Origin of the sequence: Azospirillum halopraeferens DSM 3675, assembly GCF_000429625.1 — a bacterium.
Classification (GTDB): Bacteria; Pseudomonadota; Alphaproteobacteria; order Azospirillales; family Azospirillaceae; genus Azospirillum; species Azospirillum halopraeferens.
On sequence record NZ_KE386930.1, the window covers coordinates 41518 to 99188 of the forward strand.

The following is a 57671-nucleotide window of genomic DNA, read 5'->3' on the forward strand; positions in this document are numbered from 1 at the left end:
GCCCCGGAGCTGGCAATGGCGCTCGGTAACCGGTCGTGGCGGCTTCTGGCGCAGGGTGAGGTGGAGAGTGCGCTGGTGGACATCGAGGATGCCGTGCGGCTGATCGAGCCGGCGGCGCAGGCGTATCCGGATTCGCTGTACGGGCGCTGGCACCGAATGATGCTGAAGCAGCGCCGTGTGGTGCGGGAAGCCGCGGGATGGAGCGAGGCTCCGCCGGACGGGACAGCGTCCGGTTAGGGGCGGGCGGTCCGGGTGGCGCAGGGCGGCGAACCCTCCCTCGCCTCCGGCGGGGGAGGGCGGGTGGGGTGGAGTGGTTGCGGTGGGCCCCCACCCAACCCTCCCCCACTGCGCGGGGGAGGGCTTTGGTCCTCCCACCGCGCCATGGGGACCGGGGCGGACGGTGGCGGGCAGGGCATGGCTGCCATGCGTCACGTCCGGGGGCGGTGGGGCGTCCTGGTCGTGTGATCCGCACCAGCGATAGGATACCCACCATGACCGTTCGCATTGATGTCCAGGCCGACGCTCCCGGGCTGTACGCCGCCCTTCTCACCGTTTCGACGGCCGTGATGAAAGCCGGCCTGCCGGAGCGGTTGCGGCACCTGATCGATCTGCGGGTGTCGCAGATCAACGGCTGCGCATACTGCATCGGCCTGCACACGGACTGGGCGCTCGGCGCCGGAGAGAGGCGGGAGCGGCTGGAGGCCCTGGCCGGCTGGCCGGACTCCGACCTCTTCGACGCGGCCGAGCGGGCGGCGCTGGCCTGGGCCGAGGCGTTGACCCGCTGCCGCTCCGACCAACTGGACGCCCTGCACGGGGACCTCCGGCAGCACTTCGACGCGGCGGCCGCGGCGGCGGTCACCATGGCGGTGGCGACCATCAACGCCTGGAACCGCATCGGCATCGCCCGGCACCGCGCCGCCGCCGCCGCCGCCCCGGCCACCGCCCCCGCCGCCGCGACCGCATGACCGGAGCCGCCGCCGCCGGCCTGGATGCCTTCATGGCGGAGCGGCCGCGGCTGCGCGCGCTGGCCTACCGCATGCTGGGCTCGCTCAGCGATGCCGACGACGTGGTGCAGGAGGTGTGGCTGCGCTGGGCCGCGGCCGACCGCAGCGGCGTGGCGGCCCCCGCCGGCTTCCTCACCACCGTCACGGCGCGGCTGGCGCTCGACCGGCTGCGTGCCGCCCGGGCCAGCCGGGAAACCTATGTGGGCACCTGGCTGCCGGAACCGGCGGTGGTGCCCGCGGACGGACGCGGGGAGGGGGCGGGGGCGGGGGAGGACTCCGTCCCCCTGGCCCTGCTGACGCTGATGGAGCGCCTGACGCCGGAGCAGCGCACCGTCTACGTCCTGCGCACGGCGCTGGAGATGGACTACGCCGCCGTTGCCGGCGTGCTCGGCCGGTCCCCCGACGCCTGCCGGCAGATCATGCGCCGCGCCCGCGACGCCCTGGCCGGGCCGCCGCGCTTCGCCCCCGACCGGGGGATCGTCGGGCGCATCGCCGAAGCCTTCCGCGACGCCTGCGACGCCGGCGACCACGCCCGCCTGGTGGCGCTGCTGGCCGGCGACGCGGTGATGCTGGCCGACGGCGGCGGGGTCGTGCGCACCGCCCTGAACCCGATCCGCGGCGCCGGGCGCATCGCCCGCCTGCTGCTGGGGCTGCGGCGCAAGCACGGGCTGACCCTCGCGGCCGAGCCGCTGCGCGTCAACGGCGGCCCCGGATTCGCCGTGCTGCTGGGCGGCCGCTTTCACGGCGTGCTGGCGCTGGACACCGACGCCGGCGCGGTCACCCGCCTGTATCTGATGGTCAATCCCACGAAGCTGCACACGGTCGGGGGCCCGGCAGCCGGTCGCTGATCGCGGCCGACCCTGCGACCATTTGTCGCATTAAACTGCGAATGCGAATCATCCTCATTCGCATTGCCGAGGCGGGCCGTTCGTTCTATACGGACGGGATCGTTCGTTCGGGAACGTTTCCGGCTCGGGGGGCCGGGGCGGCCCGAACCGGCTATTCCTTGAGGGAGTTTCGCACGTGCGCACGCGCATGCCGGGGGCGCCGTTTGCCGCCCTGTTCCTGACGACGGCCCTGTCGACCATGGCCCTGCCCGCCGCCGCCGATGACCGGTCCGAGCTGGCACAGGTGCTGGACCCGCTGACCGTGACGGCGAGCCGGACGTCGCTCCACTCCACGGCCGAGGCGCCGGCCTCCGTCACCGTCATCGACGCCCGCGAGGCGGTCGCCAGGGGGGCGACCAACATCCTGGACGCGGTGCGCGGGGTTCCCGGCGTCACGCTGAAGGGCCGCGGCGTCGGCGGCCGCAAGACGTTCAGCATCCGCGGCGCCGAGGGCAAGCACACGCTGGTCCTCATCGACGGCAAGCGCGTCGCCGCCACCGACGACGTGGTCGGCCATTCCGATTACCAGTACGACTGGATTCCCCTGGACGCCGTGGACCGGATCGAGGTGGTGCGCGGGCCGATGTCGGCGCTCTACGGCTCCGAGGCGGTGGGCGGCGTCGTCAACATCATCACGAAGAAGGCCGCCAAACAGTGGACGGGCGGCGCCACCGCCCGCGGCGATCACGTGTTCGACGACGGCGGCAACAGCCGCCAGTTCGCCGGCTCCGTGCGCGGGCCGATCGGCGAGCGGGTGACCCTGTCCGCCTTCGCCGAGGACTACCGCCAGGCGGACACGCCGCTGAAGGAAGACCCGCTGCTGTCGGAGATCGAGGGGCGCCAGCGCCGCACCGGCATGCTCGGCCTGACGGTGGAGCCCTTCGACGGCCACACCGTCGACCTGAACGTGCTGGAATCCTTCGAAGAGCGCTGGCGCGACAACCTCTCCACCAGCGGCGGCCGGCGCACCTATTACCGGGACGAGTACGAGCTGCGGCGCCGCCAGCGCTCCGTCGGCTACGCCGGCGACTGGGGCCCGGCGCGCACCGAGCTGCGCTACACCGCGGTGGAGTTCGACGTCTCCAACGAGCGTTCCCGCGGCGTCACGCCGACCCGGCCGCAGAACCTGAAGGACCGCATCCTCGACGGCACCGTCGCGGTGCCCCTGTTCGATTCCCACCTGCTGACCGTCGGGGCGGAGCACCGCAAGGAGACGCTGACCAACGCCGGCCTCGCCGGCGGCAGCGACAGCGCGCTGCACCGCGCGGTCTACGCTCAGGACGAAATCGCGCTGACCGACGCCCTGACCCTGACGCTGGGCGCCCGCCTGGACGACCACGAGATGTTCGGCAGCGAATGGAGCCCGCGCGCCTATCTGGTCTGGCGCGCCATGCCGTCTCTGGTCATCAAGGGCGGCTACGGCGAGGCGTTCCGCGCGCCGACGCTGAAGCAGATCTCGCCCGGCTATGTGGCGTCGGAGGGGCCGCACACCTTCTACGGCAACGCCAACGTCAAGCCGGAAACCAGCCGGTCGTGGGAGATCGGTTTCGACTGGACGCAGGGCGGCACGTCGGTGAGCGGTGCGGTCTTCACCACCTCCATCGAGAACCTGATCGAGACGCGGCTGATCCGCAGCGTCGGCACCCGGCGCGAGTACATCTACGACAACGTCAGCGAGGCGCGCATCCGCGGCGGCGAACTGGCGGGACGCCGGGAGCTGGGCGCCGGCTTCGCCCTGGCGGGCAGCTACACCTATCTCTACGCCACCAACGAGGACACCGGGGCGACGCTGGCCGACCGGCCGCGCCACAGCCTGACCGGCACCCTGTCCTGGGCCGACGGCCCGTGGTCGCTGGGCCTGACGGCCGAACACATCGGGCGCCAGTACATCGAAGCCACGGCCGGCCCCGAAAAGGCGCCGTCCTACACCCTGTGGCACCTGGCCGGCTCCTACCAGGTCAACGACAACGTCCGGGTGCGCGCCGGCCTGCGCAACATCGGCGACGTCCGGCTGGCCGAGGAATCGCCCCTGTTCGGCTATTCCGAGCAGGGCCGGACCGTCTACGTGGCGCTGGGCGCCAGCTTCTGATCCGGCCGGGAAAGGACTCCCCCCGATGCTCCGCTTCTGCCTGTCCCTTCTGGTGCTGCTGCTGGCGATGGCCGAACCGGCCGCCGCCCGCAGCGTGCTGTTCCTCTACACGCCCCCCGTCCAGCCCGGCAAATTCCAGCGCATGGAGCCGCTGGCGCAGGCGGCGGGCGTCATCGTCGCCCACCGCGCGGTCGACGACCTGAACCTCGAAACCGCCGCGGCGGAGTTGCAGGCGTACGACCTGGTCATCGTCGACGCGCCCTACGGCATGACGCTGCAAAGCGCCAGGGCCAAGCTGTCGCCGGTGCTGGGCGCGGTGTCCACGCCCTGGCTGTGGGTGCGCAACGACGGCTATGAGGAGCGCGGCCTCGGCGCCGGGCCGGCGGAACGGCTGGTCCCTTATTACCGCAACGGCGGGCGGTGGAACGTCGCCGGCCTGTTCTGCCAGTTGAACGCCGGCGTCTTCGCCCCGCCGGCGGCGGCGGGCGACCTGCTGGCCCCGCTGGCGCGGCTGTGGAGCGGGGCGGAGGCCGGCTGTCCGGCCGCCCGCGTCTTCCCGGATTCCGCCATCTACCACCCCGAATACGAGGACGGCGTGTTCCCCGACTTGTCCGCGTACCTCGCCTGGCGCGGCGTGGACCCCGCGGCGGGGCGGCAGGCGGTGGGCATCCTGTTCCACCAGGCGTACATGGCCGCGGGGCTGACCGGCTTCCTGGACGACATGATCCGCCGCATCGAGGCCGCGGGGGCGGTGGCGGTGCCCGTCTACACCCCGGCCATGGAAAACGGCGCGATCACCCGGCTGGTGACGCTGCCGGGCACCGGCCGGCCCTTCACGGACGCGCTGATCAACACCCAGATCCTGCTGAACCCCGAGGGCCGCAAGGCGGAGTTCGAGGCGCTGGGCGTGCCCGTTCTCCAGGCCATGCCCTACCGCAAGGGCGAGGAGGCGGACTGGCGCGCCGACCCGGTCGGCCTGACCCCCACCGACGTGCCCTTCTACCTGGCGCAGCCGGAGTACGCCGGCGTCATCGACCCGCTGATCGCCGCCTACACGCGCGAGCGCGACGGCGACATCGTCGCCATGGACGCGCAGGCGCAGGCGGTGGTCAACAAGGCGGCGGCCCTGCTGCGCCTGCGCCGCCTCGCCCCGGCGGAGCGCCGGACGGCGTTCCTCTACTGGAACTACCCGCCCGGCGAGACCAACCTGGGCGCCTCGTTCCTCAACCTGCCGCGCTCCCTGGCGACGGTGCTGGAGGCCATGGCCGGGCAGGGCTACGCCGTGGAGACGCCCGACGACGAGGCGCTGACCGCGTCCATGAAGGCCCTGCTCGCCCCCTATTACCGGGAAGGCCGGCTGGCCGATCTGCTGGACGCCGGGCTGGCGGAGACGCTGCCACTGGCGCGCTACCGGCAGTGGTTCAACGCCCTGCCGGCGGCGGTGCGGGAGCCGGTGACGCAGCGCTTCGGCCCGCCGGAATCCTCCGCCATGGCCACCGTGATCGATGGCGAGGCGGTGTTCGTGGTGCCGCGCCTGGCGCTCGGCAACGCCGTGATCCTGCCGCAGCCGCCGCGCGGCGAGGCGTCGGACGACCGGGAGAAGGCGCTCTACCACGACACCCGGGTGCCGCCCTCGCACTTCTACCTCGCCGCCTATCTGTGGGTGCGCGAGGGGTTCGGCGCCGACGCGCTGGTCCATTTCGGCACCCACGGCACCCAGGAATGGCAGCCGGGCAAGGAACGGGGGCTGGCGGTCACCGACTATCCCTATCTGGTGCTGGGCGACACGCCGGTCCTCTACCCCTACATCGTCGACAACATCGGCGAGGCGACGCAGACCAAGCGGCGCGGCCGCGCCGTCGTCATCTCCCACAACACCCCGTCCTTCGCGCCGGCCGGGCTGCACGGCGAGATCAACCGGCTGCACGACCTGCTCCACACCTGGATCAACATGGACGAGGGGGAGGTGAAGGCGAAGACCGCGGCCGAGATCAGGGCCGTGGCGGTGGCCGAGAACCTGCACAGCGACATGGGCTGGGACGCGGCGCGCATCGACGCCGATTTCCGCGGCTTCGTCGACGCCCTGCACGTCATCCTGCACGATCTGGCGCTGCACAACCAGCCGCTGGGACTGGCCACCTTCGGCGCGCCGGCGGAGCCCGACCTGCGCCTGTTCACGGTCATGCAGATGCTGGGGTGCCCCTTCCTGAAGGCCCTGATGCCGGACGATCCGGAAGAGATGGTGGTGGCCGACTACAGCCTGCTGAAGGAGACGCCGGCGTGGACGCTGCTGGAGCGCCACGTCCGCGCGGGCGAGCCCTACGACGGCGGCGACGCCGCCCTGGCGGACCTGCTGGAAACGGCGCGCAGCCACTGGCGGGCGCTGGGCGAGAACCGGGAAATCGCCGGGCTGCTGGCCGGGCTGGAGGGGCGCCACGTCCCCACCGGCTATGGCGGCGACCCCATCCGCAACCCCGAGAGCCTGCCGACGGGCCGCAACCTCTACCCCTTCGACCCCTCACGGGTGCCGACGAAGCAGGCGTGGGAGGCCGGGCGCGAGGCGGCGGAGAAGCTGATCGCCCAGCACCGCGACACCCACGGCGCCTATCCCGACAAGCTCGCCTTCACGCTCTGGTCGGTGGAGACCATGCGCCAGTTCGGCGTGCTGGAGGCGCAGGCTCTGGCCGCCATGGGCTTCCGCCCCGTGTGGAACGCCGGCGAGCGGGTGGTCGGCGTGGAGCCGATCCCGGCGGCCGAGCTGAAGCGGCCGCGGGTCGACGCGGTGATCTCCGCCACCGGGCTCTACCGCGACCACTTCCCGCAGGTCATGAAGCTGCTGGCCGAGGCCGCCCGGCTGGGCGGTGAGCTGGACGAGCCCGACAACCCCATCGCCGCCAACACCCGCGCCGTGGAAGCCGCCCTGCTGGGCCGGGGGGTGGCGGCGGCCGACGCGCGGCGGCTGGCGCAGACCCGCGTCTTCTCCTCGGAATCCGGGGCCTACGGCACGGGGCTGGACGACGCCACCCTGGCCACCGACACCTGGGGCCGCACCGCCGACGGCCGCGAGGACCGGCGGGAAGCGGACGCCAAGCTGGCGACGCTGTACCTGTCGCGCATGCAGTTCGCCTATGGCCCCGACGAAAGCACCTGGGGCGAGAAGCCGCCCGTCAACGCCTACGCCGAGCATCTGAAGGGCGTCGACGGGGCGCTGCTGTCGCGCAGCTCCAACCTCTACGGCATGCTCACCACCGACGACCCGTTCCAGTACCTGGGCGGGCTGAGCCTGGCGGTGCGCCACCTCTCCGGCACCTCGCCGGAGCTGTACATCGCCAACCTGCGCGAGGCGGGCAACCCGCGGGTGGACTCCGCCGCCGGCTTCCTGGCGACCGAGCTGAAGGCCCGTTATTTCCACCCCAACTGGATCGCGCAGATGCAGAAGGAGGGCTACAGCGGCACGCTGGAGATCCTCGGCACCGTCAACAACCTGTGGGGCTGGCAGGCGGTGGCGCCGGAGACGGTGCGCGACGACCAGTGGAACGAGGTCAAGGCCGTCTTCGTCGACGACAAGCACGGCCTGGGCGTCCGGGAATGGTTCGAGGCGCACAACCCCGCCGCACAGGCGCAGATCATCGAGCGCATGCTGGAGGCGGCCCGCAAGGAGTACTGGCAGGCCGACCCCGCCGACGTCGCCGCCCTGGCGCAGCGCTGGAAGGAGCTGGCCGACGCCCACGACGTGCGCAGCGAGAACGCGCTGTTCCGCGACTTCGTGGAGGCGGCGGCCGCGCCGGGCTTCGGCCTCGCCGCCGCCGCGGCCGCCGCGCAGGCGGCGGCGGCGGACGCGGCTCCCGCCGCCCCGGCCGAGACGGTGCAGGGCCAGCGCCTGGAGCTGCAGGAGACCGCGGCCGAGCCCGTGCCCTTCGACGCCTTCGCCCTGTGGTCCTTGCTGGGCACCCTGGGGCTGCTGGGCGCCGCCTTCGCGGCGGGGGTGGTCCACCAGGCCGCCCGCCGCCCCGTCACGACCTGATTGCCGAGGATACCGATCCGTGCAGATCGCCATTGAAACGTTGCTCTACCACGCCAGCCAGGTGTTCATGCTGCCGGTGCTGCTGGCGGTCATCGCGCTGGTGCTCTACGCCTTCTACGCGCTGGGCGCCTTCGCCTGGCAGGCGCGCCAGCGCCGCCGCGCGGGGGGTGCCGGCTTCGACCTGCTGGCGTCCTGGCGGGCCGATCCCTCCCTGACCCCGACGGCGCTGGAGACGCTGGCCTTCCGCCGGCTGGAGGCGCTGCGCATCGCCACCCGGGTGGCGCCCATGCTGGGGCTGGTGGCCACCATGATCCCCATGGGGCCGGCGCTGAAGGCGCTGGCCGACGGCCGGCTGGAGGCGGTCAGCGCCAACCTCACGGTGGCCTTCTCCGCGGTCATCCTGGCGCTGGTCGCCGCGTCGGTCACCTATCTGGTGGTCAACGTGCGGCGGCGCTGGTACGCGGAGGAGCTGGTCGACATCGAACGCCGGCGCACGCAGCGGGTCCCCGACGAGGGCCTGCCCGAGGCGGTGCACGGCCTGACCGGGGAGGCGGCGGACTGATGAGCCTGAAGCTGCTGGAGGACGCCGAGGCCGACGACCCGATCCTGTCGGTCGTCAACCTCATCGACGTGTTCCTCGTCATCATCGCCGCCCTGCTGCTGGCGGCGGCCAACAACCCGATGAACCCGTTCAGCCACGACCGGGTGACCGTCATCAGGAATCCCGGCGCCCCGGACATGGAGATCGTCGTCAAGGACGGCGAGCGGCTGGACCGCTACACCGCCACCGGCTCCATCGGCCAGGGCGAGGGCACCAAGGCCGGCGTCGCCTACCGCATGAAGGACGGCTCGATGGTCTACGTGCCGGAGTGAGGGGGCGCCATTGGCGGAATCCGGGTGATTCTCGCAGGTTCTTCGGCGATCGGGTGCAAGACCCTCACCGGTGCCGCCGGCGCGATCGTCGAACCGGTCGAGGGCGAGGAGATGGTCTACCGTGTCGCCGCCGGCATGGCGGCGGCGCAACCGGGCCTGCGCCTCAACCGGGAGGGCAGCCTGTCCGGCCTGTGCGTCACGCAGGCGCGGGTGCTCTATTGCGAGGATTCCGGGACCGACGACCGGGTCGACCGCGAAGCCTGCCGCGGGGTCGGCCTGCGTTCGATGGTGGTGGCCCCGCTGATCCATGCGGGGACGCCCGTCGGCGTGGTGAAGGTCGCGGCGCCATCGATGAAACGGTACACGGCGAGGAACGCATGATCACCCTCGGGATGGGCGCCCGGCCCATGCCCGCCGACGAAAAAGGGCTCCGCAAGCTGGTGAACGTCCTCAAGCTCCGCGAGCGGCCGGGAATGACGCAGGAAGCGTTCGCCGCAACCTACCGCATTCCGTTGGAAACGCTGCGGGATTGGGAGCAGCGGCGGAAGAACCCCGACGCGACGGCCCGCGCCTACTTGCAGGTGATCGACCATGATCCGCTGGGCGTCGCGGCCGTGGTGGCGCCGCGGGCCGCCTGAAGTCCATCACGCTTCCCGGTGTGATGCCCGGCGGACGGGCGGCACAGAGCCCGGCATCACGAGACCCGCCCCTTCGGGCCCTACCCCTGCGGCCGCGTGAAGTCCACCCGCTGCGGCCGGCCGGGGAGGGTCAGTTCGGCGGTCACCGGGGCGGTGCGCGCCACCACCCGGCCGCGGCGCAGCACGGCGAGGCGGGCGGGGCGGGTGCGCAGGGCCTCCACCGGGTCGGCGGCCTGGAGCACCACCAGGTCGGCGTGGCAGCCCGGCGCGATCCCGTAGCCGTCCAGGTGCAGCAGCGCCGCGGGGTTCTCCGTCACCGCGGCGAAGCAGGCGCGCATGGCGTCGACGCCGGTCATCTGGCCGACGTGCAGGCCCATGTGGGCGGCCTCCAGCATGTCGGCGGAGCCCAGCGGGTACCAGGGGTCCATGACGCAGTCGTGGCCGAAGGCGACGGTGAGGCCGGCCGCCATCAGCTCCGGCACCCGGGTCATGCCGCGGCGCCGGGGATAGGTGTCGTGGCGGCCCTGGAGCGTGATGTTGATCAGCGGGTTGGCGACCACGCCCAGGCGCGCCTCGGCCATCAGCGGGATCAGCTTCGAGACGTAGTAGTTGTCCATGGAGTGCATGGACGTGAGGTGCGAGCCGGTCACCCGCCCGTGCAGCCCCAGGCGCTGCGTCTCGTACGCCAGGGTCTCCACATGGCGCGACAGGGGGTCGTCGCTCTCATCGCAGTGCATGTCGACCGGCAGGCCGCGCTCCGCCGCGATCTCGCACAGCAGCCGCACCGACGCGGCCCCGTCGGCCATGGTGCGTTCGAAGTGGGGGATGCCGCCGACCACGTCGACGCCCATATCCAGCGCCCGCGTCAGCCGGTCGACGGCGCCGGGGGAGCGCAGCACGCCGTCCTGCGGAAAGGCGACGAGCTGCAGGTCGAGATAGGGGGCGACGCGCGCCTTCACGTCCAGCAGCGCCTCCACCGCCAGCAGGCGCGGGTCGCAGACGTCCACGTGGCTGCGGATCGCCAGCAGGCCGCGCGCCACCGCCCAGTCGCAATAGGCCAGCGCGCGCTCCACGATGGCGTCCTGGACGAGCTGCGGCTTCAGTTCCCCCCACAGGGCGATGCCCTCCAGCAGCGTGCCGGAGCGGTTCACCCGCGGGATGCCGTAGGTGAGGGTGGAATCCATGTGGAAATGGGCGTCCACGAAGGGCGGCGTCACCAGCCGCCCGGTGGCGTCGATCTCCTGGGCGGCCGCGCCGGGCAGGTTCGGCTCCACCGCCGCGATGCGCCCGCCGCTGACGGCGATGTCCATGCCGGTCCGCCCGTCGGGCAGGGTGGCGCGGCGCAGGACCAGGTCGAACATGGGCAGGGTTTCCCCGAAGGCGCGGTGCCGGACCGCGGGGCAGTGACTGTAGCGCCCGCTCCGCGGCCGCGCCACCCCCGGCGTGTCGGGAGGCGCCGCCGCGGCACGCCGGACCGCCCCGGCTGTTCCCGCCGGAGAGATGCATGGGGTGCAAGGGCATGTGGGACCGGATCCGGAACACCTGGGAAGGACTGCGCAGCGGCCTCTGGCTGGTGCCCGTCGGCATGGGGTTGCTGGCGTTCGCCCTGTCGCGGGGAGCGCTGATGATCGACGCCGCCGTGCCGGACGCCGCGCAGGCGTTTCCCCGTTTCCTGCACGGCGGCAGCGGCGACGACGCCCGCAACCTGCTGACCGCCCTGGTCACCGCGTTGCTGTCTCTGGCCGGCGTCATGTTTTCCATCACGATGGTGGTGCTGACGCTGGCGGCCAACCAGTACGGGCCCCGGCTGGTCCGCACCTACACGGGCGACCTGAAGACGCAGGCCGCGCTCGGCACCTTCATCCTGACCGTCGTGTATTGCCTGCTGGTTCTGCGTGCGGTCGGGAAGGACATGCCGGCCGAGGCCGTGCCGCAGGTGGCGGTGACCCTCGGGCTGGTGCTGGCGATGCTGTGCCTGCTGGCGCTTCTGATGTTCCTCGGCGTCGTTACGCGCCTGATCGTTGCCGACGCGGTGATCGCACGGGTGGCCGAGGAACTGGACGACGTGATCTCCGGCCTGCCGCCGGCCGCGGATACGCCCGCACCGGAGTGCGCGGGGCCGGAGCACCGGGTGGCTGCGGACGGGGAGACGCACCCGGCCATCATCCGCTCCCGCGACGAGGGATACGTGCAATCCATCGACTGCGCCGCCCTGGTTGCGGCGGCGGAGCGTGCCGGCGCCCTCATCCGCCTGGACTATCGGGCGGGAGCCTTCATGTGCCGGGAGGGGTGGCTGGCCCGGGTGCAGCCCGCCGACGCCGTGACGCCGGACCTGAGCGCATGCATCCGGCGGGCCATCATCATCGGAGTGCGGCGAACGCCCACCCAGGACCTGGAATTCTCCGTCCGCCACCTCGTCGACGTGGCGCTGCGCGCCCTGTCGCCGGGCATCAACGATCCGAACACGGCCCTGGCGGTGATCGACCGGCTGCGCGGAGCCCTGGCGCGGATCATGGCCCGGCGGCTGCCCGGTGCCGTCCACCGGGACCGGAGCGGAGCGGTGCGGCTGCTGGTCGACGGGACCGACTTCGACGGGCTGATGAACGCCGCCTTCCACCAGATCCGCCAGGCGGGCGCGGCCAAGCCGGCGGTGGCGATCCACCTGCTGGGCAGCATCGCCCGCCTGGCCGAGCACGTCCGCACCCCCAGGCAGCACCGGACGCTGCTGCGCCACGCGGAGATGTCGGCCGCGGCGGGCCTGCGTCACGCGGAGGACCCCAACGACAAGGCCGACATCGGCGCGGCGCTGGCGGCCACCCGCGGCAAGCTGGCGGCAACGGCCCCGGACAGCGCGGACCCGCGGGCGCGGGCGAACGACGCCGGTCCCGATTCGTTCCCGCGGGCATCTTGATCGGCGGCCAAACGACCCCATATCGGTAATCGTTCCCGATTCTTCCAGTCACACCTTCGGGCTGCCCGCGGGGCGGCGCGACGGATCCGTCGTCCGCTCATGTGGGGGTTGTCCGTCGGGAACGCCAGTTGGGGGAGACCGATTTGACTCATCCGATCGCCAACGACGTCACGCTCGACCTGTACCTCAGGGACGCCCGCCGTTACGCCTACCTGACGCCGGAGGAGGAGCTTGACCTGGCGCAGCGCTGGCGCAACGGGCAGGACGCCCGTGCGTTGGACCGCCTGGTCGGCGCCCACCTGCGTCTGGCGTTCAAGGTGGCCAAGGGGTTCCAGGGCTATGGCCTGCCGCTCGCCGATCTGGTGGCGGAGGCCAACCTGGGCCTGATGACGGCCGCCCGCAAGTTCGATCCGGACAAGGGATTCCGCTTCGCCACCTACGCCACCTGGTGGATCCGCGCCGCCGTCCAGGAATACGTCCTGCACAACTGGTCGCTGGTCAAGATCGGCACGACGGCGGCCCAGAAGAAGCTGTTCTTCAGTCTGCGCCGCCTGAAGGCGGGCATGCGCGAGCTGGAGGGCGGCGACCTGACGCCGGAGGCCGTCACCAGCATCGCGACCACGCTGGACGTGCCGGAGTCCGAGGTGGTGTCGATGAACCGCCGTCTGGGCAACGACCGGTCGCTGAACGTGACCCTGGCCGAGGACTCCGACATGGAGTGGCAGGACCTGCTGGCCGATGAGGACCAGAACCAGGAGCGCGCCCTGGCCGAGTCCGAGGAGCGCAGCCAGCGCCTGGACTTCCTGAAGCTGGGCCTGGACGTGCTGGACGACCGCGAGCGGCAGATCCTGGTGGCCCGCCGTCTGAGCGACGAGCCGCAGACGCTGGAGGAGTTGAGCCAGGTCCTGAAGGTCTCGCGCGAGCGGGTGCGCCAGTTGGAGGTCCGCGCCTTCGAGAAGGTCCGCAAGGCCGTCGTCGGCCTGGCCCGCGCCCGCGAGGCGGGTCTGCCCTTGCTCGGCGGCGCGGTCCCGGCCTAACCTGTTCCGCGCACCACCGCCGCGGCGCCCCGATGCGGGTGCCGCGGCTTTTCTTTGCCTGCGATCCTTACGCCCCGGCCGCGGCTTCCCGCCGCTCCACCAGCAAGCCGCACCGATCGCCGTAAAGCAGACGCACCGCATCACGGTCGTTGCCGCCCTTCCGCCGTGCCTGCCCGGTCCACATGTCGTCGACCCGCTCCGCCAGGAACACGACCCGGTCGCGGTCCAAGCCGCGGGAAACGGGTTCCGGCAGCTCGGCCATCAGCCGATCGAGCCGGCTCCGGTCTCCCTCGGGGGCGATCAGCGGCAAGGGGCAGCGGCATTCGCTGGCTTCCACCGGGAACGCCTCGCCGTCCCGCGCGCCGAGCAGCCGCGTCCGGCCGTCCTCCACCACGGCCAGGATCACCGAATGGCCATCGAGCAGGCGGGTGCGGGGCTCGCCGTCCGCCCCGGCCCCTGCCTCCGCCGCGTCCGACCAGTCGTTCAGCAGCCCGTCCCGGAAACTCAACCGTGCGCGCCGGCCGGCCGCCCGCTCCTCCGCGTCCGCGCCCTGCGCCGCGTGGTGGCGGCCCAGCAGTTCCGGAGGCACTCCCTCCGGCGGGTCCGCGTACACCGCTTCCAGCAGCGGGCGCAGGTCGCGGGCGAGGATGAGTGCGGGATCGTCGCAGCCGCGTCCCGGAATGCCCGCCGGGTCGAGCAGGTGGCGGGCGGACAGCCACAGGCGGGCATCGTCGTCGTAGACCGCGCCGGCCCGGCGGAAAAACGACGCGTACCAGTGCCGGCCGGCCGGTCGCAGGGGAGGGGTGAACAGCAGCGCCGGACTGTCGGGCCGGCGGTCGACGCCTTCGTCCGTCAAGGCGCCGTCGGCGGTGCGGGCGTGCCGCCGCCGTCGTCCCAGGCGCTGGATGATGGAATCCGCCGGCGCCAGGTCGGTCACCATCTCGTCGGCGTCCAGGTCCAGGCTCTGTTCCGCCGCCTGTGTGGCGATGACCAGTCGGCCCCGCCGCGCGCCGGGCGGTGTGTGCTTGCCCAGAGCCGCCATCAGTTCCGCTTCCCGCGCCGCCCGGTCGGCCGGCAGGAATCGGGCGTGGTACAGCAGCGGTTGGTGGGCCGCCAGGCGGCGCCAGGCGGCGACCGCGTCGTCCACCGTGTTGCGGAACCAGATCACCGAGCGGCCCGCGGCGATCCACGCGCCGATCCGGTCTTCGACCGCTGCCAATGAATGCACCGCCTCGAAACGGACCGGACGGGTGCCCGGTCCGGGGACCGCAGCCACCGGGTGCCGGACGATCCCGCTGCGGCTCACCAGGGTCAGCAGCGGATAGGCGCCCGGCCCGGCGCCGTCGCCCGCCTCCGCCACGCCGGGCCAGCCCGCCCCTTCGGCGTAGGCGCGGATCAGGGCGGCGCGGGCCCGGGCGGTCAGGGTGGCGGACATCAGCACCACCGGGTCGCCCGTCGATCCCTGCCAGCGCAGCAGACTCTGCAACAGCGCCTGCATGTAGTCGTCGTAGGCGTGCACCTCATCGACCAGCAGCACCTTGCGCCACAGACCGGCCAGCCGGACCGTGGCGTGGCGGGTGCGCAGGGCGCCGGCCAACGCCTGGTCCACGGTGCCGACGCCGACCTCGGTCAGCAGGGCCCGGCGGGAGGAGGAGGCGAACCAGCCGCTCGCCATGCCCTCTCCCTCCTCCACGCCGGCCCGGGTGGGGGCGAAGCGGAAGGTCCGGTGCCGGTGGCGCCGGCTGTGGGCCAGCATCACCTGCGGGGCATCTCCGAACAGTTGCTCGCCGTACGGCACGGTGCCGTCGGCCGCGAACTTGCGGTCGAAGGCCGCATCGGCGGTCGCCATGGTGGGCAGGCCGGCATAGACGCCGTCCGCCCGTCCGAGAGCGACCAGCCGCTGCACGATCAGGTCGCCGGCCTCGGTCTTGCCGGCCCCCGGCAGATCCTCGATCACCACCAGCAGCGGCCCGTCGGGCAACGCGCCGGCCGTGAACAGACGGTCCGCCAGCGCCTGCAAAGGGGTCGGTGCCGGGGGTGCGCCGGATCGGGCGAGCCGGGGAAACAGGTCCCGGAAGGCGGCCGGCGGGCGCGGCGCCAGACGGCGGAACGGGGATGGCTGCACGTCATCCAGCACCCGTTCGGCCGTGGGAAGGGCGGTGCCGGTCCAGTACGCCCGGAGATCGCAGGGTTCTTCCCGGTACACGAAGGCGTCGGCGGAGCCGAGCCAGTCGCTCAGGATGAACAGCCCGTTCAGCAGAGGCGACAGGCGCTTCAGGCCCGCCCCGTCGGGCAGTCCGTCGCGCCACCCGAACAGGTCGGCCATCGCCCCGATCAGCGCGGCCGCTATGTCCGCATCCTCCGGCGTGCAGTCTCCGGCACGCCGCAGCATCAGGAACGTCGGCGGGTTCACCGGGGGACAACCGTGGTGGCCGGTGCTGACGGCGAACAGCAGCCGCGTTTCCGGCCAGTCCGCCAGCGCTGCGGGAAGGCCGCACGCCTGCCGCCGCTTCACCAGCAGCTCCGTCGCCAGGGCCTGGCCCACCGCATCGTGCCGGGGGCGGCAGGGCAGCCGTTCCATCGGCACCTGCCCCGTGCGCCGGGCAGCGTCGGGGTTCAGCGCCTGAAACCTCGCCCCCGCCTTCCCCAGGTCGTGCAGCGCCAGCACCGTCGTCAGCATGCGCACGGCATCGTCCACCGTCATACCCAGCCCGTCCGCCAGCGCGTCGCGCAGGGTCGGCCGCCGCGTCAGCCCGACCGCCAGCACCGCCGCCACATCCAGCATGTGAAAGGGCAGCAGGTGACAGCGCTCCGCCTGACGTGCCTTGCCCCAGCGGCTAAAGATGGTGGTCATCCGCAACCCTGGTTGTGTGATGGCCATGCATGAGTCAGTATGACGAGAGCGGGATGTCGCGCACAATCGCCAATGGCGGCCGATCATTCTTGAATGGTGAGGAAGCGTCCCGTGTCGGCGCCGTAATCCCTGCCGATGCAGGGGACAAAGCGGACTGCTCCGCAGACCCGGACTGACTTGGGTTCATCCCGGAGTGTTCCGGGGGTGCTGACACGGGACGGTGTTCCGCCGGTAGAGCGATGCCGACACGCGTACGATGCATCAGGCCGGCGCGACCGGAAAGTGGAAATCCATCTTGGGCTGTCCGGCGGTGGATCGTTCCGGTATCGTAGGGGTGGTGAGGTTTTTTCAGACACGAACAGACTTGATGCAATCAGCGTTGACTCCCGGGTGCGCAAGCCGTACGGTTCAGTGTGTCCAAGATTCTTGCCGTACGGGTGCCATCCGCGGGGGAAAGACATGCACGACCCGGAGGTTCTGAATTTCCTGACGATCCCGGTTCCCGTGGTGCGCCGGTCCGGTCCGGGGCTGGCGACGCCGGCGGAGATCACCGCGGGCCATGCCGACGATCCGGTGGTGGGGGTGCGGCTGGGGCATCCCCTGGCCGATCGCGGGTTCGAGTTCCTGATGCGCGATCTTCTGCAAGCGGCCCTGGCGCCGGCCGATGCCGCGGCGTGGCGGCGGATGCTGTTCGATCCCCCCGAACCGGGGGATCTGGCGGAGCGGCTGGCGCCCTACCACCCCGCCTTCGGGCTGACGCATCCCGCCCACCCGGCGATGCAGGTTCGTCCCGATCCGCAGCGGCTGGCGCAGGCGGCCGCGCGCGCGCCGTCCCGGTCCCGCCGGCCCGCACCGGGCGACGATGATGATGACGGCGACGGCGGCGAGGCGGGGACCCTGCCGATCGCCGCCCTGCTGCCCGATCTGCCGACCGGCGAGGCGGTGAAGCAGGACGCCGATTTCTTCGTGCGCCGGGGCGGGGTCGAGGCCATCGGCGCCGCCGCCATCCTTCCGGTGCTGTACGCCCACATGGTGCTGTTCCCGCCCGGCGGCGGCGGCTATCTGGGCCTTCCGCACGGGGCGGACAGCATCAAGTTCCAGCTTCTCGGCGGGACCCTGTGGCAGACATTGTGGCTGAACGTCCTGTGCCGGGAGGCGGAAGGCGGGGGCGACGCCCGATGGCCGGCGCCGGTCGATGAAGGGACCTTTCCCTGGCTGGACCCTACGCTGGCGGTCATGCCGCTTGGCCGCAACGAGGACGGGGCGGCCCGGCCGGTCGGGCGGGGAGGGCTCCACCCGGCCCACATCCCCATGCCGCGCCGCTACCTGCTGGCACCGCCGGTGCCGGGGCGTTGCGCCCTGACCGGAGTGGAGGGGCCGGTCTTCACCGCCTACAGCCGGTGGCCCAAGGGGTTGCAGTACCAGCCGCAGGGCTGGTGGCATCCCGCGGTCTCCCGCATCGAGGACACTGCAAAGCCGGACGATCCGCCCCGGTTCGTCCGCGCCCGCGGCCCGCTGCGCTTCGACGACTGGCTGGAAACGGCGCTGCTGCGGGAGGGGGCGCCGCCCTCCGGCAAGGCGCAGGTCAAGCGGCGGCTGTTCCCGCCGGTCCTGCGCCAGTTTGCCAGCCAGCGCGACACCCTGGCGTCACCGCGCCCGGACGGGGCGGCCACCGCGGTGATGGAGGAGGGCATCTTCCGGGTCCGTGCCTTCGCACAGTTCAGTTTCGGCAAGGCGCCCGGCGGGATGAGCCAGCGGGAGCTTCCCGTCTGGCTGTCGCCGGAGCCGGGAGACACCGCATGGCTGGCGATGGAGGTGACGGAGGTCGCGGGGCTGGTGAACGACCTGGCGGGCAACCTGTTCGTATCGGCCCGCGCCGCCTGCACCCTCGGGCGGCGGGACGTGACGGCGGCCCTGCCCGACACCCTGAAGGACGCGCTGCTGGCGGAGATGGACGCCGCCGTGCTCGACCTGCCCGGCCGGCTTGCCGCCATCATCCGTGACCACGCCACCGACGCTGCGCGCTTCGCCGCCGCCGACGGGCACCGCCGGCGTCTGCTGACGCTGGGCCGCAACGCGGCGCTGCGCCTGTTCGACGACGCCTTTCCCATCGACGGAACCGGCCCCTCCGACGGCCGGCTGGCGGCGGAGCGGGCCGCGCTCGTCCGCCGCCTGCACGACACCCTTTCATTCGGACTCACCGCACAGGGGGCATCATGAGCGCCCGAGGCAATGCCACCGCCGCGAATGCGGCATCAGAGACATCCGCGAATGCGGCATCAGAGACATCCGCGGATGAGGCTTTGGCCAAAGCCATCCGCGACTGGCACCGGACCTTGCGGGATCAGCGGGGTGACCGTGCGGCCCTGCGCCGGGCGCAGACGGTCGATGACGTCTACGGGGTGCTGGCCTTCCATCACCTGTTGCGTCGCCTCGACACCATGCCGCCGGATGCGGCCGCCCGCGTCGCCATCGCCGTGGCCGAGCTGGACGGCGACAGCGGCCGGACGGCGCGGCGGCCCGGCGGCGCGCTCGGCCGGGACCTGGCGGCGCTCAGCGCCGACCGGCTGCGCCTGCTCTGCACGGCGGAGGAACCGGACGAGTTCCTGCGCCTGCTGCGCGGGGCCTTCCAGATTCTGAAGCGCCGGGCCCCGTTGGCCGACGTGGCCGCCGTGGTGGCGGACTGGCATTACCCGTCCGGCCGCGCCCGCGTCCGCCGCGAACTCTTCCTGTCCTATTTCGGCGCGAGCCTCGACGACGCGGCCGAAGACGATTCCGCCCCCGACCCGGAGACCACCGATGCCTGACAGCCTCCTGCCGCCCGCCGTGCGCGCCGATCTGCTGCAGTTCCACGTGCTCACGGCCTTTCCGCCCCACAACATCAACCGGGACGAGGACGGACGCCCCAAGACCTGCCGGTTCGGCGGCGCGGTGCGTGGCCGCATCTCCAGCCAGGCGCGGAAGCGGGCCCTGCGTTTCGCACCGCATTTCCCGGACGCGCAGCGCGCCACCCGCACCCGCGAAGCGGGGATCGAGGTGTTCCGTAGCCTGACGTCGGCAGGAATCGACGATGTATCGGCGCTTCTGGCGGCACTGGCCGTCAACATGGCCACGGGCGCCGGCGGCCCCGTGCCCAAGGAGGAGGACGTCCGCACCATCGTCTCCCCGGACCCGAAGAAGCAGAAGAAGGTGTTCGACGAGAAGGAGAAGACCCTGGCGGACGTCATGGCGAAGTACGGAATGGACCGTGCCGCCGCCGAGCGATACCGGCTGGAGCGTTACGCCGGAACGGAGCAGGGGTTGGTCATCGGCACGCGCGAGTTCGTCCGCATCCGCGAGGCTGTCGCCGCGTTGATCGACATCCGGGCACGGGACCCGGACGCCTTCCCCGACGCGTTGCAGGGCTGGGTCCGTGCGGTTTGCCGCGACGGCCTGCTGACCCGCGCCGACCACGACCTGGACACCGCCCTGTTCGGCCGGATGGTCGCCGCGGATCCTGCCTTCAACGTCGAGGCCGCCTGTGCCGTCGGCCACGCCTTCACCACCCACGCCTTCATGACCGAGGGCGACTATTTCTCGGCCGGTGAGGAGCTGAACGTGCTGGGCGGGACGGGGGCGGCCATAACCTCCTACGCGTTCTTCGGCGGCGGGGTCTATTATCAGCACGCCGTTCTGGACCGCGGCCACCTGCGCGAAACCCTGTCCCGGGGGCGCACCGCGGAGGAGGCGGACCGGCTGGCGGTGGAGGCGGTGGACGCCTTCGTCACCGGCCTGCTGTTCGCCCAGCCCAAGGGCAAGCGCAACAGCCACGCCAGCGACGTGGCCGCCAGCTATGTGCTGGTCACCCGTGGCGGCGACCCGGCGATGAACCTGGGGCTGGCGTACCTTCAGCCGATCGATTCGCAGGGCGATATCATGCTGGCGTCGATCCGCCGCCTGGACGCCTTTCACGACACCGCGCGGTCGGCCTATGGCCTGTCCAACCGGGTGTGCGCCTTCAACGGCTACGGACCCGCCCGCACCGGCAACGCCCCGGCCGCGCCGGAGGTGTGGACGGTGGAGGAGTTGCGCCGCTTCGTGCTGGAGCCCGCCCGATGAGTGCACATCCAACGGGCACCGCCTTTCCCCAGGTCTGCTTCACGCTGATGGCCCCCTACGGGGCCTGGGGCGCCGCCTCCCTGTCGTCGGCCACGACGGCGTGGAAGGCGACCGAGTCGGACCCGCCGAAATCCGCCCTGATCGGCCTGCTGGGCGCGGCGCTGGGGCTGGAGCGCGGCGGTCTGGCGGCGCTGTCGGCGGCGCTGCGCGTCGCGGTGCGCACGGGCATCCGGCCGGTCCGCGACCCGCGCCCCGACTTTCACACGGTCAGCCGCGCCCGCCGGCCCGAGGGGCGCGGCCGGTGGAGCCGCTTCGAGGAGGTGCGTCCCGCCCTGGCCGGGCAGGAGCACACCGGCGCCCTGCTGTCGAAGCGGGAGTATTGGTCCTGCGGCCTGTGGACGGTGGCTCTGGCCGCCGTCGACCCCGACGCCGCCCCGCCGGATCGGCTGGCCGCGGCCCTGGCATCGCCGCGCTGGCCGCTGTACGCCGGGCGCAAGTCCTGCACGCCGGGCCTGCCGCCCGATCCGGAGATCGTGACGGCGGCGGGCCCGGCCGCGGCGCTGGCCGCCTATGGCTGGCCGTGGCAGCGGCGGCCCGCCATGGCGGCGGCCCTGGCGCCGCTGATCCGGTGGAAGGCCGAGCGGGGCGAGACGGAAACCCTGGCGTGGGACGAGGACTACCCGGGCGCGCCGGAGCCCGGCGACGGCCACACCGTGCGCGCGGTGCGCCGCCGCGACCTGCCGGACCCGCTGCCCCTGGACGGCGGGCGCATCTACCAGCGTTTCCGGGAGCGCACGGAGCGGCGCGCGGTCTTCCCCGCACCCCCCGACGAAGCGGAGGCGACATGAACGGCGCCGTGACGATCCCCGATGCCGACGCCCCGGCGGCGACCGGCAGCGAACCGCTGTGGGAAAGCCGGGTGGTGCTGACGCCGCGCGACCCGGCCGCCCTGCGCTCCATCCTCGGGGCGGACATGCGCCGCAGCGACGCCCAGTTTGCCCACCGCATGATCTGGACCCTGTTCCCCGGTGCACCGGCGGAGCGGCGCCAGGGCCTGTTCCTGTTCCATGTGGAGCGCAACCACCCCTTCACCGCCATCGTGCGGTCGCGCCGGACACCGCAGGACGGGCTGGGGGGCGTGTGGACCATCGAGCGCACGCGGCCGTTCGCGCCGGTTCTCGAAGCGGGGCAGCGGCTGCGGTTCCGCCTGCGGGCGGTGGCCAACCACTGGATTGCGCAACCCGGTGCCGTGCGGGGCCGCCGGGTGGACGTGGTCACCGCCGCGTGGGACCGGCTGGCGGAGGACGAGCGCACCCCCGACCGCCTGGAGGAGGCGGGGGAGCAGGCGGCCCTGGCGTGGCTGGCCCGCCAGGGGCAGCGGTGCGGTTTCGCCCCGCGCGACGGCGCGGTGGCGGTGCTGAACTACGACCTCACCCGTCTGCGGCCCGCCCGCCGGGGCAAGGACATCCGGTTCGGGGCGCTGACCTTCGAGGGGATGCTGACGGTCACGGACCCGGTGGCCATGCGCACGATGCTGGCCGACGGGGTGGGCGGCGGTCGCGCCTATGGCAACGGCCTGATGCAGATCGCTCCGGCCCCCTGACGGGGGCGGCATCCTTGCCGGTGCCGCCGTCTTCACCGGGCCGACGGATCCTGGACATGGTGAATCCCGATGGATTCCGCCGCCCGGCCAGCGGATCGGCCGGGCGGCGGCAAACCCCGCGCGGGATGGTGCCGCGCGGGCGAACGCGGCGATGGGACGAGGACGACGAGGAAAGGAGGTGCCGGCATGCTGAAAGGCCGTCTTGGGATCGACGAGGCCCGGATCCCGCAGAAATCCCGCAACGGGCTGATCTATGTGGAGCGCTGCCGGCTGTCCATCGACAACGGCAGCCTCGTCCTTGCCTTCGACGACAAGGGGGATGAGCTGGAATTGCCCTACCAGCGACTGAACGCCGTGCTGCTGGGACCGGGCAGCGCGATCACCCACGATGCGGTGCGCCATTGTTCGGCCCACGGGACCTGCATCGCCTTCGTCGGCACGGACGGCACCCGGCTGTACACCGCGCCGCCCCTGTTCGACCGGGACAGCACCCTGGCGCGGCAGCAGGCGACGTGGTGGGCGTCGGAGTCGACCCGGCTGATGGTGGCCAAGCGGATGTACGCCAAGCGCTTCGGGGAGACGCCGCGGGCGACCTCGGCCGACGCCCTGCGGGGCATGGAGGCGGCCCGCATCAAGAGGAGCTATGAACTGACCGCCGCGCAGGTCGGCATCGTCTGGAACGGGCGCCGCTTCGACCGTGCCGACCCCGCGGCGACCGATACCCCCAACCAGGCGATCAACCATGTGGTCACGGCCCTGGAGGCGTGCGTCGCCATCGCCGTCCAGGCCACCGGCACCCTGCCGCCGCTGGGTTTCCTGCACGAGGACAGTGCCAAAAGCTGGGTTCTCGACCTGTGCGACCTGTACCGCACGACGGTGACGGTGCCCCTGGCCTTCCGCTGCGCCAAGCGGATCGAGCAGGGCGCGGCGGACGGCCTGGACCGCCTCTGCCGCCGGGCCGTCTCGCGCCATGTCCGGGACACCCGCTTCATCGATACGGTCATCGACGACATCAAGGAGTTGCTGGCCTCATGATCGTGATCTGCCTGTCCGATACCGCCGACCGCTTCCACGGCTTCCTGCGCTCCGTCATGATGAACGTGCACCCCGGCGTGTACGTCAGCATGGATCTGGACGCCGGTTCGCGGGATCGCATCTGGACCATTCTTGAACGCTGGTGGGAGGCCGAACCGCAGGGCATGGCGGTCATGATCCACCGGGACAAGGACAAACCCATGGGCATGGACTTCCGCTCACTCGGCGCACCCAAACGAACCATTGTCGAATACGAGGACCATTATGCTCTGCATCGAAAAACCACAGAAACGTCCTAGACTTTCCGGAAAATATCGTGTTTCATGAAAGGCTTGGAAGCACGGTTGCCCCTGCATCCGCAGGGATGAACCCCCGGACGTCTGGGGCCGCGACCGCATCGCCCGGTTGCCCCTGCATCCGCAGGGATGAACCCCCGTGGGACATGGTCGTCGAGCACAGCAACATGTTGCCCCTGCATCCGCAGGGATGAACCCCCGTCTTCTGCGCCTTCTTCTTCAGTGCCGCCGTTGCCCCTGCATCCGCAGGGATGAACCCTGGTGGTGACCAGCGTCCCGTTCTCGACGCAGGTTGCCCCTGCATCCGCAGGGATGAACCCCCGCGGCCGCGGACCCTGACGGTGTTCTTCGCGTTGCCCCTGCATCCGCAGGGATGAACCCTGGAAAACGAGCACGTTGTGCTGCACCGGCTGGTTGCCCCTGCATCCGCAGGGATGAACCCCGGCCTACTTCCTCGACGGGGTGAAGTACGTGGTTGCCCCTGCATCCGCAGGGATGAACCCTACGCCGACGGCTCGGTGCAGCCGCTGCTGGTGTTGCCCCTGCATCCGCAGGGATGAACCCGAGAACGAGGCTGCCAAGAAGTCGCGCGCCGCGTTGCCCCTGCATCCGCAGGGATGAACCCGACAGGGCGCTTGCTCTATTCGGGTGATCGCAGTTGCCCCTGCATCCGCAGGGATGAACCCCAAAGAGAGATCGTGCGGGCGCTGCGTCAGTCGTTGCCCCTGCATCCGCAAGGATGAACCCCAAGACGTCGTGGTCCAAGCGCAGATGGGGACGTTGCCCCTGCATCCGCAGGGATGAACCCTTGGAGGGCAAAGAAGCGTCCATCCTTGATGCGTTGCCCCTGCATCCGCAGGGATGAACCCTCTGCCGAGCAGTATGCGGCCATCCTGGCGGAGTTGCCCCTGCATCCGCAGGGATGAACCGAAGCCGCTGGCCGAGTCCCGGACGGTCAAGGGGTTGCCCCTGCATCCGCAGGGATGAACCCATGCGATACCCCCATCCGGCCAGCCGGTGTTGGTTGCCCCTGCATCCGCAGGGATGAACCCCCAGCCGCCGGCTTTGTGGCGTCGATGTTGCTGTTGCCCCTGCATCCGCAGGGATGAACCCATGCGATACCCCCATCCGGCCAGCCGGTGTTGGTTGCCCCTGCATCCGCAGGGATGAACCCCCAGCCGCCGGCTTTGTGGCGTCGATGTTGCTGTTGCCCCTGCATCCGCAGGGATGAACCCTCTGCCGAGCAGTATGCCGCCATCCTGGGGGAGTTGCCCCTGCATCCGCAGGGATGAACCCCGCCAGGCGCCCCGCCGCCGCGCGGCCGTAGAGTTGCCCCTGCATCCGCAGGGATGAACCCAAGTCCCTGGAAGGCTTCGACTGGGCATGGGTGTTGCCCCTGCATCCGCAGGGATGAACCCCATTGATGTCTCCAGATCGTGGCCAGACAGCCGTTGCCCCTGCATCCGCAGGGATGAACCCGCCACCTGGGCTTGGTGGCAACGAGACAGTCCGTTGCCCCTGCATCCGCAGGGATGAACCCTTCGGGGCGCGCGTCGCGCGCGAACATGGTATGTTGCCCCTGCATCCGCAGGGATGAACCCTAGGACGCACTGGCGAAGGTCATCGGGGCGCGGTTGCCCCTGCATCCGCAGGGATGAACCCATGACGACACCACCTCGATCTGCACCGCCCAGGTTGCCCCTGCACTCCCGGGGATAAACTGCGGAGGCGATGGCGCGGCCGATGTGGCTGGTGTTGCCCCCGCACCCTCAAGGTCAAGCACCTCGCCCCGGCTCCCCGGGATTGCCCGGCTGGCCCGGTCCGGCATAAAAGGGGCGGGCCGGTTGGGGGCCGGGGGCGAAGCCGGTGCGGGGCTGCGGACCGTGATCGATTGCCGTGTGCCGGATACCGCCCGGGCGCGCTTGGACTGGACGCGGCTTGTGATAGGACCCGCCATGGATTGGGCTGCCGGTTACGTCGTAGACACCCTGTGCTCGCCCGGGTTCTACCGGGAGATGGCGCCGGCCTATGCCGGGTTCGCGGCGCTGCTGGCGGGGCGGCCGCCGGCGTTCGGGGAAGAGGGGCCGCGCGCGGCGCTGGAGCTGGGGTGCGGGGTCGGCTTCGGCACCGCCCTGCTGGCCGCCGCCAACCCCGACGGCGCCTGGACCGGCATCGACTTCAACCCCGACCACATCGCCGCCGCCGAGGCGTTCCGCGCTGCCGCCGGCCTGACCAACCTGACCTATCGCGACGCCGCCTTCGCCGACTACCGGCCGGACCCCGGCGCCTTCGACTACGCCGCCCTGCACGGCGTCTATTCCTGGATCGGCGAGGCCGACGCGGCGCACGTCGGGGCCATCCTGCGCGACGGGCTGGCGGTGGGCGGGGTCGCCTACGTCTCCTACAACGCCATGCCCGGCTGGGCGGCGGCGGTGCCGCTGCGCCGCCTGCTGGCGGAGCACGCCCGCCGCCAGCCCGGCACCGCCGCCGAGCGGGCGGTCGCCGCCGTGGCCTTCGCCCGCACCCTGGCCGACGCCGGCGCCGCGTGCTTCGCCGGCAACCCCGGCCTCACCGACCGCCTCGCCGTGATCGCCGGGCAGGACCCGCGCTACCTCGCCCACGAATACCTGAACGCCGCCTGGCGCCCGCTCTTCCACGCGGACGTGGCGGCGGAGCTGGGGGCGGCGCGGCTGACCCACGTCGCCTCCGCCGATCCGGTGGACGCCTTCCCTGACCTGACCCTGGCGCCGGAACTGGCGGAGCTGGTCGCCACCCGGCCCGACCGCATCATGGCCGAAACCGTGCGCGACCTCGCGATCAACCGCGGCTTCCGCCGCGACCTCTACGCCCGCGGCGCCGTCACCCTGACGTCGGCGGAGCGGCTGGAGCGGCTGATGGCGACCCGCATGGCCACACTGGTCTTCCCCGACGACCTGCGTCTGTCCGTACGCACCGCCGCCGGCGAGGCGGCGGCCGACGCGGCGGTGGCCCGGCCGCTGGTGGACCGGCTGTGGCGGGACGGCCCGCAGCCCCTGTCGGCCTTCGCCGGCGGCCCCGGCGGGACCGACGCCCTGCTGGCCGCCGTGGCGGTCCTGGTGCAGGGGGGCCAGATCCACCCGCTGGCCCGCCCGGCGGACGAGCGGGCGCGCGCCGTCGCCCGCCGCTTCAACGGCGCGGTGTGCGAGGCCACCCGCGGCGGGCGCGACCCCGGCTTCCTCGCCGCCCCCGCCATCGGCAGCGGCCTGCCCGCCGGTCCGCTGGAACAGGCGGTCTACCGCGCGCTTCTGCTCCGCGGGGCCGGTTGCGACGACGACGCGGCGCTGGCCGACGCCGTGCTGCCCGAGCTGGAGCGCGCCGGCCGGCCGCTGCTGCGCGACGGCCGCCCCATCGCCGACCCCGCCGAACGGCGGGAGGAGCTGCGCGCCCGCCTGGCCGTCCACCGCGCCCGCCGCCGGCCGGTGTGGCACGCGCTGGGCATGCTGTAGGCGGCGGCGGAAACGGTCATCCACCGGCGCCGGGTGCGAACAGAGCCGCGTAGCGGCGCTGCATCTCCTCGGGCGTCACCTCCTCGACGGCGTGGCCGATCAGCCAGGTGTAGCCGAAGGGGTCGAGCACGGCGCCGCTGCGCTCGCCGTAGAAATGGTCCTGCGGCGCGCGGACCAGCCGGGCGCCGGCCGCCACCGCCCGATCGATGAGCGCGTCGGCGTCGTCCACATGCAGGTGGATGGACACGGCGGCGTCGGTTCCCTCGGCCGGGGCGTGGATGCCGTACTCCGGAAACGGGTCGGAGATCATGAGGATCGACGGGCCGATGGTGAGTTCGGCGTGGCCGATGCGGCCGCCCGGCTCGACCAGGCGGAACCGTTCGGCAGCGCCGAAGGCGGCCGTGTAGAAGGCGATCGCCGCTTCGGCGTCGCGGGCGCGCAGATAGATGAAGACCTCGCGGATCGTCACGGACCCCTCCCGGTGTTGGATGTCCGCGTCAGTTCACCACCGATCGGCACCGGCGTCTTGAACGGAACGGACGTGGCGGGCGTCCGCCGGCGCCACCGGCACATGATGGGCGAACAGGGGGGAGGCGCTGCGGTAGCGGCCCGGCGTGATGCCGGCGAACGCCGCGAAGTCGCGGCTGAAGTGCGCCTGATCGGCGTAGCCGGCGGCGGCGGCGATGTCCGCCAGCCCGGCGGCACCGTCCCCGTGCAGGCGGGCAAGGGCCCGGGTGAAGCGCACGACGCGGCCGTAGCGCGCCGGCGCCAGCCCGACCGCCGCGTGGAAGCGCCGTGCGAAATGCCTGTGGCCGAGACCGCAGGCGGCGGCCACCGCGGCGACGCCGCCGGCGCGGCCGAGGCGGGCGGCGGCGGCGGCGATCAGGGGATCCACGCCGGCGTCCGGATCGAGTCGCGCCGTCAGGGCCGCTTCGAAGACCGCGATGCGGCGGGCCGCCGATCCCGCCGTGGCGAGACGGTCGCGCAGCGTCTCCACGTACCCGCCGCCCCACAGGGCGTCCAGCGGCGTGTGGGCGCCGGCCAGGTGCGCGGCCGGCACGCCCGCCAGCGCCGCGGCGCCGCCGGGGCGCAGCACCGCGCCCACCGTGGGCACGGGGTGCGAGACGTCCTTCAGCCAGGGCCGGGTGCCGGCGCCGGCGATGACGCCGCCGGCGACCGTCCACCCCACGGGATCGTCGACGCCGTGGTACAGGCGCAGGGGTGCCGGCCCCAGCCGGAGGCAGAGGTGGACCGTGCCGGTCGGCAGGGACCGTTCGCGCCCCGACGCGGGCGGCGGTGCTTCGTCCCCGTCCGAAGCCCAGATCCTCTCGACGATCCGCGCCAGCGGTCCCGCCGGTCGGCGGCACAGCATCGTTCGGCCTCCTGCGCCGCGGCAACCGGTGCCAGGATAGGGCGGAGGCACCCGGCTGTCCATGGCCCGGCGCCGTCGGGCCGCCCGGCAGCTTCTCCACGCGCACCTCGGCGTCGCGCAGTGCCGCCATCGTCCCGGTCCCCGCGATCTCGCCGTCGGCCGGGCCGATTCCCGGCGCCCGGCCGCCGCGCGACGGCGTGGAGCGGATGGAGATGTAGCCGATGACGGCACCGTCCTCGGTGATGGGGGTGGCGTCGGCCTGCACCCAACAGTGGTCGCCCGAGCGGGCCCGGTTCTTCACCAGCCCCCTCCAACGGGCGGCCGGCCTTCATGATCGCCCACAGGTTGGCGAGGGCTTCGCGCGGCATGTCGGGATGGCGCACCAGATTGTGCGGTGCGCCGAACGCCTCGTTGGCGACGGTGATGCGCCCTCCGGTGTCGGTCTTCGACACCGGAACGTCACCATCCTCCATATCGATCCCGCGGTTGGTAACCGGCCCGTTGTTGCGCATGGTGTGCCCCGCAATGTTCAGTGTTCAAATGAGAAAATGGCCACGATCTTCGCATTGGCGGGCCGTATGGGAGATCAATGATGGAGATGATGGAGACGTCGCGCCGAAGCATCAAGCGAGGGTATCCTACCTGTGCTTGTGCACCGCAGGATATCGTGGGGGGTATGACGGATGAAGACAGTGTTTGTTTTGTCCATGAAGATATTCGGCGATCGCGGCGATTGCCGCCGTAGCCGCGGCATGCCGGCGGGGTCGGCGCCGCCCCGCCTGGGGGCGGCCATATCCCGCGAATATCCCTTGAATACGAACCGTCCTATGCCGGATGTACGGGGGGCAGCCATTCGGAGAACCGTCCCATGCCCCTGCGCACCCCGCTTCGCCACAGCCGCCGTCTTCTGGTCGCGGCGCTGGCCGTCGCCGCCGTCCTGACCCTGTTCGGTCCCCGCGCCGACGCGGGCGAGCTGTCGATCGTCTTCACCTCCACCATGGCCGACATCGAGCCGGTGAAGGACGAGGGCGGGCTGCCCCACCTGGCGACGCTGCTGGAGCGGCACCGCACCGAGGGCGCGGCCCTGTTCCTGCACGGCGGCGCCTCCCTGGCCGCCGGTGTCCTGTCGAGCTTCGACAAGGGCGCCCACATGATCGACCTGCTGAACGACCTGGCCCCCGACATGATGGCGGTGACCAAGCGCGACCTCGCCTTCGGCGAGGACGAGCTGACGCTGCGCGCCTTCGAGGCGCGGTTCCCCCTGCTCAGCGTCAACACCATCGACACCGCCACCGATGCCGTGCTGGAGGGGCTGGAATCGGGTCTGCTGCTGGACACCGCGGTGGGCAAGGTGGGTGTCGCCGCCGCCATCTCGCCGGAGCTGACCGTGCAGTACATCGTGCCGCGGATCACCGTGCGTCCGCCCGCCGAAACGCTGGCCGCCGCGGCCCGCGCCCTGCGCGCGCAAGGGGCGGAATTCGTCGTCGCCATCCTCGACAACACGCCCGAGGACGTGGAGGCGCTGCGCCGCGAGCCGGCCATCGACGCGCTGCTCCAGCTTGCCGCCGCCGGCAAGGACAGCCTGGAGATCGCCGGCGGCCGCGCCTTCGGCGTGCACACCAACGTCAAGGGCTCGGCCTTCGTGCTGCGGGTGGTGCGCGACGGGGCCGCGCCGCCGGCGGTGGCCTCGGGCGAGATCGTTGCGCTCGCCGGTCTTCCCCCCGATGCGGCGACCGAGGAACGGGTCGGCCGCTACCTCGCCCGCCTGTCGGAGCTGATGGACGTCCGGGTCGGCACCACCGCCACGGCGCTGGACACCACGCGCGAGGCGGTGCGCAGCCGCGAGAACGCCTTCGGTTCCCTGGTCGCCGACGCCATGCGCAGCCTGCTGGGCACCGACGTGGCGTTCTTCAACGGCGGCTCGATCCGCGGCAACCGGGTCTACGACGCCCACACCGTGCTGACCCGCCGCGACATCCAGCGCGAGCTGCCGTTCCGCGACTTCATCACCCGCGTCACCCTGAAGGGCGCCGCCCTGCGCGAGGCGCTGGAGCTGAGCGCCGCCGGCGTCGACACGCTGAAGGGCTCGTTCCTGCACCCGTCCAACCTGCGGGTGGTCTACGACCTGAAACAGCCGGCGGGCAGCCGGGTGGTGGAGGTCACGGTCGGCGGCAAGCCGCTGGACGACGGCGCCGACTACAGCGTGGCGCTCAGCGGCTACCTCGCCAGGGGCGGCGACGCCTACACCATGCTGAAGGCGTCGGACACCGTCTCCCCCGGCGAGAACGGCCGGCTGCTGTGGGAGGTCATGGCACAGTACCTGACGGACAAGGGCACCGTCGCGCCGCAGCTCGACGGGCGCATCGCCCTGAAATGACCGGGTCCGGCCCCGGCGGCTCCCTGCGCCGGCCGCCCCGCGGCGGCGTCGGGCGGCGCGTCGGCGTGGGGCTGCTGGTGATGGCCGGGGTGCTGCTGGGGGTGTCGGGCACGGCGCTGTACCACCTGTCGCAGTTCCGCGAGGCCCTGTCGACCCTGGCGACGGCGTCGCTGCCGCGCATCACCGCCGGCGCGGTGCTGACCGGTGATCTGCAGCAGCTCCTCTCCCAGGTTACCCGGCTGGGCGCCGCGGCCAGCCATCCCGAACGCCGGGTGGTGCTGGCCGAACTGACGGTCAAGCTGGACGCCGTCGCCGCCACGGCGGCGGATCTGGCGGGCGTGGCCGGCGGCGAGACGCTGCCCGGCGTGCTGCGCACCCTGACCCTCACCGTGCACGACCTGGACGGGCTGGTGGCGGAGCGCATCGACGCCGCCGCCCGTGCCGAGGCGGCGCAGGACGCCGCCCGCGCCCTGGCGGAGGAGGCCGGCGCCCTGGCGGCGGCGGCGCTGCCCGGACTGCCGCCCGACCGGCTGGAGCCGCTGACCGCCTGGATCGGCGCGACCAACGGTCTGGTGAGCGACGCGCTCCACGCCGCCAACGCCCGTTATCTGCGCGACCTGCGCCGCCTGGAGCGGACCGCCCGCACCACCCTGGCCGCCCTGCCGGCCCGCATCGACGGGCTGGAGCCCGTGCAGGCCGCCCGCTTCGCGGAACTCCGCCGCCGGCTGGACACGGCGCTGCTGGACCGCGACGGGCTGCTGCCGGCGCTGGCCGAGCGGCAGACCGCCATCGCCCGTTCCCGCGCCCTGACCCACCAGGCGCTGGTGATGGTGGAGGAGGTGGTGAAGCTCTCCCGCACCCTGTTCGAACGGGTGAACACCGCCGCCGATGCCGAGGCGGCCGCCCTCTCGCACACGGTGGAGCGGCAGAACCGCGTGCTGGTCGGGCTGGCGGCGCTGGGGTTCCTGGTGGCGCTGGGCGTGCACCTGTACCTGCGCCGCTTCCTGACGTCGCGGCTGGTGCGCCTGAACGCGGCGGTGCTCGACCGGGTGGACGGGCGCGAGACGCCGCTGCCCGACGGCGGCGGCGACGAGATCGCCACCATCTCCCGCTCCATCCGTCACTTCCTGGACGAGATCGCGCGGCGCCAGCGCGAGGTGGAGGAGGCCCGCCGGCGCGCCGAGGAGGCGTCGCGCGCCAAGGGCGCCTTCCTGGCCACCATGAGCCACGAGATCCGCACGCCCATGAACGCCATCCTCGGCCTGAGCCACCTCGCCCTGCGCGGCGACCTGCCGGAGCGGCCGCGCAGCCACCTCACGCGCATCCGCGCCGCCGCCACGGCGCTGCTGGGCATCGTCAACGACGTGCTCGACGTGTCGAAGATCGAGGCGGGCATGCTGACGCCGGAGCACACGCCCTTCGCGCTCGCCGCCGTGCTGGACGGCGTCGCCGGCGTGGCCGCCCTGCCCGCCGGTGAGAAGGGGCTGGACCTGCGCATCGCCGTCGATCCGGACGTGCCGCCGGTGTTGGCGGGCGATCCGCTGCGGCTGGGGCAGGTGCTGCTCAACCTCGTCAACAACGCCGTCAAGTTCACCGAGCGGGGCGAGGTGACGGTGCGCGTCGCCCTGGAATCGCGTGCGGCGGAGACGGCGGTGCTGGCCCTCACCGTGCGCGACACCGGCATCGGCATGACCGCCGCGGCCATGGAGCGGCTGTTCGAATCCTTCACCCAGGCCGACAGCTCCACGACGCGGCGCTACGGCGGCACCGGCCTCGGTCTGGCGATCAGCCGCCGGCTGGTCCGGCTGATGGGCGGCGACATCACGGTGGAGAGCGCCCCCGGCCGCGGCAGCGTCTTCCGCTTCACCGTGCGTGTCGGTATCGCCGCGGAATCGGCCCTCGGGGCCGATGCGGCGGGGCAGGGCGGGGCCGTCGTCCCGCCGCGGGTGGCGGGCCCGCTGCGCGGCCTGCGCGTGCTGGTCGCCGACGACAACGCCATCAACCGGGAGATCGCCCGCGGCATCCTGGAGGACGCCGGGCTGGAGGTGGTCGAGGCCGCCGACGGGCCGGAGGCGGTGCGCCTGGCGCTGGACCCCGACGCGCGCATCGCCGCCCTGCTGACCGACGTGCAGATGCCCGGCATGGACGGCCCGGAGGTGGCGCGGGCGATCCGCCGCCGTGTCGGCCCCGACCGCTTGCCCATCATCGCCCTGACCGCCCACGCCCTGGACGAGGAGCGCCGCCGCTGCCTGGACGCCGGCATGGACGACCACGTGTCCAAGCCGGTGGAGCCGCGGCACCTGGTCGCCGTCCTCGACCGCCTGCTGGCGGCGCGGTGCGCCGGCGGCGCCGACGGATTGCCGGCGGTGCTGCCCGGGTTCGACCTCGCGGCGGCGCTGGCGCGCATGAACGGCAACGCCCGCACCCTGCGGGCCGCCATCGCCGATTTTCACGACCGCTGCGCCGGCGCCGGGGGTACCCTGCGCGCGCTGCTGGCGGCGGAGGACCGGACGGCGATGGAACGGCTGGCCCACGGGGTGCGGGGAACGGCGGGAACGGTGGGGGCCGTCGCGGTCGCCGATGCCGCGGCGCGGCTGGAGACGGCGTTGCGCCGCCGCGACACGGCGGCGGTGCCGGAGCGGCTGGCGGATCTGGAGGCGGCGCTGGCGCCGGCCGTGGCCGCCGCCGCCGGGCTCGGCCGGCCGGCACCGGCCGCGGCGTCCGCTCCGGCCGGCGGCGGAGGGCAGCCGGCGGGGCCGCTGCTGGAGGCGCTGGCGGCGGCGTTGCGCGCCGGCAGCCTGGCGGCGCCGCGGCACCTGGCGGCCCTGCGCGGCGCCCTGGCGGGACGGCACGCCGATCGGCTGGACGCCGTGGCGGCGGCGGTGGACGCCCTGGACTTCGCCGCGGCGCAGACGGCGCTGGCCGGGCTGGCCGAAGCTCTCGCGGCGGAGGGAGCGGTGACGCCATGAGCGGGCACATCCTGATCGTCGACGACGACACCGCGACCATCCGCGCCCTGGGCGCGCTGCTGGAGGACGCCCACGAGGTGCGGTTCGCCACCTCCGGCGCCCGCGCCCTGGAGCTGATCGCCGCCGACCCGCCGGAGCTGGTGCTGCTGGACGTGGTGATGCCCGGCATCGACGGGTACGCGGTGTGCCGGCACCTGAAGGCCGACCCGGCCACCGCCGACCTGCCCGTCATCTTCATCACCGCGCTCGCCAGCCCGGAGGAGGAGGCGCGGGGACTGGAGACCGGCGCCGTCGATTACGTCACGAAGCCCTTCAGCCCGGCCATCGTGCGCGCCCGCGTCGCCACCCACCTGACGCTGCGCCGGGCCGGGGCGGCGCTGCGCGACCAGAACCGCCACCTGGAAACCCTGGTGGAGGAGCGCACGCGCAAGCTGGCGGCGGCGGAGCGGGAGAAGATGGCGGCCCTGCGCCGCCTCGTCGCCGGCGTGGCGCACGAGATCAACACGCCGCTCGGTGTGGCGCTGGGCTGCGCCTCCCACCTCGGCGACCGCGTCGCCGCGCTGGCCCGGCAGGCCGCCGGCAACGGCCTGCGCCGCGCCGACCTGGACCGCTTCGTGGAGAGCGCCGGGGAACTGGCGGGCCTGCTGTCGGCCAACCTGGTGCGCACCGGCGACCTCGTCCGCCTGTTCATGGAACTGGGGGCCGACCGGCGCGGCCGCCGCCGCGCCTTCGCCCTGGCGCCCTTCCTGGAGGAATGGGCGGCCGGGCCGGAGGCGGCCGTCGCCACCGCTGCCGGGCATCGCCTGGCCGTGTCCTGCCCCGGCGGGCTGACCGCGGAGGGGGAGCCGGCGGTGCTCGCCGCCGTCCTCGAGCGACTCGTCCGCAACGCGGCCGAGCACGCCTTCCCCGCCGGCACCGCCGGGCGGATCACCCTGTCCGCCGCCCCCGACGGGCCGGACGGCATGGTGCTGCGGGTGACCGACGACGGCGCCGGCATTCCCCCGGACCTGACGGAGCGGGTGTGGGAGCCCTTCTTCACCACCCGCCGCGCTGCCGGCTCCATCGGCCTCGGCCTCGCCATCGTCCACAACCTCGTCACCGATCGCCTGGGCGGCACCGTCGCCGCCGAACCTGCGCCCGGCGGCGGCACCGTCGTGACCCTGCGCCTGCCGCTGTGCCAGCCCGCGCCGCCCTGAGTCCGGCACGCCACCCTCCGCGACTCCCCGATTTCCCGACGGTTTGATGCGCATCCTGCTCGACGCGCGGCCCGCCGGCCCGGCGCCCGGCCCTGCAATTGTCTCATCATATGGGCATGCATCTTTCTATTTGACACACTGTCGCGGCGGGCGTAAATTGTTGGCCAGGTCGACGAGCGACGGATTTTCCAGCCATGGACGACGACGGGTCGGTGCTGACGGAGACGCCGGAGCGGCAGCAGGTCAAGGGCACGCAAACCCTGCTGCGCGGCCTGGCGTTCCTGGAGTGTGTGGCCGACGGTGTGGGCGACGTGAAGGGAATCGCCGCCCGGCTGGGCACCCCGCGCAGCACCACCCACCGCATGCTCAGCAGCCTGGTGGCGGAGGGTTACCTGCACCACGTCCCCTACAAGGGTTACCTGCTGGGGCCGAAGCTGATCGCGCTCGGCGGTAAGGCGCTGGAACAGCGGCCCCTGGTGGCGCTGGCCCGGCCGCATCTGGAGGCGCTGGCGCGCTACACCTGCGACACCGTCCATCTTGGCGTGATCGAGGGGGCGGAGGTCTTCTATCTGGACAAGATTCCCGGCACCCGCGGGCTGGAGATGCGCTCGCGCGTCGGCTACCGCATGCCGCTGGCCTCCACGGGCCTGGGCAAGGCGCTGATGCTGGGTTTGCCGCGCAACCGCTGGCGCGCCCTGTACGACCGGGCGCAGGAGTTGTCGGCCTCCGTGCCGGACCGGCCGCCGCTGGCCCCCTGGCCGGAGTTCGAGGAGCGGCTGGCCCGTTACGTGGGCGACGGCTGGTCCTTCGACCTGGAAGAGAACGAAATCGGCATCCGCTGCGTCGGTGCGCCGGTGCGGGACATCCGCAACCGGGTGGCGGCCGCGGTCAGCGTGGCGAGTGCCGTTCCCTATATGCCGGACGACCGCATGGCGGAGCTTGGCCCCATCGTGCGCGCCACCGCCGACGCGATATCAAAGGAACTGGGATGGACACCGGAATTGACCCCGAACGGGCCGCGCTGATCGCGCTGGACTGGGGCACCTCCAGTCTGCGCGGCTTTCTCATGGGGCGTGACGGCCTCGTTCTGGCCGAGCGCGCCACCGCCCACGGCATTCAGAACCTGCCGGTGCCCGGCGTGGCCGGATTCGAGCAGGCGTTCGCCGAACTGTGCGGCGACTGGCTCGCCGCCTGGCCCGATCTGCCGGTGGTGGCCGGCGGCATGGTCGGCAGCGCCCAGGGCTGGGTCGAGGCGCCGTATGTGTCCTGCCCCGCCGACACGCGTACGCTGGCGTCCCGCGCCGCCGTGGCGACCACCGCCGCGGGTGTGCGCGTGGTGATCGCGCCGGGCGTGCTGCACGACCCGGCGGGTGCTGCCCCCGACGTCATGCGCGGCGAGGAGATCCAGATCGCCGGGGCGCTGGCCGACCGGCCGGACTGGGCGCGCGCCGCCTGCATGGTGCTGCCCGGTACCCATTCCAAGTGGGTGCGGGTGGCCGACGGGCGCATCACCGGCTTCGACACGTACATGACCGGCGAGATGTTCGCCCTGCTGTGCCGCCACTCCATCCTCGGCCGGCTGATGCCGGACGGCGGGGCGGCGGACGCGGCGGCGGCCGACGCGGCCTTCGCCGAAGGTGTGCGTACGGCCCGTGCCAGCCTGCCCGGCGACCTGACGCACCAGATCTTCGCCGTGCGTACGCTGGGCCTCACCCGGCGCATGGCGCCGGAGCTGCTGAAGGATTACCTGTCGGGCTTGCTGATCGGCCATGAGCTGACCTCCGGCCTGGCCCGCGCCGGCCGGTCGCCGGACGACGGCACGCCGCTTCTGCTGATCGGCGACGGCGCGCTGTGCCGCCGCTACGTGCGGGCGCTGGAGCTGGTGGGTGTCCATCCCGCCGCGCGCCTTGAGAACACGGCCCCCCGGGGGCTCCACCGGTTCGCCGCGGCGGCCGGCCTGATCGCCCCGATCGGAGAGCACCACCATGCCTGACGCCACCCTGACCGCCCGCCTGGACGGCGCCTTCGCCGCCCTGCCGCTGGTCGCCATCCTGCGCGGCCTGACGCCCGCCGGGGCCGACGGCGTTGCCGACGCCCTCTACGGCGCCGGGTTCCGCCTGATCGAGGTGCCGCTCAACTCGCCCGAGCCGTTCGACAGCATCGCGCGCATCCGCCGCCGGCTGCCCGCCGACGCCCTGGTCGGCGCCGGCACCATCACCGCCGTGGAGCAGGTCGCGCATCTGGCCGCCCTCGGGGCGGAGCTGGCGGTGATGCCCCACGCGGACACCGCGGTGATCGCTGCGGCCGCCGCCGCCGGCCTCGTCTGCGTCCCCGGCGTCGCCACCCCGACCGAAGCCTTTGCCGCGCTGAAGGCCGGTGCCGCCGCGCTGAAGCTGTTCCCGGCGGAACTGCTGCCGCCGGCCGGCCTGAAGGCCATGCGCACGGTTCTGCCGCCCGGCACCCGGATCCTGCCGGTGGGCGGCATCACCCCGGACACCATGGGTCCGTACCTGGCGGCCGGGGCCGCCGGCTTCGGGCTGGGGTCCGCGCTCTACAGTCCCGGCCTGCCGGCGCCCGAGGTGGCCGGCCGGGCCGACCGTTTCGTCGCCGCGTGGCGGGCGCTCCGGCCCGCCTGAGGCCCGTCCCGCGGCGGCAAGGGTCCGTAAGGCGCCGAACCACAACGCGTCACGGGCCACCGTCCAACCCGAGCAACCAACGCGATACCAAAGCCAAGGTCCCAAGGGAGATCGTCATGAAGTGTCTTCGTCTCGTGACCGGCGCCGTGGTCGGCGCCGTGGTGTCCGCCGGCCTGGTGGCCGGCGCGCAAGCCGCCGAGTACCCGACCAAGCAGATCGAGCTGATCGTTCCCTACGCCGCCGGCGGCGGTACCGATCTGGTGGCCCGCGCCTTCGCCGACGCCGCCAACCGCCACCTGCCCAAGGCCATCGGCGTCGTCAACAAGACCGGCGGCGCCGGCGCGGTCGGTCTGACCGAGATCATGGCCGCCCGTCCCGACGGCTACAAGGTGGGCATGGGCACGGTGGAGATCACCATGCTGCCGCACCTGGGTCTGGCCCGCTTCACGGTGGAGGACTTCACCCCCATCGCGCGCCTGAACGCCGAGCCCAGCGCCGTCACCGTCAACGCCGACGCGCCGTGGCAGACGATCGAGGAGTTCCTCGCCCACGCCAAGGCGAACCCCGGCAAGGTGCGCATCGGCAACTCCGGCACCGGCGCCATCTGGCACCTGGCCGCGGAAGCGATGGCCAAGAAGGCCGAGGTGTCCTTCAACCACGTCCCCTATGACGGCGCCAACCCGGCGGTCACCGCGCTGCTCGGCAACCACATCGAGGCGGTCACCGTCAGCCCGGCCGAGGTGTCGAGCCACGTGGCGGCCGGCAAGCTGCGCATCCTCGCGGTCATGGACGAGAAGCGCTCCGCCACCTTCCCGAACGTCCCCACGCTGACGGAGAAGGGGATCGACGTGACCGTGGCCACCTGGCGCGGCATCGTCGTGCCCAAGCGCACGCCGAAGGACGTGGTCGAGACCCTGCGCTCCACCGCCAGGGCGGCCGCGGACGAGGCGTCGTTCCGTGAGCAGCTCCAGAAGATGAACCTCACCCACGCCTACGCCGACTCCGACGCCTTCAAGGCGGTCATGGAGAAGGACAACGCCTTCTTCAAGGAACTGATGACCGAGCTGGGCATCGCGCAGTAACGCGCCGCCATCGCTCCCTCTCCCCCGCGCCCGCCGCGGGGGAGGACGGGGGCGGACAGCGCACCGGTAGGAGTTCCCACCATGAGTCACGCCCCGTTCCAGGGCGGCGACGACGAGTCCGTGCGGCCGGGCGAACGCATCGCCACCCTCGTCATCGCCGGTGTCGTCTGCGTCGTGGCGGTGGCCGCCATCGTCGCGGCACTCGATTTCCCGGCCACCCGGCTGGCCACCGACGTCGGCCCCGCCCGCTTTCCCATCGTCTACGCCGTCGCTCTGATCGGCCTGTGCGGGGTGCTGGCGGTGAACACCCTGCGTGCCCCCGTATCGCGTTCCGAGCCGGACGCGGACGCGGAGAAGCCCAGCTACATCAGCGTGGCGCTGGGCATGGCGGCGACCGCCGCCGGCATCTTCGCCATGGGCTACGTCGGCTTCCTGCCCGCCACCGTCGTCTTCCTGTTCGCGCTGATGCGGCTGATGGGACGGCGCAACCTGCTCCTGAACGCGGTCTTCGCGGTCGTGCTGACGGCGGTGATCTACGTCGCCTTCCAGCATGGACTGAACGTGCCGCTTCCGGAGGGAAGCCTCTTCGAATGACCCGGCGACCCACGGTGCCGGCGGAGGCCTGAGATGTTCGAATTCAATCTGCTGCTCGAGGGCGCGCGGACGCTGATGGGTCAGCCCATGGCGCTGCTGCTGGCCCTGATGGGCGTGGCCCTGGGCATCGTCATCGGTGCCATGCCGGGCCTGACCGCGACCATGGGCGTCGCGATCCTGCTTCCCTTCACCTTCGGCATGGACCCGTTGTCGGGCCTGCTGATGATCTGCGGCGTGTTCTTCGGCGGCATCTACGGCGGTTCGGTGACCGCCATCCTGCTGAAGATCCCCGGCACGCCCGCGGCGGCGGCGACGGCCATGGACGGCTACGCCCTGACGCGCCAGGGCAAGGCCGGGCTGGCGCTGGGCACCGCGGTCTTCTCGTCCTTCCTGGGCGGCACCGGCAGCGTGCTGGTGCTGATCTTCATGGCGCCGATCCTGGCCAGCTTCGCGCTGAAGTTCAGCGCGTCGGAATCCTTCGCGCTGGCCGTCTTCGGCCTCAGCATCATCGCCAGCATCTCCGGCAAGTCTGTGATCAAGGGGCTGATCGCGGGCTTCCTCGGCCTGCTGCTGGCCACCGTGGGGCTCGACCCCATGGGCGGCTTCCCGCGCTACACCGGCGGCTACACCGAGCTGTTCGCGGTGCCCTTCATCCCCGTGATGATCGGCCTGTTCGCCGCCGCCGAAGCCTTCAAGGCGATGGAAGATCCCGAGGTGCGCGGCGGCATCGCCACGGCGCTCGGCCGCATCATCCCGCCGTGGCGCGTCTACCGCCGCATGCTGCCCACCGTCGGCCGGTCCGCCGGTCTGGGCGTGGCCATCGGCATGATCCCCGGTGCCGGCGCCGATATCGCCGCCTTCGTCGCCTACAACGAGGCCAAGCGCTTCAGCAAGACGCCGGAGACCTACGGCAAGGGCGAGCCCAACGCCGTGGCCGCCTGCGAGGCCGGCGCCAACGGCTGCACCGGCGGCGCGCTGCTCACCATGCTGACGCTGGGCATTCCCGGCGACGCGGTGACCGCGGTGATGCTGGGCGCGCTGACGCTGCAGGGCCTGCAGCCGGGGCCGCTGCTGTTCCAGGACCACGCCGGGCTGGTGTTCACGCTGTTCGCGGGCATGCTGTTCTGCTACGTCGCCATGCTGGTGGTGGGCCTGGGCTCGCTGCGCTTCATGGGCCGCATCCTGCAGATGCCCAAGTCGGTGCTGACGCCGACCATCCTGGCGCTGTGCATCGTCGGCACCTACGCCCTCAACAACAGCCTGTTCGACGTCGGCATCATGCTGGCGGCGGGCGTCGTCGGCTACTTCATGCAGAAGTGGGACTTCCCGGCCTCGCCGGTGGTGCTCGCCCTGATCATGGGGCCGATGGCCGAAGCCAACTTCCGGCGCGCCCTGTCGCTGTCGGACGGCGGGCTGGACTTCCTCTACACCCGCCCGATCACCGTCGGCCTGCTGACCGCCGCGGCCATCACGCTGGTGCTGCCGCTGGCGCGGCGGTGGCTGGCCGTGCGCTCCGCCGCCAGGGTGCGGCAAGACGGGCGTCAACCCAACGGAAAAGGCGCCGCCTTCGACCCGGCGGCGAGCCGCGAATGACCACCGTGACCACCATCGGAACGGACGCCGTCATCGTCCCCGACCTGCGCACCGGCACCGGCGAGAACCCCGTGTGGGACGCCGGCACCGGGCTGTGGACCTGGATCGACATCCCGGCCCGGCGGGTCCATCGCTACGACCCGTCGTCGGGCGCACTGATGACCTGGACGCTGCGCGAGATGATCGGGTGCCTGGCGCTCACCGCCGGCGGCGGCGCCGTCGCCGCCTGCGAGACCGGGCTGTTCGCCCTCTCCCTGCCCGAGGGGGGCGGGGAGGCGGGCATGACCCCGCTGTCCTCCATCACCTTCCCCGGGCCGGGCATGCGCTTCAACGACGGGCGCTGCGACCGTCAGGGGCGGCTGTGGGTGTCGTCGATGGTGATGGACATCACGCTGGGTGACGCCAGCGGGTCCTGGTACCGCTACACCCCCGGCGAGGGGCTGGTCGAGGGCGGGCTCGGCGGGTACATCATCCCCAACGGCTCCGCCTTCAGCCCCGACGGGCGGACGTTCTACCACTCCGACACCCACCGCGACGTGCGCACGATCTGGGCCCGCGACTACGACCCCGACGAGGGACGGGCGGGCGACCGGCGCGTCTTCGTCGATCTGACGGGCACCGGCGGGCGCCCCGACGGTGCGGCGGTGGACGCCGACGGCTGCTACTGGATCTGCTGCCTGGACGAGGGCTGCATCAAGCGCTTCACGCCCGACGGGCGGCTGGACCGCCGGGTCGACGTGCCCATGCGCAAACCCACCATGTGCGCCTTCGGCGGCGAGGACCTGGGCACCATGCTCGTCACCTCCCTGTGCCGCGGGCCCGACGACCTGGCCGGCGACCCGCACGGGGGCCGGGTGCTGATGTTCCGCCCCGGTGTGCAGGGACTTCCCGAACCGCGCCTGCGCGCCTGATACGGCGCTGCGGGCCATCGATCACGATGTTACGAGAGGCTGAAGCGACATGTTCGACGATCTCAAGGGCAAGCGCGTCCTCATCACCGGTTCCACCCTGGGCATCGGCCTGGCGGCGGTGGAGGCGTTCGCCCGCGCCGGCGCCAAGGTCGGCATGAACGGCCGCCGCACCCCGACGGACCTGGAGGCGACGCTGGCTCGCCTGAACGACGCGGACGGCGAGGTCGCCTTCTTCGCCGCCGACGTGTCGAAGAGCGCGGACTGCGAGCGCCTGATCGAGGCGTTCGTGGCGCGTTTCGGCGGGCTGGACGTGCTGATCAACAACGCCGGCGGGCTGGTCGGCCGCACGCCGCTGGAGGAGATCGACGACGCCTTCTTCGACGCGGTCACCGACCTGAACGCCCGCTCCGCCCTGATGATGACCCGCTTCGCCCTGCCGCACCTGCGCGCCGCGGCGAAGGAGAGCGGCACCACGTCGTCGGTGATCTCGGTCGGCTCGGTGGCCGGCTACACCGGCGGCGGGCCGGGCGCCGGGCTGTACGGCGCAGCCAAGGCGTGGCTGCACAACATCCAGAAGAACTGGGTGACCTTCCACACCGCCGACGGCATCCGCTTCAACATGGTGTCGCCCGGCGTCTTCGACACCGCCTTCCACGCGGACAAGGACGAGGCGACCAAGGCGGCGATCGGCAAGGGCTTCCCCATGGGCCGCCTGGGCCGTCCGGCGGAGTGCGCGCCGGCCTTCCTGTTCTTCGCGTCGCACGCCTGCAGCGGCTACATCACCGGGCAGGTGCTGGACGTCAACGGCGGGCAGTACATGCCGTGACCGGGCCCTTCGACCTCACCGGCAAGGTGGCGCTCGTGACGGGCGCCAACACCGGCATCGGCCGGGCCATCGCGGTGGCGCTGGCCGGGGCCGGCGCCGACGTGGCGGTGGCCGGCCGCTCGCCGCCCGACGAGACCCGTGACGCGGTGGAGGCGGCGGGCCGCCGTTTCCTGGCGCTTACCGCCGACTTCACCGACCCCGACCCCGCCACCCCGGGCGGGCTGGTGGCGGCGACGGCCGAGGCGCTGGGCGGGCCGGACATCCTGGTCAACAACGCCGGCACCATCCGCCGCGCTCCGGCCCTGGAGTTCACCGCGCAGGACTGGGACGCGGTGATGGACGTGAACCTGAAGTCGGTGTTCTTCCTGTGCCAGGCCTTCGCGCGGCCGCTGATCGACGCGGGCCGGCCGGGCAAGATCATCAATGTGGCGTCCCTGCTGTCCTTCCAGGGGGGCATCCGCGTCGCCTCCTACACGGCGGCGAAGAGCGGGCTGGCCGGCATCACCCGGCTGCTCGCCAACGAGTGGGCGGGGCGGGGCATCAACGTCAACGCCCTGGCGCCCGGCTACGTGGACACCAACAACACCGCGGCCCTGCGCGCCGATCCCGTGCGCAACGCCGAGATCCTGGCGCGTATCCCCGCCGGCCGCTGGAGCGTCCCCGCCGACCTCGGCGGCCCGGCGGTCTTCCTCGCCTCCGCCGCGTCGGACTACGTGCACGGCGCCATCCTGCCGGTGGACGGGGGCTGGCTGGCCCGCTGAGGCGCAGGTTCCGCTGTCGACCCGTGAAAGGGGCCCTGCCGGTGGCAGGGCCCCTTTTTCGTGGCGCGCCCGGGACGGGCACGGACGCCCCATTGCCGGATGGCGACCGCCTCCGCAAGAGGAGTCCGGGTTCTGCATCCTTTGGATACACCGGCAGCGACGCGTGGACACCGCTCGTCCTGCGTCCCATGCGAGGCCTTTCCTTCGATGCGGTGCGGCTACCGTGCACAATCCGGTCCCTGTGGCGGCAAGGTTGATCTGATGAATCCCGGAGAGCGACGGCCGGGAGGTGTCTTGATTGATGGCCCGGTAAGGAAACAACTTGCTTGCTGAGGCGTCCATTATCGGGCATTGTTATGGCGCCATGCTTGTCTCGGGCGATTACAATAGCGGCAAGATGGTTGTCAGGTTGCATGAAAATGCGGCCCCGGGGATCGCGAGGTGTAGCTTACTGACGCTTGGGGGGTGTCTCTCCCGGCGATCGTCGGAGAGAGATCGATTGCCAATCAGAGTGCCGAGCCGCAATGGCGCGGAATAATTTACGTTTCGTGAAAAATAAGAGACAATTTACGATGGTGAACCGTTTCGGCGCAATTGTATTGTCCATTTTGATTGCGGCGACTGTGCTGGGGGTGACAGCACTGGTTCTGCCCGCATGTGCCATCGGTGTCTTCTCCTGGTCCAGCGCATGCCCTCCCGCAGCCTCCGCGGATGGAAGGGAAGCCGAGCGGCCCTCCTCATTGCATGCACTGGAATCGCAGCGGCGGGCTCTGGAGTCCGAGATCACCACTCTGCAACGCCGGATTGCAGCCCTTCCGGTATGCCCCCGGCCGACAGTCGCGCCGGCTCCCGGCGGGGACGTTCCCGTCGCCCCGACGCCTGCGCCGCCCGGGCAATCGCGTCCGCTCATCCGGCACCATCGAACGGTTCCCGGTCGTTCCCCCCCGGCCCGCCTTCGGGCCGGTGGCGCGGGGGCCCGCCGTTTGATCAGACACTCCTGAACGAGACCGTCATGGACAGCCATTATCTCACGAAGACCGTCCTTGCTCCGGCCAATCTTCTGCGGGTCGGCGACGGCACGGTGCTCGAGCAATACGACGCTCTCGAGCGAGCGCTCAACGTTCGGGGTGACGGCGGTCCGATGACGCTGTTCGCGCAACCCTTGCCGGGTTCATCGGGCGCCGACGGCGTCACCATTGCCTGGTACACCCGTCTCACAGGGCAGGGGCGGCGCCTCGTTGATCTGGACGGGGAAGCTGCCGCCGACGCGGAAGCCCGGCTTCGCACCCGGCTTGCCGCGATCGCCCCCTTGCTGCGTAATCCCGATGTTGCACCGTTGCTCGGCGCCGCACTGCTGATCAATGACCTCGACAGCATCAGGGTGATTGACGGTGAGCCGGTGCTGGTGAACTGGGGTGCAGCCCCCCCTCCCGCCGCTACCGATGCCGCAGCCCGTACGGCGCATTACCAGCAGACCCTTGGCCGTTATCTTCCCCTTGACCAGGCTCCGCCGATTTCCGTGGCGGAGTGGCGGGCCCGCGGCGGATCGGCGGCGCTGGCTGCGGGCGTTGCCGCGGCGGTCGGTGGCGGGCGCCCGGTCGCTGCCGCACCGGCGGGAGGTTCGGAGGCCGCGGCATCGGGCGGGACCGTACGGCAGCAAGTCCATGCCGGCGTCGTTTCCGGAGTGATGCCGGCGGACACGCCCGTTGCGCCGGTCCACATGACGCTCGGTGTCCGGCATTGGGTGCCGCTGCTGCTGTTGCTGGGCGTGGCGCTGGTCGTGCTGTTCTGGCTCCTTCTTCCCGGGACGCGGCTGTTCCCGGAGCCGCCGGCGCCGCGCGTCGTTGCCAACGCCGAAGCCGAGCGGATACTTGCCGAGGTCAACCGCACGCTGGAAGAACGGGCCGGAGCATTGCGTGATGCCCTGGCCGGTGCCGTCTGCACGGCAGACGGTGTGATGGTTCTGCCGGACGGACGCACCGCCGAAGGCCTGGCTCCTTCCGCCGCCGGCGTGAACACGCCCGTTCCCGCTCAGCCCGCCCCCGCCCGACCGGACGCACTGGTTCCCCCCGATCCCGGCCGCGTCGATGTGCAGCGCGCCAGCGGCGCGTCCGCCCCGGGTGAGGGAGAGACGGTTTCACTTCTGCGGACCATCGAGGAACAAACCACGCTGGTTCTGTCGCAGGCCCGCAGTGGGTCGGGTACCGGCTCGGGCTTTTTCGTCGCCCCCGATCTCGTGGTGACCAACCATCATGTGGTCGAGGGAGCCATGGCGGGCGGCGGCAAGGTCTTCGTGGGCAACCGCAGTCTGGGCCGCCTTCACGAAGCGACGATCGTCGCCGCGCTCGGCCCGCTGGAGACGGCGAACGCAGATTTCGCACTGCTGCGGGTGGCCGGTGTGTCGATGCCGTTCTACACGCTGCGCTCTGCCGTCGAGACCATGAAGCTGCAGAACGTCATCGCCGCGGGCTATCCCGGCGCGATCCTGGAGACGGATGCCAACTTTCAGCGGCTGCGGGAGGGCGACGGGACGGCGATTCCCGATTTGAGTGTGACCGCAGGGATCGTGAACACTGAGCAGGACCTCGCACCGGGCATGCGCGCCCTGATCCACACGGCCGTGATTTCACCGGGCAATTCGGGTGGTCCTCTGGTCGACAGTTGTGGCCGGGCGGTCGGCGTGAACACGTTCGGGCGGACGTCCGATCAGCGTCACCTCAATTTCGCCCTGGCGACCACCGATCTGATCCGGTTTCTCGACGCGCAAGGGGTGCCCCTGGCGCGGAACAGCGAACCGTGCGTGCCCAACGTCCGCCCGCCCGCCCCACCTCCGCGCCCGCCGGGTGATGCGGCGGCTGCAACCGGCAGCGCGCCGGTCGATGCCCCGTCGGCGCCCCGGTGACGGGACGGGTGCGGCTATGGATTGGTCATCATGATCCAGCTCAAGCTAACGACCACCGCTTCGGCGGGATTGAGGCCGCTCGGAACGCCGGGTCAGCGCTCGTTCGAGCTGATTGTGCCGACCGTGCAGCGGGCGCTGGGAACGGCGCACGCACAGATCTTCGCCGAACCGGTCCCCGCTCCCCTCGGTGACGTCACCGACTGGTACGCACCCCTGCCGGGCACGGCCAGGCGCCTGATCGACCTCGACCCCGACCGGCAACGGGCGGCCCGGGATCATCTGGGTCACCTCGCGGCGGATATCTTCGCCATGGCCGACCGGCTTGCCGGCGGCGCCGACCCCGAGAGTCAGCGGCTGGCGCAAGCCTTGCGCAACGCCCTTGAGGTGCCTGACGAGACGGCCATCTACGTCATCGGACAGCAACCGGTCCTGACGAACTGGGCGCATCAGCAGGACGTCAAGGAAGCGCCCCGTGGCATCCTGTCCACCATGGTCCCGGCACGCCGGCCGCCGCCGCCGTCGCCACCCCCCCCACCGCCCGGCCAGCCCGCGGCACCGGTTCCCGTACCGCCGGTGCCGGTTCTGCGCCACTGGACGTTCTGGTTGTGGTGGCTCCTGGTGGCGGTGACGGGTGCCATCCTTGCCACCATCATATGGTTGTTGATCGCACCGTGCGGGCTGAGCGGCCCGGCGTTTCTCAACACCTGCCCGGCCCCGCCCGAAGTGTCGGTGATCGATCCGACCCTTGAGAACCGGCGCGTTCAGATCCAGTCGGAAATCGCCATGCTGGAGCGCCAGGCCCTTGCAGCGGAACGGGCCTGCCAGCCGGAGCCTCCCCCGCCACCCGCTCCCCTGCCGGCCGCGGAGCCGGCGCCCGTGGCACCGCCACAGGATGAGATCGATGAACGCCGGGAACGGGCCGGCGGTCAGCAGGGCGAGTTGACCATCACGCTGGCGTGGGACAGCACGGCTGACCTCGACCTGCATGTCCGGTGCCCGGCCAATCAAGTGATCTTCTTCCGCAATCGTGCTGCATGTTCGGGCGGCGTGCTGGATGTGGATGCCAACAGCGACGCGGGAACCCGCACCAGGACTCCCGTCGAGAACGTCTTCTTCGGAAGCGGAGCCGCGCCGGGGACTTACCAGATTTCGGTCCACCTTTTCAGGGACAACGGCGGCAGAAGTCATGATTTTACGGTAAGGGTGCGGATGGGTGCCGGAACACAAGATCTTCGCGGCACGGTCAGTACGCGACAGCCGGTCTGGACGCACACCATCGAGTATAGGGAATGACCATGTCCGGAGCAGAACCGGAGTTGCGGCGCCTGTGTGACTGGAAGGGCGAGACGACGCTGGTGCCGTTCAGCGGCATCCAGATCCTCGATTTCGGCTTTGCGATCGACCGGGCACCCTTCCGTGCCAAGGGGTTCATCGAACGGATCACCGGCAGGGAAGGTGACCTGGACGTCTGCACCCTGCTGCCTTTGACCGGCGATGACGACCTGGACGCCGATGTCCTGAAGGCCGGGCAAAGCGATGACACGGCGTACGACATCACGCTGAAGCAGGCGCTGGAGCCGTTTCTCGGCGCCTGGCTGCCGGCTCCCCTGCTCCGCATCCGCCCGGGACGCGGGGCGAACGGTGCCGAGTTGTACGACGCCGGTCCATCGACGTGGTGCCGGGTACGGATCATTGCTTTGCCTGCTCCGGACGGGGCGGGAAACACGCACCGCGTGCAGCTTGCCATCGACACGGCGCTCGTGGCGGAAGATGATCTCGCGTACTATCTCACGCCGTCGCGGAAGGATGCCGAAGACGAACGGGAGTTTCGCTTCGTCGCCGACGCCTCCGACGTTGCATGGTTCCTGCGCCGCCCGACGGCACTTCCGACGGGCGAACAGATCGATGTGCAAAGCTGGGTCAGCGAGTGGCTCGAAGAGGAATTCCTCGATTACAAGCGTGCCCAGCGGCGCGGCAAGCCCCTGCGCGACGAGGACCTGCCCTACCGATTCGAGCACTGGGCTCGCTACCTGACCCTGATCTCATTGATCGAGGCCGTGGTTGACATTCCGAAGATCCGGCTGCTCGACGTGGTTTCGGCCGAGAGCCGTTACGCGCCGGTGGAGGTGGATCTCGTTCTTGACGTCGGCAACAGCCGCACCTGCGGCATCCTGATCGAGAGCTTCCCCGGTGACGCCCGGGTGAACCTGAACGATTCGTATGCACTGGAACTGCGTGACCTGTCCCAGCCGGAGCTTTCCTACTCCCGGCTGCTTGAAAGCCGGGTCGAGTTTGCCGAAGCGACCTTCGGCAGGGAGCACGTGGCTCGCCGCTCCGGTCGGCGAAACGCATTCATCTGGCCCTCCTTCGTCCGCATCGGTCCGGAGGCCATGAACCTTGTCCGTCGTGAGGAAGGCACGGAGATCACCTCCGGCCTGTCTTCGCCGAAGCGCTATCTCTGGGATGAGGCGCCCGTTAACCAGAACTGGCGCTTCCAGAATGTCGGCGCGAACCAGGCCCTGCCGATGATCGCCCGCTCCGCGTTCCGTTTCCTGAACGAACGCGGCGATGTGATCCGCCAGTTGGAGGAAGAGGAAAAGCGCGGCCTGCGCCGCCGCAACCGGGTCAGCAAGGATCCGGCGATCCGTCCCCGCTTCTCGCGCTCATCTCTGTTCGGCTTCATGCTGGCTGAGATCTTTTGCCACGCGCTGGTGCAAATCAACGACCCGGCCGCTCGCGCCAGCCGTGCGCAGTCGAGCCTGCCGCGCCGTTTGCGCAGCATCATACTCACCCTTCCGTCGGCAACGCCCATCCAGGAACAGGCGATCATCCGCTCGCGCGCGGAAGGGGCGCTCAAGCTGATCTGGTCGATCCTCGACATCCGGGAGAGCACGGCAACCACCTGCCGGCGTCCCAACCTGATCGTCGAATGGGACGAGGCGACCTGCACCCAACTCGTCTTCCTCTACACGGAGATCAGCCGCAAGTTCAACGGCGATATCGATGGGTATCTCGCGCTCAAAGGCAAGCCACGCCCCCTGGCCGGCCAGCCCGGCGGTGCGCCGCAGCCGTCCCTTCGCCTGGCGTGTGTCGACATCGGCGGCGGGACGACGGACCTGATGATCACGACCTACCACGGTGAGAGCAACCGCGTGGTGCACCCCTACCAGACGTTCCGGGAGGGATTCCGCATTGCCGGAGACGATTTGCTGCGCGACGTGATTTCGGCTCTGGTGCTTCCCCGCATTCGCAACAGCATCGAGGCGGCCGGCGGCCAGTACGCCCAGGAGCGCCTGAAATCCCTGTTCGGCGGCGACGTCGGCGGGCAGGACGAGCAGATCCGCCAACGCCGCAGGCAGTTCGCGTTGCGGGTCCTCATGCCGCTCGGCCTGGCACTGCTTGAGCGCTGCGAGCATGCGGCGGAAAATGACATCATCCATTTGCGCGCAGTCGAGGTTCTGGGAAGGCCTGTGTTGCCGCGCAAGACCGTCGGCCCCGCCGGTCGCGATGCGGTGACGAGCGAAGGCGCACCCGTCGAACTCGCGCTTCCCCGGGTGTTGATCGATTATCTGGAGGCTCCCGCCCGTGCATCGGGAGCCACCGATTGGTCGCTCGCCGAATTCGAATGCACGATCAACCGGGCGGAGGTCGACGCGGTCGTTCGCGACGTCTTCCAAAAGGCGCTGAGCAACATGGTCGAGGTGATCGGCCATCTGGACTGCGATGTCATTCTGCTGACCGGCCGTCCGTCCCGTCTTCCCGCGGTGAGGGCCATTCTGCGGGAGATGCTGGCGGTCACGCCCGACCGGCTGATCTCGATGCACCGGTACCGGGTCGAGGGATGGTACCCTTACCGCGACCTTATCACGAACCGGATCAGCGATCCCAAATCGACCGTGGCGGTGGGGGCCATGCTGTGCGCCCTGTCCGGCAGCCGGATCGACAACTTCCGCATGATGACCAACCGGCTGGGCATGCGATCCACCGCACGTTTCATTGGTGAAATGGCGCTCAACGGCCAGATTCTCAACGACCGTCTTCTGCTTCACGATATCGACCTCGATGGCGGCGAGGGCGGCGAAGAGGTTCAGGTCAAACTCTACACGCCGATACACATCGGCTTCCGGCAGCTTCCGCTGGAGCGGTGGACGACGACACCGCTCTATCGACTCGAATTCAGCAATCCCGGGGCGGCGAGCAGGCCCGCGCCCCTGAGCGTGACCCTGCGGCGCAGTGAATTCGATTCCGAGACCGAGACTGCAGAGGAAAACCTCAAGGTCCAGGCCCTGCGCGAGGCTTTCGAGGTCATTGAGGTCGAGGACGCTGATCAGGTCCGCTGCATGACGTCCGATGTTCGCCTCACTCTGCAAACGATCGGATTCGAGAGCGATTACTGGCTCGATTCCGGTGTGTTCCGGTTCGTGTGAGGAGAATGACATGACGACACCGGATCTTGCGGCGATCTGCACCCGCACTGCCGAACTGGCCGGTTCGGCACTGGACTGGATCACGGATCGGGAGAACGCCGACATCGTCGGCAGCCAGGTGCCCTCTCTGACCCGCGAACTGCGCCGGGCGGCGTCCCGCGCCCGCAAATTGGCTACGGCCGCGGAACGGAACATGTGCGTCGGCGTGTTCGGCCCGAGTCAGGCCGGCAAGTCGTTCCTCGTGTCGGTCCTGGCGCGCCCGCAGAACGGCAATCTGGCGGCCGACTTCGACGCACCCCTGGGGCGGAAGGATTTCATCTCGGAGATCAACCCGCCCGGTGAAGGCGAGTCCACCGGACTGGTGACCCGCTTCACGATGCGGCGCGAACCCTGTCCGAGCGGCTATCCGGTGCGTCTGCGGCTTCTTTCCGAAGCCGATCTGGTGCGTGTGCTGGCCAACACCTTCCTGATGGACGGCGACCAGACTGAGGAGCCCCCGACGCCGGAGGAGATCAACGGGCTGCTCGAAACCTACTCGAAGAAGAAGGGGGCGGGCGTCGGCATGTCCGCCGAGGAGGTCTGGGACATCCGGGAGTACTTTGAGAAGGGGTTCTCGCGCTCTGCCTACGTTGCGGCACTGAAGCCGTTCTGGGAGGAGGCGGCCGACATCGCGCCGGGGCTCGCGCCGATCGATCGTGCCCGCTTCCTCTCCATCCTGTGGGGCCGCCACGACCTTTTCACGGACGTTTACACCACACTGTCGGCAGCACTTGCCAGGATCGGCCATGCGGGCGAGGTGTTCGCGGCGCCCGAGGCCCTGCTGCCGCGCGACGCGTCGATCATCGACGTCAAGACGCTGGCCGGTCTTGACGGCGGCGGCATCCAGACCGAGGTCGCCCTTCGCACTGCCTCCGGTATCACCGCAAAGCTGACCAAGCCGATCATGACCGCCCTCACGGCGGAGCTGGTCATCACCATGGCCGAGCAGCCCTGGGACATGTTCTCCCGGACCGACCTTCTCGATTTTCCCGGTGCCCGGGCGCGATTCACCAACAATCTGGCAAAGACCTTCGCCACTGCGGAAACCCCGCGGAAGGACACGTTCCTACGGGGCAAGGTGGCCTATCTGTTTGACCGCTACGTTGCCGAGCAGGAGCTCACCTCGATGCTGCTCTGCATTCCCCCCTCGAACATGGAGGTGACGGACCTGCCGGGGCTGGTCGAGGACTGGGTCACGGCAACGCACGGCGCGACTCCCGGTGAGAGAGCGCAAACGGAATGCATCCTGTTCTTTGTGTTCACGAAGTTCGACATGCATCTCGCTGACAACGCAGCGACGGGCACCGACCCGGTGACCCGGTACGAGCGACGCATCGCAGCCTCGATGACCGATCCCTTCGGAAAGCTGTCCGACAGTTGGGTGAACGACTGGGCGCACGGGCGGGCATTCGACAACTCCTATTGGCTGCGCAACCCGAACTATCCGGCCGAGGCGTTCATTCGGTACGACGCCAACCTGCGTGAAACCGGATTCGTGGCCGAAAAGGAAGCGCGGCTGGCGGAACTGCGGGCCGGTTGCCTTTCGGTGCCCGCTGTGCGCAAGCACTTTGCCGATCCGGCGCGCGCCTGGGACGCGGCGATGAGCCTGAACGACGGCGGCGTCTCCTATCTTGTGGAACGGCTCACCCCGGTCTGCCGTCCGGAAATCAAGGCCAGACAGATCGGGGCTCAACTCGCCATCGTCTGTCGCCATATCCAATCCAAACTCCAACCCTTCTATGTTTCCGATGAAATAGAAACGCGGCTGGAGGAAAAGCGCGCCGCCGCGGCGGACGTGCTGGCGGCGTTGTCCCACGCCGGCGAACTGTCGAAGTTCGGCGAGGTGCTGGAGGCGCTCATGGTGGACGCCGACGCCATCGCCGATCGCATCCTGCGGGTTCCGGACAGTGTGCGGATCGTGGCCGGCAGCGGCCCGCGAACTCCGTCGATGAGTGATCCGACGCCGTCCGCCTCGGGTGGCGCGCGTCCCGTCCTGCCCGGCAGCGGGACGGGGCCGCGCCCGGTTGTGCCCGGCGGCGGCGTTGCCGCGGCCCGTCCGGTTCTGCCCGGCGGGATCAGAGTTGCGGCCCCCGCAACGGCTGCCGGGGCCCCTCCCTCCTCATCCCATGGCGGAGGCAACGCGCCGGTGGTGCGCAGCCTGACCCGGGAGGCGTTCCAGGCGGAAATGGCCATGCTCACCTGGGTCGAAACCATGCACGATTTCGCCGCGCGACCGGATCTCTACGCCCATTTCGGGATTTCGCCGGAGGTGGCGGACAACCTGGTCTCCGAATTGGTGGCGGCGGCGCGCCGGTTCGGTGTCCAGCGCAAGCTTACCGAAGAACTGGCGAAGCTGAACTTCTTCCTGCGCGCGGAAGGCCTCTCCGGACCCGTTGCGACGATAGCGGGCGACAGGATTTGCCGTTTCGTTGCCCGGCTGGGTGTCGATGACCTGCCGCCCGCTCGGCGGCCCAGGGTGCAGTATGAGGACGGATCGGAGAAGCCGGTATTTCAGCCCCGTCCGCTCCGCTTTTCCGCCGAGGATCTGCCGGAACAGGAACTGAACGAGGCGGCGGTGTATCTCACCGACTGGTTGTTCGCGCTTTACCAATTGTACGAAGACAACGCAAGAAGCACCGAGGGAGCCTCCATCAACGTCGAACAGAACAGCCGCCTCGGCGGCATTCTGCGGTCGATCGAAGGCATCAAGGTCTAGGAAGCGCGCCATGAGCATCACCGTTGGACCCGATCCAGACCATCCGCACGGTGGGCATGCCGTCCTGACCGTGGCCGGGACGGTGGTGACCGGCCCCGTCAATCTGTCCGTCTTCGACCTGTTCTCCGACCGCCACCTCGGCCCGAAGGGCTGGCAGGCGGCACCCGTTGCCCTGGGTCCCTACAACCCGCAGGTCGTCGGCGATGCGCTGCTGGTGCGCGTGGGTCCGGAAGTCGTCGATCATATCGAGGCCTTCACGACGGTGCGGCTCACCGTCGGGACCGTGACGACGGACCTGGCTTGGCCCGATACGGTGCGCATGTCGCCGCGACGGGCGGGCCTCGGCGGCATCCATGTGGCACCGGACACGCCACCGGCACCCCCGCCGCCACCCCCGCCGCCGCCGCCACCCCCGCCGCCGCCACCCCCGCCGCCGCCGCCACCGCCCGAGCCATCGCCCGAGCCACCGCCTGAACCCGATCCCCGTACCGAAGGGCGCCCCGGCTCCCGCCGGTGGCTGATCCCGGTCGGTCTCTCGGCCGTTGCGGCGGCGGTTGCGGCCATGCTGTGGTGGGGGTCGGTGCCGGTGCCGCCCGACGAGCCCGTGGGCGCGGTCGCGCAGGACGTTCCGCCGGTCGATGCGCCGGCGCCATGCAGCGCCGCACGGCTGACGTCGGCCGTGGCCATGGCGCCGGCCGACGGCTTTGCCATTGTCGCCGCTTGCGGCGCGGAAGGCGATGTCGAGTTGCGTTTCCGGGCTATCGCCGCCGCGGCTGACGCCGGTGTCGGGGAAGCCATCGCCATGCTCGGCCGCTGGTGGGATCCCGCGGAAGCCGCTGCCGTCGGCTCCGGATACTCCAGGCCGGATCCGTCTCAGGCCGTCCGCTACTACCGCGACGCCGTGGCGGCCGGATTTGCACCGGCGGAAGCCCTGCTGCGCCGCGCCTGCGGCGCTCTCAACCCCACCGCCGATCCGATTCACGAAAGCGCCCGCGACCTCTACTGCCGGTAACTCCGACGATATCCAGCCAGGAGCCTTGCCATGTTCGCCGTGACCAGACTGTGCATCGCCGCGGCATTCGTCAGCGTTCTGTCCGGTCTTTTGTGGCCGGCGCCGTCAGAAGCGCAGAATCGCCGGCCCCTGCTCATGGAAGGCCGCCAGACCGTATTCCAGCGCGTGCTGACCCGGCCTCTGGCTACACTGCACGCATCCCGGGGCGGCCCGGTCCGGAATCAGTTCTCCCCCTTCGAACCGCTTTACGTCTACGGGCGTGACGGGGAGTGGCTGGAGGTGGGCCGTTCGATGTTCCGCGGTCCTACGGGCTGGGTGAAGGCGGAGCAGGTGGTCCCCTGGCGTCAGAACATTGTGGCCGCCTTTACCAACCCCGCCGGTCGCCAGAGGAACCTCTTCTTCGCAAGTCGCGACTCCCTGGAGGCGGTGCTGAACAGCGAATCCAGCACCGCGTTGGCCCGGCGGTACCAATCCGCGGCCGTTTCCGGTCGCCCTTTGCCGGAGAGCGGTGTCGTCGCCGTGGAGCCGGCCGAACACGTCGACATCCGCAGCCGGTTCTATCTGCTTCCGATCCTCGAGTTTTCCGAGGATTTCCATCCCATGACCTCCGATCCGTTCCTGAAGCTGCGGGTCGCTTCGTTGCCCCTGCGCGACAGCGGGGCCAATCGCGGGGGGGCTTCCGACGCGATGGCCGGCTTCGACGTCGGCGTGGTGTTCGTGATCGACACCACTCTGTCCATGGACCCTTACATTGCCGAAACGCTGAACCAGGTACGGTCCATCGTCAACCGCATCGGCCAGACGGACCTCGCCGGCCGCGTGCATTTCGGCCTGTGGGGCTTTCGCGACAATCCGGCCGCGGCGCCCGGCCTGGAATACCGCACCCGCGAATACCTGCCATTGGCGCGTCGCAACGGATTCGATCCGATCGTTCAGGCGCTGTCCTCCATGGAAGCGACCCGCGTCAACAGCCCGGGCTTCCCGGAAGACAGCGTTGCCGGTGTCGAGGATGCGGTTGAGCGCGTGAACTGGGCGCCCGACGGCCGCCCCTTCGGCGGGCGCTACATTCTATTGATCACGGATGCGGGTCCCAAGCCGTTCGGCGACAGCAATGCCCGCTCCGATCTCGATACGGCCTCCCTGCAGCCCCGTGCGCGCGAACGCGGCATTGCCGTGATGACGCTCCACCTCAAGACGCCGGCCGGGCGCGCCAACCATGCCACGGCCGAAAAAGCGTACCGCACCCTCTCGCGCTTTGACGAGGCCACCTTCTATTACCCCATAGAGAACGGCGATCGGGAAGCCTTCGGCCGTCAGGTGCGCGCGTTCGTCGAGGGGTTCACCAACCATGTCCGTGCGGCGATGGGGCGGCCCCCTGAGCCGACCGGCACCGCGGATCCCGATCTCGACCGGCTGGGGCATGCCATGCGCCTTGCCTATCTCGGGCAGCAGGCCGGCACCGCGGCGCCGTCGGTGTTCGAAAGCTGGGTTTCGGACAAGGCCATCGAAGACGGACGCATCAGCGCCCTTCAACCGCGTCTGCTGATCACGAAGAACGAACTCTCCACCATGCGCAACGTGCTTCGCACGGTTCTGGATGTCGCGGAGCGCAGCCAGGGCCAAACCGATCAGGTGGGATTCTTCAACCAGATCAAAGACGCCATGGTGAGGATGTCGCAAAATCCCGACACGCTGGTCAATGCGGACTTCAACACCCTCGGCGGTGCATTCGGAGAAATTCTCGCCGATCTTCCGTACCGATCCGAGATCATGGAGATTACCGAGTCGCGCTGGGCGAATTCGAGTACGTTGCAACGCGAAATCCTCGACCGGCTGCGCGCCCGACTGCTGCTGTACGAGCGCTGGCATGATGATCCGGCCAACTGGACGCGGCTTTCCGACGAGGCTCCCGATGGCGAGCACGTCTTTGCAATGCCCTTCTCCGCTCTTCCCTGAGGCCCGGCAATGCGCCTGGTCATTCAGGGGTTGGTCAAGACGATGCATGACGCGGGGCGGCGTTTCACCCTGGTGGTCCCCCGGTTCAGCATGGCCGTCGGCGAAACGGTCGCCCTGGTCGGCCCATCGGGATCCGGCAAGACCACACTGCTCGAACTCCTCGGGCTGGTGTCGGAACCGAGCCGGGTAACGGCGTTCCGATTGGAAGGGGATGGTGAAGCCGTGGACATCGCCGCGTTATGGCAGCGCCGGCGGCGGGCCGCGCTGGCGCGGTTGCGGTCGCGGCGTTTCGGCTTTGTGCTGCAGGCCGGCGGTTTGTTTCCCTTTCTCTCGGCGAATGCGAACGCGAGCCTGCCCCTGCACCTGTTCGGAGCACCCGATCCTGTCCACCTCGCAACGCTCATGGCCCGCGTGGGCCTGGAAGACGTGGCCGCCCTGCGCCCGGCAAAGCTCTCCATCGGCCAGAGACAGCGTGTGGCCATTGTGCGCGCCCTCGTCCATCGGCCCGCTTTCGTGATCGCCGACGAACCGACGTCGGCGCTCGATCCGGATACAGCGGATTCCGTTCTGTCCCTGCTGCTGGATACGGCGGCCGAGCAGAAGACCGGCGTCATCCTGTCGTCCCACAATATCGGGCTGATCGAACGCCACAATCTGCGTCGTATCGAACTGGCGCGCTGGTCCGGCGAAGCCGATCACTACGTCAGCGCCCTGGGTGCCGCATGAGACTGGCCCGGTTCGCCCTCACCGATTTGCTGAACGAGCGGGTGCACCTGGCCTGCGCGATGGCCATGATCATGGGCGTCATGGTGCCGCTCATGATTTTGCTCGGCGTCAAGACGGGAGTGTTCGCGGCGCTGATGGACGATCTGCGGGCCGACAGGGACATCCTGCGCATCACCATTCCCGGAGACCATCCGTTTTCGATAGCGGATGCGGATGAGGTCCGTGGCTGGCCGGAAACCGGTTTCGTGGTCGTCAACACCCGCTCCATTGCCCGCCGGCTCAACGTGAAGCGTCAGGACGGGAACCGGATGCGCGGCGTCAGCCTCGTGCCGACCGGGCCGGCAGATCCGCTGCTGCCATCGGGGCAACGGCTGACCGGGTTGGACGTCGCGGCCAGCGCCGGACTGGCCGCCCAGCTCGGTCTTGAACCCGGCCATCGTCTGGTGTCCGTCATCGGACGCGGCGACCCCGTCAACGAGCGTCTGACGATCTCGCTGACCGTGGCGGCGGTGCTGCCGCGCGTCGCGCTGGAGGGAGAGGCACTGCTGATGGATCCCGAAACCATGGATGGGATCGAGGCCTTCTATGACGGGTACGCACTGCCTCAATGGGGGCTTGGTACCGGCCGCCCCCTCCACGAACGCGTGGTGGAGTACGAAAGCCTGCGTCTGTACGCGCGTGACCTGCACGATGTGGCCGTGCTGGAGGCGCGGTTGCGTGACCGTTTCGATATCCCGGCCAA

Annotated in this window: 44 protein-coding genes and 1 CRISPR repeat array (1 of these 45 running past the window's edge); of the genes, 40 read left to right on the forward strand and 4 right to left on the reverse strand. The window is 71.0% G+C overall.

Features of this window, described 5'->3' with window-relative positions; genetic code table 11:
• The 9 genes from G472_RS0129610 to G472_RS36445 all read left to right on the forward strand — a co-directional run.
• A partial coding sequence (locus G472_RS0129610; protein ID WP_211100277.1) for a hypothetical protein occupies window positions 1–237 on the forward strand: 237 nt, incomplete at its 5' end.
• 254 nt (window positions 238–491) lie between these two features.
• Window positions 492–965, forward strand: coding sequence for a carboxymuconolactone decarboxylase family protein (locus G472_RS36430; RefSeq protein ID WP_051341583.1), 474 nt, complete (start codon window positions 492–494; stop codon window positions 963–965).
• Window positions 962–1852 carry an RNA polymerase sigma factor SigJ gene (sigJ, locus tag G472_RS0129625; RefSeq protein WP_029011293.1) on the forward strand — a complete coding sequence of 297 codons (891 nt, stop codon included), beginning with the start codon at window positions 962–964 and terminating at the stop codon, window positions 1850–1852. Before G472_RS36430 ends, sigJ begins: the two co-directional genes overlap by 4 nt.
• A gap of 175 nt (window positions 1853–2027) precedes the next feature.
• Window positions 2028–3980 carry a TonB-dependent receptor domain-containing protein gene (locus G472_RS36435; protein ID WP_211100278.1) on the forward strand — a complete coding sequence of 651 codons (1953 nt, stop codon included), beginning with the start codon at window positions 2028–2030 and terminating at the stop codon, window positions 3978–3980.
• Window positions 3981–4005: 25 nt separating this feature from the next.
• The gene (gene cobN, locus G472_RS36440; protein ID WP_051341585.1) at window positions 4006–8004 is read left to right on the forward strand and encodes a cobaltochelatase subunit CobN; all 3999 of its coding nucleotides are present in this window, start codon (window positions 4006–4008) and stop codon (window positions 8002–8004) included.
• 19 nt (window positions 8005–8023) lie between these two features.
• Window positions 8024–8566, forward strand: coding sequence for a MotA/TolQ/ExbB proton channel family protein (locus tag G472_RS0129640; RefSeq protein ID WP_029011294.1), 543 nt, complete (start codon window positions 8024–8026; stop codon window positions 8564–8566).
• Window positions 8566–8877 carry a DUF2149 domain-containing protein gene (locus tag G472_RS0129645; protein WP_029011295.1) on the forward strand — a complete coding sequence of 104 codons (312 nt, stop codon included), beginning with the start codon at window positions 8566–8568 and terminating at the stop codon, window positions 8875–8877. The genes G472_RS0129640 and G472_RS0129645 overlap by 1 nt, the downstream gene beginning before the upstream one ends.
• Before the next feature lie 24 nt (window positions 8878–8901).
• Window positions 8902–9258 carry a GAF domain-containing protein gene (locus G472_RS0129650; RefSeq protein ID WP_029011296.1) on the forward strand — a complete coding sequence of 119 codons (357 nt, stop codon included), beginning with the start codon at window positions 8902–8904 and terminating at the stop codon, window positions 9256–9258.
• Window positions 9255–9515 (forward strand): helix-turn-helix domain-containing protein, encoded by a 261-nt coding sequence (locus G472_RS36445; protein ID WP_035694226.1) that lies wholly within the window; start codon window positions 9255–9257, stop codon window positions 9513–9515. The genes G472_RS0129650 and G472_RS36445 overlap by 4 nt, the downstream gene beginning before the upstream one ends.
• Window positions 9516–9595: 80 nt before the next feature.
• Here the strand turns inward: G472_RS36445 and G472_RS0129660 are convergent, their stop codons facing one another.
• Window positions 9596–10876, reverse strand: coding sequence for an amidohydrolase family protein (locus G472_RS0129660; RefSeq protein ID WP_029011297.1), 1281 nt, complete (start codon window positions 10874–10876; stop codon window positions 9596–9598).
• Between the two features lie 143 nt (window positions 10877–11019).
• Here G472_RS0129660 and G472_RS36450 point away from each other — a divergent pair, with 143 nt between their 5' ends.
• Window positions 11020–12426, forward strand: coding sequence for a DUF2254 domain-containing protein (locus G472_RS36450; RefSeq protein ID WP_051341587.1), 1407 nt, complete (start codon window positions 11020–11022; stop codon window positions 12424–12426).
• Between the two features lie 143 nt (window positions 12427–12569).
• Window positions 12570–13463, forward strand: coding sequence for an RNA polymerase factor sigma-32 (locus tag G472_RS36455; RefSeq protein ID WP_084536999.1), 894 nt, complete (start codon window positions 12570–12572; stop codon window positions 13461–13463).
• A gap of 67 nt (window positions 13464–13530) precedes the next feature.
• Here G472_RS36455 and G472_RS0129675 read toward each other — a convergent pair whose 3' ends face one another.
• Complete coding sequence (locus tag G472_RS0129675; protein ID WP_029011298.1) at window positions 13531–16317, reverse strand: CRISPR-associated helicase/endonuclease Cas3; 2787 nt, start codon at window positions 16315–16317, stop codon at window positions 13531–13533.
• Window positions 16318–16776: 459 nt separating this feature from the next.
• Between G472_RS0129675 and G472_RS0129680 the strand changes: the two genes are divergently transcribed.
• From G472_RS0129680 to G472_RS40735, 8 genes are all read left to right on the forward strand, one after another.
• Window positions 16777–18537, forward strand: a complete 1761-nt coding sequence (locus G472_RS0129680) for a type I-E CRISPR-associated protein Cse1/CasA (protein WP_029011299.1) — start codon at window positions 16777–16779, stop codon at window positions 18535–18537.
• An 83-nt stretch (window positions 18538–18620) separates the two neighbouring features.
• Window positions 18621–19124 carry a type I-E CRISPR-associated protein Cse2/CasB gene (gene casB, locus G472_RS0129685; protein ID WP_029011300.1) on the forward strand — a complete coding sequence of 168 codons (504 nt, stop codon included), beginning with the start codon at window positions 18621–18623 and terminating at the stop codon, window positions 19122–19124.
• Window positions 19117–20415 (forward strand): type I-E CRISPR-associated protein Cas7/Cse4/CasC, encoded by a 1299-nt coding sequence (locus G472_RS0129690; protein WP_029011301.1) that lies wholly within the window; start codon window positions 19117–19119, stop codon window positions 20413–20415. The genes casB and G472_RS0129690 overlap by 8 nt, the downstream gene beginning before the upstream one ends.
• Window positions 20412–21263, forward strand: coding sequence for a type I-E CRISPR-associated protein Cas5/CasD (gene cas5e / locus G472_RS37780; RefSeq protein ID WP_051341591.1), 852 nt, complete (start codon window positions 20412–20414; stop codon window positions 21261–21263). The genes G472_RS0129690 and cas5e overlap by 4 nt, the downstream gene beginning before the upstream one ends.
• On the forward strand, window positions 21260–22018 hold the full coding sequence (cas6e, locus tag G472_RS0129700; RefSeq protein WP_051341592.1) for a type I-E CRISPR-associated protein Cas6/Cse3/CasE: 759 nt from the start codon (window positions 21260–21262) through the stop codon (window positions 22016–22018). Before cas5e ends, cas6e begins: the two co-directional genes overlap by 4 nt.
• A gap of 186 nt (window positions 22019–22204) precedes the next feature.
• Complete coding sequence (gene cas1e / locus G472_RS0129705) at window positions 22205–23053, forward strand: type I-E CRISPR-associated endonuclease Cas1e (protein WP_029011303.1); 849 nt, start codon at window positions 22205–22207, stop codon at window positions 23051–23053.
• Entirely contained in the window at window positions 23050–23352 is a 303-nt protein-coding gene (gene cas2e / locus G472_RS0129710) for a type I-E CRISPR-associated endoribonuclease Cas2e (RefSeq protein ID WP_029011304.1), read from the forward strand. Before cas1e ends, cas2e begins: the two co-directional genes overlap by 4 nt.
• A 44-nt stretch (window positions 23353–23396) precedes the next feature.
• Window positions 23397–25011: direct repeats of the CRISPR family, unit length 29 nt; unit sequence GTTGCCCCTGCATCCGCAGGGATGAACCC.
• A gap of 293 nt (window positions 25012–25304) precedes the next feature.
• Entirely contained in the window at window positions 25305–26834 is a 1530-nt protein-coding gene (locus tag G472_RS40735; RefSeq protein ID WP_051341594.1) for a methyltransferase regulatory domain-containing protein, read from the forward strand.
• A gap of 16 nt (window positions 26835–26850) precedes the next feature.
• On the opposite strand, the gene G472_RS0129720 is transcribed toward G472_RS40735, so the two are convergent.
• Window positions 26851–27303 (reverse strand): VOC family protein, encoded by a 453-nt coding sequence (locus G472_RS0129720; RefSeq protein WP_029011305.1) that lies wholly within the window; start codon window positions 27301–27303, stop codon window positions 26851–26853.
• A 33-nt stretch (window positions 27304–27336) separates the two neighbouring features.
• Complete coding sequence (locus G472_RS36470; RefSeq protein WP_051341596.1) at window positions 27337–28206, reverse strand: helix-turn-helix domain-containing protein; 870 nt, start codon at window positions 28204–28206, stop codon at window positions 27337–27339.
• 221 nt (window positions 28207–28427) lie between these two features.
• Between G472_RS36470 and G472_RS40760 the strand changes: the two genes are divergently transcribed.
• From G472_RS40760 to G472_RS0129825, 21 genes are all read left to right on the forward strand, one after another.
• Window positions 28428–28799: a hypothetical protein gene (locus G472_RS40760; RefSeq protein ID WP_156927304.1), complete on the forward strand. Its 372-nt coding sequence runs from the start codon at window positions 28428–28430 to the stop codon at window positions 28797–28799.
• Between the two features lie 275 nt (window positions 28800–29074).
• Window positions 29075–30583, forward strand: coding sequence for a bifunctional metallophosphatase/5'-nucleotidase (locus G472_RS0129730; RefSeq protein WP_029011306.1), 1509 nt, complete (start codon window positions 29075–29077; stop codon window positions 30581–30583).
• Complete coding sequence (locus G472_RS37785; protein WP_051341598.1) at window positions 30580–33552, forward strand: hybrid sensor histidine kinase/response regulator; 2973 nt, start codon at window positions 30580–30582, stop codon at window positions 33550–33552. Before G472_RS0129730 ends, G472_RS37785 begins: the two co-directional genes overlap by 4 nt.
• Window positions 33549–34748, forward strand: a complete 1200-nt coding sequence (locus G472_RS36480) for a hybrid sensor histidine kinase/response regulator (protein ID WP_051341601.1) — start codon at window positions 33549–33551, stop codon at window positions 34746–34748. The genes G472_RS37785 and G472_RS36480 overlap by 4 nt, the downstream gene beginning before the upstream one ends.
• A gap of 194 nt (window positions 34749–34942) precedes the next feature.
• A complete protein-coding gene (locus G472_RS0129745) occupies window positions 34943–35773 on the forward strand; it encodes an IclR family transcriptional regulator (RefSeq protein ID WP_029011336.1) in 831 nt (276 codons plus the stop codon).
• Window positions 35737–36741, forward strand: coding sequence for a 2-dehydro-3-deoxygalactonokinase (locus G472_RS0129750; protein ID WP_029011307.1), 1005 nt, complete (start codon window positions 35737–35739; stop codon window positions 36739–36741). The genes G472_RS0129745 and G472_RS0129750 overlap by 37 nt, the downstream gene beginning before the upstream one ends.
• A complete protein-coding gene (locus G472_RS0129755) occupies window positions 36734–37384 on the forward strand; it encodes a 2-dehydro-3-deoxy-6-phosphogalactonate aldolase (protein ID WP_029011308.1) in 651 nt (216 codons plus the stop codon). The genes G472_RS0129750 and G472_RS0129755 overlap by 8 nt, the downstream gene beginning before the upstream one ends.
• 116 nt (window positions 37385–37500) lie before the next feature.
• The gene (locus G472_RS0129760; protein WP_029011309.1) at window positions 37501–38466 is read left to right on the forward strand and encodes a tripartite tricarboxylate transporter substrate binding protein; all 966 of its coding nucleotides are present in this window, start codon (window positions 37501–37503) and stop codon (window positions 38464–38466) included.
• Window positions 38467–38547: 81 nt separating this feature from the next.
• Entirely contained in the window at window positions 38548–39060 is a 513-nt protein-coding gene (locus tag G472_RS0129765) for a tripartite tricarboxylate transporter TctB family protein (protein WP_051341603.1), read from the forward strand.
• A gap of 33 nt (window positions 39061–39093) precedes the next feature.
• Window positions 39094–40653 (forward strand): tripartite tricarboxylate transporter permease, encoded by a 1560-nt coding sequence (locus tag G472_RS36485; protein ID WP_084536992.1) that lies wholly within the window; start codon window positions 39094–39096, stop codon window positions 40651–40653.
• On the forward strand, window positions 40650–41564 hold the full coding sequence (locus G472_RS0129775) for an SMP-30/gluconolactonase/LRE family protein (protein WP_051341605.1): 915 nt from the start codon (window positions 40650–40652) through the stop codon (window positions 41562–41564). The genes G472_RS36485 and G472_RS0129775 overlap by 4 nt, the downstream gene beginning before the upstream one ends.
• Before the next feature lie 49 nt (window positions 41565–41613).
• Complete coding sequence (locus tag G472_RS0129780) at window positions 41614–42390, forward strand: SDR family NAD(P)-dependent oxidoreductase (RefSeq protein WP_029011312.1); 777 nt, start codon at window positions 41614–41616, stop codon at window positions 42388–42390.
• Window positions 42387–43151 carry a 2-dehydro-3-deoxy-D-gluconate 5-dehydrogenase KduD gene (kduD, locus tag G472_RS0129785; protein ID WP_029011313.1) on the forward strand — a complete coding sequence of 255 codons (765 nt, stop codon included), beginning with the start codon at window positions 42387–42389 and terminating at the stop codon, window positions 43149–43151. The genes G472_RS0129780 and kduD overlap by 4 nt, the downstream gene beginning before the upstream one ends.
• A 1012-nt stretch (window positions 43152–44163) precedes the next feature.
• Window positions 44164–46053: a S1 family peptidase gene (locus G472_RS39290; protein ID WP_169732870.1), complete on the forward strand. Its 1890-nt coding sequence runs from the start codon at window positions 44164–44166 to the stop codon at window positions 46051–46053.
• A gap of 30 nt (window positions 46054–46083) precedes the next feature.
• Window positions 46084–47346, forward strand: coding sequence for a hypothetical protein (locus G472_RS0129795; protein ID WP_029011314.1), 1263 nt, complete (start codon window positions 46084–46086; stop codon window positions 47344–47346).
• Window positions 47343–50480: a virulence factor SrfB gene (locus tag G472_RS0129800; RefSeq protein WP_029011315.1), complete on the forward strand. Its 3138-nt coding sequence runs from the start codon at window positions 47343–47345 to the stop codon at window positions 50478–50480. Before G472_RS0129795 ends, G472_RS0129800 begins: the two co-directional genes overlap by 4 nt.
• Before the next feature lie 10 nt (window positions 50481–50490).
• Entirely contained in the window at window positions 50491–53235 is a 2745-nt protein-coding gene (locus tag G472_RS0129805) for a virulence factor SrfC family protein (protein WP_035694228.1), read from the forward strand.
• A gap of 10 nt (window positions 53236–53245) precedes the next feature.
• The gene (locus G472_RS39915) at window positions 53246–54247 is read left to right on the forward strand and encodes a hypothetical protein (RefSeq protein WP_051341613.1); all 1002 of its coding nucleotides are present in this window, start codon (window positions 53246–53248) and stop codon (window positions 54245–54247) included.
• A 30-nt stretch (window positions 54248–54277) separates the two neighbouring features.
• The gene (locus G472_RS0129815) at window positions 54278–56203 is read left to right on the forward strand and encodes a vWA domain-containing protein (RefSeq protein ID WP_051341618.1); all 1926 of its coding nucleotides are present in this window, start codon (window positions 54278–54280) and stop codon (window positions 56201–56203) included.
• A 9-nt stretch (window positions 56204–56212) separates the two neighbouring features.
• Window positions 56213–56929 carry an ABC transporter ATP-binding protein gene (locus tag G472_RS0129820; RefSeq protein WP_029011318.1) on the forward strand — a complete coding sequence of 239 codons (717 nt, stop codon included), beginning with the start codon at window positions 56213–56215 and terminating at the stop codon, window positions 56927–56929.
• Window positions 56926–57671, forward strand: the 5' portion of a protein-coding gene (locus G472_RS0129825; protein ID WP_029011319.1) for a hypothetical protein. 457 nt of this gene lie beyond the right edge of the window; 746 of the gene's 1203 nt are visible here — the first part of the coding sequence; the start codon lies at window positions 56926–56928; its stop codon lies off the right edge, out of view. The genes G472_RS0129820 and G472_RS0129825 overlap by 4 nt, the downstream gene beginning before the upstream one ends.

Coding starts and splice junctions, on each gene's coding strand:
- G472_RS36430 (WP_051341583.1), top strand. CDS start 492: ATGACCGTTCGCATTGATGTCCAGGCCGACGCTCCCGGGCTGTACGCC.
- sigJ (WP_029011293.1), top strand. CDS start 962: ATGACCGGAGCCGCCGCCGCCGGCCTGGATGCCTTCATGGCGGAGCGG.
- cobN (WP_051341585.1), top strand. CDS start 4,006: ATGCTCCGCTTCTGCCTGTCCCTTCTGGTGCTGCTGCTGGCGATGGCC.
- G472_RS0129645 (WP_029011295.1), top strand. CDS start 8,566: ATGAGCCTGAAGCTGCTGGAGGACGCCGAGGCCGACGACCCGATCCTG.
- G472_RS36445 (WP_035694226.1), top strand. CDS start 9,255: ATGATCACCCTCGGGATGGGCGCCCGGCCCATGCCCGCCGACGAAAAA.
- G472_RS0129660 (WP_029011297.1), bottom strand. CDS start 10,876: ATGTTCGACCTGGTCCTGCGCCGCGCCACCCTGCCCGACGGGCGGACC.
- G472_RS36450 (WP_051341587.1), top strand. CDS start 11,020: ATGGGGTGCAAGGGCATGTGGGACCGGATCCGGAACACCTGGGAAGGA.
- G472_RS0129675 (WP_029011298.1), bottom strand. CDS start 16,317: ATGACCACCATCTTTAGCCGCTGGGGCAAGGCACGTCAGGCGGAGCGC.
- G472_RS0129680 (WP_029011299.1), top strand. CDS start 16,777: ATGCACGACCCGGAGGTTCTGAATTTCCTGACGATCCCGGTTCCCGTG.
- G472_RS0129690 (WP_029011301.1), top strand. CDS start 19,117: ATGCCTGACAGCCTCCTGCCGCCCGCCGTGCGCGCCGATCTGCTGCAG.
- cas5e (WP_051341591.1), top strand. CDS start 20,412: ATGAGTGCACATCCAACGGGCACCGCCTTTCCCCAGGTCTGCTTCACG.
- cas6e (WP_051341592.1), top strand. CDS start 21,260: ATGAACGGCGCCGTGACGATCCCCGATGCCGACGCCCCGGCGGCGACC.
- cas1e (WP_029011303.1), top strand. CDS start 22,205: ATGCTGAAAGGCCGTCTTGGGATCGACGAGGCCCGGATCCCGCAGAAA.
- cas2e (WP_029011304.1), top strand. CDS start 23,050: ATGATCGTGATCTGCCTGTCCGATACCGCCGACCGCTTCCACGGCTTC.
- G472_RS40735 (WP_051341594.1), top strand. CDS start 25,305: ATGGATTGGGCTGCCGGTTACGTCGTAGACACCCTGTGCTCGCCCGGG.
- G472_RS36470 (WP_051341596.1), bottom strand. CDS start 28,206: ATGCTGTGCCGCCGACCGGCGGGACCGCTGGCGCGGATCGTCGAGAGG.
- G472_RS40760 (WP_156927304.1), top strand. CDS start 28,428: ATGACGGCACCGTCCTCGGTGATGGGGGTGGCGTCGGCCTGCACCCAA.
- G472_RS0129730 (WP_029011306.1), top strand. CDS start 29,075: ATGCCCCTGCGCACCCCGCTTCGCCACAGCCGCCGTCTTCTGGTCGCG.
- G472_RS37785 (WP_051341598.1), top strand. CDS start 30,580: ATGACCGGGTCCGGCCCCGGCGGCTCCCTGCGCCGGCCGCCCCGCGGC.
- G472_RS36480 (WP_051341601.1), top strand. CDS start 33,549: ATGAGCGGGCACATCCTGATCGTCGACGACGACACCGCGACCATCCGC.
- G472_RS0129745 (WP_029011336.1), top strand. CDS start 34,943: ATGGACGACGACGGGTCGGTGCTGACGGAGACGCCGGAGCGGCAGCAG.
- G472_RS0129750 (WP_029011307.1), top strand. CDS start 35,737: ATGGACACCGGAATTGACCCCGAACGGGCCGCGCTGATCGCGCTGGAC.
- G472_RS0129755 (WP_029011308.1), top strand. CDS start 36,734: ATGCCTGACGCCACCCTGACCGCCCGCCTGGACGGCGCCTTCGCCGCC.
- G472_RS0129760 (WP_029011309.1), top strand. CDS start 37,501: ATGAAGTGTCTTCGTCTCGTGACCGGCGCCGTGGTCGGCGCCGTGGTG.
- G472_RS0129765 (WP_051341603.1), top strand. CDS start 38,548: ATGAGTCACGCCCCGTTCCAGGGCGGCGACGACGAGTCCGTGCGGCCG.
- G472_RS36485 (WP_084536992.1), top strand. CDS start 39,094: ATGTTCGAATTCAATCTGCTGCTCGAGGGCGCGCGGACGCTGATGGGT.
- G472_RS0129775 (WP_051341605.1), top strand. CDS start 40,650: ATGACCACCGTGACCACCATCGGAACGGACGCCGTCATCGTCCCCGAC.
- G472_RS0129780 (WP_029011312.1), top strand. CDS start 41,614: ATGTTCGACGATCTCAAGGGCAAGCGCGTCCTCATCACCGGTTCCACC.
- G472_RS39290 (WP_169732870.1), top strand. CDS start 44,164: ATGGACAGCCATTATCTCACGAAGACCGTCCTTGCTCCGGCCAATCTT.
- G472_RS0129795 (WP_029011314.1), top strand. CDS start 46,084: ATGATCCAGCTCAAGCTAACGACCACCGCTTCGGCGGGATTGAGGCCG.
- G472_RS0129800 (WP_029011315.1), top strand. CDS start 47,343: ATGACCATGTCCGGAGCAGAACCGGAGTTGCGGCGCCTGTGTGACTGG.
- G472_RS0129805 (WP_035694228.1), top strand. CDS start 50,491: ATGACGACACCGGATCTTGCGGCGATCTGCACCCGCACTGCCGAACTG.
- G472_RS39915 (WP_051341613.1), top strand. CDS start 53,246: ATGAGCATCACCGTTGGACCCGATCCAGACCATCCGCACGGTGGGCAT.
- G472_RS0129815 (WP_051341618.1), top strand. CDS start 54,278: ATGTTCGCCGTGACCAGACTGTGCATCGCCGCGGCATTCGTCAGCGTT.
- G472_RS0129820 (WP_029011318.1), top strand. CDS start 56,213: ATGCGCCTGGTCATTCAGGGGTTGGTCAAGACGATGCATGACGCGGGG.